This is a genomic window from Kitasatospora sp. NPDC091335, from assembly GCF_044757205.1.
GTDB lineage: Bacteria > Actinomycetota > Actinomycetes > Streptomycetales > Streptomycetaceae > Kitasatospora.
Window position 1 is genome coordinate 167,682 of sequence record NZ_JBIVUM010000014.1, and the last position, 56,478, is coordinate 224,159.

Consider the following 56,478-nt stretch of genomic DNA (forward strand, 5'->3'; position numbering starts at 1 on the left):
TGGGCCGCCGAGGCATCCACCTTGAAGTCGGACGAGTTGAGCGTCTGGGTGGTTCCGCTGTGCCCGGTCTGCGCCACGCCGGCCGGCTTCAGCAGGTTGACCGCCGTGGTCCCGCCCTCCGGCACGCCGGTGAGCCGCCAGGCCTCGGCGTTGAACGCGAGCTGCTTGAAGCGCACGCTCTTGCCGGTGAAGTAGTCGATGAACAGCAGGCTGCCGCCCAGCTGCACCTCGCCGTAGTAGCCCTGGAGGCTGACCGAACCGCCGGTCACCGGGAAGGAGACCTTGAGGCCCTCGGCCGAGTTGTAGGAGACACCGGCATCCGGCAGCGGGAGAACGACCACGCCGTTCTGCGCCGCGGAGGACACGAACGTGGTGCTCACGGTCGCCACGGCAGTGCCGGTCACGGCGGCCGGCGCGCTGTCGGCGGCGGCCGCACCGCTCAGGCCGGTCACGGCGAGGATGACCGCGACGCTGCCGGCCAGCAGCCGGGCGGGAGTACGGGACATGCTGAACTCCTTGGGAGAGGGAGAATTGGTGCTGGTGGTACACCGGTCGGACGACCGGCAGTTCAGGGGTGCCTCACCGCGGCGGGGGCGGCAGTCGACAGGCGGCCCGGAGGATCGGCTCTGGCGGAGGAAGCCGCGGGCCACGGTCGGCGGGGAGCGGTCGCGTCCCGGCTGTGCGGTCGCGGCGACGTGGAGCCGAACCGGACCGATGGGCCGGCGGCCACAGGCACGAGGCCCGTGACCGCCAGGTCTGCAGGTTGTGCAGGGAATCAGGGTCGATCAGGTGAGGGTGGCGACACCGCAGGCGGCGGTCGGCAGGAAGCCGTAGCTCTTCAGGTCGTTGGTGGCCTGGGTGGAGTTGCAGATCCAGCCGTCCTCGCCGAAGATCGCCTGCAGGGCGACGCCGTGCGCGTCGGTGGCGGTCCACTCGGTGTTGCGGACCACGTTGTAGACCACGCGGCCGAACTGCGAGTTGGCGAAGGTGCTGTTGATGACGTTGCTCGCCACCGGAACGATCGTGGTGCCGTTGATGGTGACGTTGCGCAGGGTCAGGTTGCCCGGGGCGTCCGTCGCGGTGCTGTGGCCGCCGACCGTCTGGCCGAGGAAGCGGGCCACGGAGTAGGGGAAGACCACGTTCGGGTCGTCGAGGCGGGAGTCGGTGCCCTCGTTCTCCTCCGGACCGTCGGTGACGCAGGAGCCCAGGGTCGGGTTGCCGATCGCGGTCAGGAAGAAGGCACGGGTGCCGGAGTTGGCCTGCGGCAGAACCGGCTTGATGGCGACGGCCGGCTTGGTGGAGTCGATCTGGTTCCAGGTGCGGAAGTTGACGTCACACTGGTAGATGCCCTTGAGCTGCGCCGGGGTCAGCGCCGCCGGGGCGTTGCCGTTGAGCTTGGCGGACCAGGTCACCGCGTCCTTGGCGAGCGCGACGAAGGCGAGGCCGGTGGCGTCACCGGTCGCCGGGCCACGCGAGGAGCGGGCGAAGTCGACCGTGGCGGTGGTGTTGGTGGCCAGGGCCTTGACACCGGCGCCGGAGCCGTTCGGGCGGGTGATCGCGGTGGCACCGGTCTTGGTGGTGATGGTGCCGGCCGGGGTCGCGTCCCAGCTGTACAGGCGCGGGGTGCTCGCGTTGGTCAGCGACGCGTTGTAGTCGGCGGCGAGCTGGTTCAGCACCGACTGGGTCGTGTCGGATCCGACACCGACGATGTCGATGGCGCGCGGGGTCACACCGGCGGCCGGGTCGGCGACGGCGGTGCCGCCGGCGACGGTGGCGATGGAGGTCGCCAGGGCGGCGACGGTGAGCAGCTTGGCAGCGGTCTTACGCATGTTCCTCTTCCTCCGGGGGAGAGACGTACATCGCGTGAACCCGTACTCCGGTCGGGAGTCCGGGGCCTTGTGGCCGCGTCCGCTGCGGCCTCGTCGGCAGTGCCGATCCTGGCCGTCGGGGAGGTTCCGCCGGAAGGGAGGCCGAGTCCGGCCGGGGAATGTCGACTCATCGGTTCGGCGAGGTTTAGCCACTGGTCAGCACGCACGTGGCAGGGGCACCATCGGGCCTCCGCGCCCGGTCGACGTTCTTCTCCAGGAGGCTGCTCGGAGTGTTGCCGGAAACCTGCCCTTCACCGGGACAGCACGAACGGAGGCGGATGCACCGGGAGCGCACGGAGGCATCCGGAAAGCGGACGGAAGCGCGGGTGGCGGCACCGCGGGGCAGCGGATCCGGAAACGCCGACATGACGGTCCGTCACATCGACGGACCGTCATGACGCGGCGCCTTACAACGGCCAGCGGCCGTCCCGTCCGGACCGCCGTAGCTCCTGCCCCACCTTCTGCAGTCCTGCCAGGAACCCCTCGATCCCGGCCTGGCACTGGTCCCGCCGCAGGTACCCCCGCGCGCTGCGGGCGACCGGAACGGCGGCGGCCGCCCCCGGCCGGGTGCTGCGCACCGGCAGGTAGGCGGCCCAGACCCACTGGCGCCCCTCGGACTGTCCGACCGAACATCGCAGCGCGGCCCGTTCGATCAGCAACTGCCGCACGGACTGCGCGAGTTCCTCCTCGTTGCGGTAGGTCCGCACGCCGACCCCGAGCGGCCGCCCGTTGGCGGCCCGCAGCGCCCAGCCGAGGCCCCGGTCGGCCGTCGGCACGATCAGCAGCCGCGGGCCGCGCCGCTCAGCGGCCATCGGCGCGTCTCAACGGCGCTGCGGGCTCAGGAAGTTCGCGCGGCGACTGCTTGGCGAGCAGCACCACGAACCGCCGGAACGCGTTCTGGCAGGTCGCGTACCGTTCGTACGCGCGACTGGAACGCACCTCGGGAAGGCTGCGGGAGCCCTGGACGACCCAGATCCAGCCGATGCCCTCCCGTACGTGGGTGATGCGTGCGGTGAGATCGGTCGCCACGACGCGCAGGCCGTCGAAGCCCCGCTCCGCCTCGCCGGCCGTCTCGAACGCGGCCGGGGTGATCGCGACCACCCGTCCGTTGGGCGCCTTCAGTTGCCAGCGGTAGCGCCCGTCCGCTGCCCGTTCGGCGCGGAAACCCCCTCGACTTGCCCCTGCTGCGGTGTGACCGCGGCCGGCAGCGTTCACTGCCCCCTCCGTCCGGTTGCCCTCCGGATTCCCCTCCGAGCGGAGCAAAGCTATGTGTGCACACGGAGACCCCGAAAGCCCAGAACGTTCACAACTTGCGCCGTTGGTCGGGAAGTTCTCTCTCGTTTAACTTTCACTTGTCACGGGCCGAAACCGACGGAACGTGTTCCGGTTCGCTCACCGACCGATGAATCCGCGGTCGGAAAGCGGCAAATCCGAAATCAGCGCAGGTCCCCGCGCCGGAATCGGCCCCCGGATTCGACGGCCGGGTCCACGCCCCCGGTCCACGGCCCCGGTCAGAGCCTGGCCGTCCAGCGCACCATCGTCCCCTTGCGGTACGGCCCGCTCTCGTGCCAGGCGTCGCCGCCGAGCGCCTCGGCCCGCCGGGTCAGGTTGAGCAGTCCGCTGCGCCGCCCGCCCGCCGGGATGCCCACCCCGTCGTCGGTCACGGTGAGCAGCACCCCGGGCCGCCCGCCCCGGTCCAGCGACTCCGGGTCGCCGCCCACCGGGCGGCCGTCCTCGCCCAGGTGGGTGGTCGCGTCGACCTCCACGCCGACCCGGGAGGCGCGCGCGTGCCGGGCCGTGTTGGAGAGCATCTCCCGCAGCGCCGCCAGCAGTTGACGGCCGGTCTTCTCGCCGACCAGGCTCTCCACCGGCCCGACGAAGCTCACCGAGGGCTTGAAGCCCAGCGCGGCGGCGGCCTGGCTGGCCTCCCGCAGCACCCGGGTGCGCAGGGTGTCCGGCGCGTCGCCGTGGTTGTCGTGCTGGAGGGCGTAGATGGTGGTGCGGACCTCCTGGATGGTGGCGTCCAGCTCGTCCACCGCCTTGCCGATGCCGGTCTTCACCTCGGGGACGATCGCCCGCCGGGCGGCGCTCTCCAGCATCATCCCGGTGGCGAACAGCCGTTGGATCACCAGGTCGTGCAGGTCGCGGGCGATCCGGTCGCGGTCCTGGAAGACGGCCAGGCGCTGCTGGTCGCGCTGGCCCTCGGCGAGCCGCAGGGCGAGCGCGGCCTGCGAGGCGAAGGTCTCGGCGAGCTGCTTCTCGCTGTCGGTGAACGGCAGGGCGCCGCAGGGGCGCCAGACGCAGAGCCCGCCGAGCACCCGCCCGGCGGCGACCATCGGCACGGCCATGGACGGGCCGAAGCGGCGGGCGAGCCGGATCACCACGGTCGGGTCGCCGGACATGTCGTCCAGGTAGACGCTCTCCCCCGCGAGCAGCTGCGCGGCGAAGCTCTCCCTGGGCAGCAGCTCGCCGCGGACGAACTCGGCCAGCTCACCGGAGGCGTGCGCGACCCGCATCTGCCCGTCGCCCTCGCCCCCGCCCTCCGGACCGGTCGGCAGCAGGATCATGCCGAGCGCGGCGTCCGCCAGCTCCCGCACCTGTTCGGCCGCGACGGTCAGCGCGCTCTCGGCCTGTTCGGCGGAGAGCAGGGCGGTGGCGACGGCGGCGGCGCCGGCGATCCAGCGCTCGCGGCGGCGGCCCTCCTCGTACAGCCGGGAGTTCTCGATGGCCACGCCGGCCGCCGCGGCGAGCGCGTGCACCACCTGCTCGTCCTCGGGGGTGAAGGCGCCGCCACCGATCTTCTCGGTGAGGTAGAGGTTGCCGAACACCTCCGCGCGGACCCGGATCGGCACGCCCAGGAAGGTCCTCATCTGCGGGTGGTGCGGCGGGAATCCGGAGGAGCGCGGGTCGGCGCCGAGGTCGGTCAGCCGCAGCGGCTCGGGGCGGTCGATGAGCACGCCGAGGATGCCCCGGCCGGCCGGCAGTTCGCCGATCTCGGCGGCGTTCTCGTCGTCGACCCCGACATGGATGAAGTCGGCCAGGCCGGTGCCGCCGGGGGCGATCACGCCGAGTGCCGCGTACCGGGCGTCGACCAGCTCGGCCGCGCCGACGGCGATCCGGTGCAGGGTGGCGTGCAGGTCCAGCCCGGCCCCGATCGAGACCACCGCCTCCAGCAGCCGCTGCATCCGGTCGGTGACCGCGGCGGCGGACTGCAGGCGCTCGGCGACCTCGGTGACCAGGGTGTCCAGCCCGAGCGAGGCGATCTCGGGCACCCGGTGGGGGGTCGGCTCGGGAGTGGCCTCGGGGAGGTCCGGCGTGGGGTCCGGCGTGGGGTCCATGGAGAAAGCCTAGTTTGTACGCTTTTCAGACAAAGGGCGGCGCGACCGGCGGCCCCTGATCAGCGGCCCACCGGCTCCGGCACCCCGTCCGACGCCCGCTCCGGCACCCCGTCCGCCTCCTGTCCCAGCAGCCCGTCCGCCTCCCGCTCCCGCCGCCGCATCGCGTGCAGCCGCCCGTCCGGGTCGGCGACCAGCTCCGACCAGCGGCCCCGCTCGGCCACCCGCCCGCCGTCCAGCACCAGCACCTCGTCGACCGTGGCATCGTCCAGCCCGGCCAGCCGGTGGGTGATCAGCACGGTGGTCCGGCCCTCGGTGGCGGCCAGCAGATCGGCGGTCAGCGCGTCCGCGGTGGGCAGGTCGAGGTGCTCGGCGGGCTCGTCCAGGACCAGGACGGGGAAGTCCGCGAGCAGCGCCCGGGCGAGGGCCAGCCGCCGGCGCTGGCCCCCGGAGAGCCGGGCGCCGTGCTCGCCGACCATGGTGTCCAGGCCGTCCGGCAGTCCCTCGGTCCACTCCAGCAGCCGGGCGGCGGCCAGCGCGGCGCGCAGCTCGTCCTCCCCCGCTCCCGGCCTGGCCAGCCGCAGGTTCTCCCGCAGCGAGCTGTCGAAGACGTGCGCGTCCTGGGCGCAGAGCCCGATCACCCGGCGGACGTCCTCGCCCGCGAGCGCGCCGGCGTCCACGGCCTGCGGACGGCCGGCCGCGAAGGTGACGGTGCCGGAGCCCGGCTCCAGGAAGCGCAGCAGCGCCTGGGCCAGGGTGGTCTTGCCGGAGCCGGACGGGCCGACCACGGCGATCCGGCGGCCGGGGGCGAGGTCGAGGTCCACTCCGGTGAGGGCGTCCACCGCCTGCCCGGGGTGGCGGACGGTCAGCCCGCGCACCGCGACCGGCAGCGGCTGCTCCGGCAGCGCCACCGGCTCGGCGGGCTCGGTGACCGGCGCGGGGGCGTCCAGCACCTCGTCCAGCCGGGCCCGCGCGGCGCGGCTGCGCTGGCGGGCCTGGACGGCGAGCGGCATCCCGGTGACGGCCTCGAAGGCGGCCAGCGGGGTCAGCACCACCACGGCCAGGCAGACCGGAGCGAGCGCCCCGGCGCGCACCCCCTGGACGCCGACGGCGGCCGCGGCGGTCACGGTCAAACCGGTGAGCAGCGCGATCAGCCCGGTGCCGAGCGCCGTGGTGGCCGCCGAGCGGGCGGCCAGCCCGGTCAGCGCGGCGTCGGCGGCGCGGACGGCGGCCAGCCGGCCGGGCAGCGCGCCGGCCACGGTGAGTTCGGCGGTGCCGGTGAAGGCGTCCACCACCGCGGTGGCCAGCCGGCCGCGCGCCGGGGCCTGGCGCCGCTCGGCGCCGGCCGACCAGCGGGCGGCCAGGGCGGGCACCAGCACGCCCGCGAGCAGCAGCCCGAGGCCGAGCACCAGCCCGGCGGCGGGCAGGAAGGCGGCCAGCGCCGCCGTCGAGGCCACGGCGACCACGCCCGCCACCGCGGCCGGCAGCCGCCAGCGCAGGTAGTGGTCCTGGATCGCGTCCACGTCGGCGACCAGCCGGGAGAGCAGGTCACCGCGCCGGAAGGCGGGCAGCCCGGCCGGGGCGAGCGCGCTCAGCCGCCGGTAGACGGCGGCCCGCAGGGTGCCGAGGCCGCGCAGCACCGCGTCGTGCGAGACCAGCCGCTCGGCGTAGCGGAAGACGCTGCGGCCGATGCCGAAGGCCCGCACCGAGGTGACGGCCATCATCAGGTACAGCACCGGCGGCATCTCGGAGGCCCGGGAGATCAGGTAGCCGGAGGTGGCCATCAGCGCGACGGCGCAGCCGAGGGCGAGCGCGCCGAGCAGGATCGACAGGGCCAGCCGGGGCGTGCTGCCGCCCTCGGGCTCCGGCTCCTCGGGCGCGGCGGGGGCCGGGGTCGGCCTCCCGCTGTGTGCCAGCGGGGTGACCGGGGCGGCGGACGCGACGGCGGCGGGCCCCGCCAGCCGTGCCCGCCGGTCGGCGACGGCCAGCAGCGCCGGACGGTGCGCGACCACCAGCACGGTGCGCGCCGGGTCGGCGGCGAGCGCCCGGACGGCGTCCACCACGGCCGCCTCGGAGGCGCCGTCCAGGTTGGCGGTCGGCTCGTCCAGCAGCACCAGCGGCCGGTCGTCGGCGAGCAGCACCCGGGCGAGGGCGAGGCGCTGGCGCTGCCCGGCGGAGAGCCCGGCGCCGTCCTCCCCCAGCCCGGCCGCCAGGTCGGTCACGAAGTCGAGCGCGTGCGCGGCCCGCAGCGCCGTCCAGAGCTGCTCGTCGGTGGCCTCGGGCCGGTAGAGCCGCAGGTTCTCGGCGACCGTCCCGGCGTACAGGTGCGGGTGCTGCGGCACCCAGGCGATCTGCCGCCGCCAGCTCGCCGGTTCCAGCTCGGCCAGGTCGTACGAGCGGCCGTCGGCGGCGGTGATCCGGACGGTGCCGGACTCGGGGGCGGTGAGGCCGAGCAGCACGGCCAGCAGGGTGGACTTGCCGGCGCCGCTCGGGCCGGTGAGGGCCGTGGCGGAGCCGGGAGCCAGGGTCAGCCCGGCTCCGTCCAGCGCGGGCTCGGTCCGCCCGGGGTGCCGGACGACCAGGCCCTCGGCGGCGATCGACGCCCCGGCGAGGGCGGGCGCCGGGGTGGTGCCGGCGGCGGGCAGCGGGGTCTCCAGCACCCGGAACAGCTCGTCGGCGGCGGTCAGTCCCTCGACGCTGGAGTGGTAGAGCGCGCCGACCTGGCGGATCGGGAAGTACACCTCGGGGGCGAGCACCAGGATCAGCAGCCCGGTCTCCAGGTCGAGCGTGCCGTCCACCAGCCGGAAGCCGACGGTGACGGCGACCAGCGCGACGGACAGGGTGGAGAGCAGTTCCAGGGTGAAGGAGGAGACGAAGGCGATCCGCAGGGTGCGCAGGGTGGCCCGGCGGTAGTCCGCGGTGATCCTGGCGATGGTGGCGGCCTGGGTGCGGGCCCGGTTGAACACCTTGAGGGTGGGCAGCCCGGCGACCACGTCGAGGAAGTGGTGGGAGAGCCGGGCCAGGGTGTCCCACTGCCGGTCCATCCTGGCCTGGGTGGCCATCCCGATCAGCACCATGAACAGCGGGATCAGCGGCAGCGTCCCGGCGATGATCGCGGCCGAGGTGAAGTCGGCGCCGACGATCCGCAGCAGCACGATCACCGGGACGACCACGGCCAGCGCCAACTGCGGCAGGTAGCGGGCGAAGTAGTCGTCCAGCGCGTCGATGCCGCGGGTGGCGAGGGTGGTGAGTTCGCCGGTGCGCCGGCCCGCCAGGTAGGACGGGCCGAGCGCCGTGGCGTGGTCGAGCAGCCGGCGCCGCAGGGTGGACTTCACCCGGGCGACGGACCGGTGGGCGGTGAGCTCCGTGAGCCAGCCGGTCAGCCCGCGGCCGACCGCCGTCAGCGCGAGCAGCAGCAGCGGCGTGGTCAGCTCCCCGAGCGTCGCCCCGCGCTGGAAGGCGCGGACGACGATCTCGGCGATCAGACTCGCCTGGGCGACCACCAGGGCCGCGCCGACCGCGCCGAGCAGCACGGATCCGGCGAGGAAGGCCCTGGTGGTGCGGGCGTACCCGAGGAGTCGGGGGTCGACCGGCTTCACGGCGTCAGGCCTGGTCGAGCGGGGCGGCCGGGTCGTGCCCGGGGATGTGCTGGACACCGATCCGCTTGCGGAACACCCAGTACGTCCAGCCCTGGTAGAGCAGCACCAGCGGGGTGAAGATCGCCGCCACGACGGTCATCACCTTCAGCGTGTACGGCGAGGACGCGGCGTTGCTGACGGTCAGGCTCCACTCCGGGTTCAGGCTGGAGGGCATGACGTCCGGGAAGAGCGCCAGGAAGAGCATCGCGACCGCGGCCACGATGGTCGCCCCGGAGAGCGAGAACGCCCAGCCGTCGCGCCGGAGCTGGTTGGCCGCCAGGGCGCCGACCAGGGCGATCACCGCGACGATCAGCGCGGCGAGGCTGCGGCCGTTGCCGTGCTCGGCCTGGGTCCAGACCAGGAAGACCAGCGCCAGCACGGCGGTGGCCAGCCCCGACCACAGCGCGGCCGTACGGGCCCGGTCACGGATCCCGCCGACCGTCTTGAGGACGGCGAACACCGAGCCGTGGAAGGTGAACAGGGCGAGCGTCACCAGACCGCCGAGCAGCGCGTACGGGTTCAGCAGGTCCCAGAGGCCGCCGGTGTAGTTCTTCTGCGCGTCGATGTCCACGCCGCGCACGATGTTGGCGAAGGCCACGCCCCAGAGGAAGGCCGGGATGAGCGAGGTCCAGAAGAGGGCCTCCTCCCAGTTCCGCTGCCAGCGGGCGCCGTCGCGCTTGTGCCGGTACTCGAAGGCCACGCCGCGGACGATCAGGCAGACCAGGATGACCAGCAGCGGGATGTAGAAGCCGCTGAAGAGCGTCGCGTACCAGTCCGGGAAGGCCGCGAAGGTGGCGCCACCCGCGGTCAGCAGCCAGACCTCGTTGCCGTCCCAGACCGGGCCGATGGTGTTGATCAGCACCCGCCGCTCGGCGGTGTTCCTGGCCAGCGGCTTGGTCAGCACGCCGATCCCGAAGTCGAAGCCCTCCAGGAAGAAGTAGCCGATCCACAGGACCGCGATCAGCACGAACCAGACGTCGTGGAGTTGCATGTCAGATCCTCAGTTCCCCAGTGGTCCTGGTGCCTCAGTACGCGAACGCGAGCGGCTTGTCGGCGTCCTCGTCCGAGGACGGTCCGCGCAGCGACGGGTCCTTGGTGGGCGGCTGTTCGGTCACCTCCGGGCCGGCCTTGGCGTACTTGACCAGCAGCTTGACCTCGATGACCGCGAGGATCGCGTACAGCGTGGTGAAGGTCGCGAGGGCGCCGATCTGGGTACCGGTGCTGACGTTGGGGGAGACCGCGCTGGCCGTGGTCATCAGGCCGAAGACGGCCCAGGGCTGACGGCCCATCTCGGTGAAGATCCAGCCGAAGCTGTTGGCGATCAGCGGGAAGCCCATGGTCAGGATGCCGATCCGCCAGCTCCACTTGGTGAGCAGCGGCCCCAGCTCCCGCTTGGGGGTGAGCATCAGCCGGGGCACCTCCGTCTCGCCGGTGCGGAACTCGGGGTGCAGGAAGAGCTTCTTCCTGGTGGTCCACAGGCCGATCAGGCCGGCCAGGAAGGACGTCATCCCGAAGCCGATCATGAGGCGGAAGCCCCAGTAGGTGACGAAGATGCTCGGGATGTAGTCCTTGGGGTCGCCGCCGTGCTGGGCGGCCTCGGCGGCCGCGGTGTCGTTGATGCCGGGGACGGAGGAGCTGAAGTCGTTGTGGGCGAGGAAGGAGAGTATCCCGGGGATCTCCAGGGCGACCGAGTTGTGGCCCTTGCTGACGTCGCCGACCGCGAAGACCGAGAACGGCGCCGGTGACTGGGTCTCCCACAGTGCCTCGGCGGCGGCCATCTTCATCGGCTGCTGCTCGAACATCACCTTGCCGAGGGTGTCGCCGCTGAGCGCGGTGCCGGCGCCGAAGATCACCGCGAGCACCAGGCCGAGGCGCAGCGAGGTGCGCATCGCGGCGGTCCGCTTGGGGTCGGCCGTCTCAGGCTTGCGCTTGGCCTTCCAGAGGTGGAAGGAGGCGATGCCGACCACGAAGGCCGCGCCGGTGAGGAAGGCGGCGGTCAGGGTGTGGAAGACGACCACGAGCGTGGTGTTCTGGAACAGCACCCGGACGATGTCGGTCAGCTGCGCCTTGCCGGTGGCCGGGTCGATCGCGTAGCCGACCGGGTGCTGCATCCAGGAGTTGGCGGCCAGGATGAAGTAGCCGGAGAGCACGGTGCCGAGCGCCACCATCCACATGCAGGCGCAGTGGATCTTCCTGGGCAGCTTGTCCCAGCCGAAGATCCACAGGCCGATGAAGGTGGACTCGAAGAAGAAAGCGATCAGCGCCTCCATCGCGAGCGGGGCGCCGAAGACGTCACCGACGAAGCGGGAGTAGTCGGACCAGTTCATGCCGAACTGGAACTCCTGGACGATGCCGGTGACCACGCCCATCGCGATGTTGATGAGGAAGAGCTTTCCCCAGAACTTGGTGGCGTGGAAGTACTTCTCCTTGTTCGTCCGCACCCAGGCGGTCTCCAGACCGGCCACGATCGCGGCCAGGCTGATCGTGAGCGGGACGAAGAGGAAGTGGTAGACGGTGGTGATGCCGAATTGCCATCGCGCGATGGTCTCGTGAGCGATTGCCAGTTCCACGTCGCCCTCTCTCCCAACCTGCCCGCGTGATGACGGGCATCTTCCGGACAAACTTCATCTATAGCCGTAGACCGTTGCTCAACCACGCAAGCTTGTCCGCTTGTGAACGTGAACACGTTCACAAGGAGCAGTATCCATCATCCTTACGAGCAAATCGCAGGCGGGGTGGGGTTGACACGGCGCGACGGTGGGTGACGCCGCCCACAAGTCTGCGCAGTCGCCGGGGGCCGGGGGCCGGGACAACGAACGAGTGGGCGGCAGGGGCGCGAATCTTGGCCGAACCGGCGCTTGACAGGCCGGAACCCCGCTTGACCTGCGCCGGTCAGGCCCGGCCGAGCAGTTCGGCGCCGGCGACGGAGTCGGCGCGGGCGGTGAAGAACTCGGTGAAGCCGCGGAGGAACTCCTCCCGGGTGATCCGCCCGTCCCCGTCGGTGTCCAACTGGCGGAAGCCGTGCGACAGCTCGACCGGATGCACGCGCGGGCCGCCGAACACCGCGCGGTACTCGTCGAACTCCAGGAAGCCGCTGCCGTCGGAGTCGGCCGCGTCGAACACCGCCCGCAGCGCGGGCAGCAGCCCCCGCTCCAGGTACGCCTCGTCCCGGTCGCAGCCGGCCAGGGTGGCCGCCACGAACTCCTCCCGGCTGACCTTCCCGTCCCCGTTCGCGTCCATCGCCGCGCGCAGCTGCTCCCACCAGCTGTCGAAGGCCTCGTGGACCCTGGCCTCGGCGGCCTCGTCCAGCTCCAGCTGCCAGCAGACGTTGTGCGCCATCGCCCGCAGGTCGTGCACGGTGACGAAGCCGTCGCCGGTCTGGTCCAGCACCTCGCGGAAGAACCGGTCCAGCCGCGGTCCGCGGGTGTCCCGGCGCGGGCGGTAGCGGCGCGTCCCCGGATCGGACCGCTCCTCCGGGGTCCGGTAGCGCAGCCGGTCAGGGAGGAGGGGGACGACGGCGCCGGCGCCGCGGTGCAGCACGGCGGACAGCAGCGCGGCCCGCCGGGTCCTGACCATCCCGAACCGCTCCCGCACCGCCGGCGGCAGGTCCGCCACCGTCAGCTCGCGGATCAGCCGGGCGACGAGCCCCCGCACCACCCGCCACCCGGCGTCGCCGAGGAACCGGAGCCGGCGCGGCCGGGGCGCCTCGCGCAGCAGATCGTCCAGCAGGTGGCGCACTGCCTCGGTGAACTCCAGCCGCTCGCGCGCGTACCGGGCGAAGTAGGCCGGCAACTCCTTGGCCGAGGCGGGGAGTTCGCCCTCCGGGAGGTCGAAGGCGGCGACCGCCGTCCTGAACTCGGCGTACGCCTCCTCCAGTTGGGCGGCGTCGTACCCGTCCCCGCCCAGCCGGCGCATCTCGGCCACGCACTCGAAGAGCGTCAGCAGCACCCACGCCCTGGTCGCCGCGTCCCGGGCGTCGTACGGCCGCCCGTCCGGTCCCGTCCCCCGGATCCGCTTGTGCGCCCGCTCCAGCCGCGCGATCTCGCGCCGCAGCGTCTCCGCGTCCTGGTAGAACAGCCGCCGCCCGCTGCCCAGGGTGTGCTCCACCCGCCGCCACGGATGCGCCCGGTACGTCGAGTGCTCCGCCATCCCGGCCCCCACCACCGGATCCGCCGCCTGGAGCACCAGCAGCCGCCAGGCGACCAGGACGATCCGCCACTCCGAGAGGTCCCGCCTGAACGACGCTCCCCCGCGTTCAGCCACGGCGCTCGCCGGTGATCTCGGGGCCGATCACGAAGCCCTTGGCCGGGCCTTCGGGGATCACGGCCTCCTTGCCGTACGGGACCCGGGTCGAGGTGGCGTAGTCCCCGTACTCGGGGTCCGGCCCGCTGAGGATGATCACGGCGCCGCCGTCGTCGTGATCGTCGATGATCACGTACACCGGGATGCCGGCTGCCGCATAGGCGCGGCGCTTGAGAACGTGGTCGCGACGGCGGCCCTCGGCACCGGGCGAGACGGTCTCGACGACCAGGGGGATTCCGGAGGCGAGCAGGCCCAGGCCCTCGGGATGCTCGATCTCCTCGTCGTCCTCGGGGGCCACGTAGGCGTCCGGAATGAACACCTTGAGCCCGTGAATGACGTTGCAGTCGTTGCCCGGTGACCATCCGGAACCCTGGAGGTGACCGAACAGGGCCCCGAGCAACCGCCTGTTCACGCGCGCATGGCGACTGTTACCGGTGGGTGACACCTCGAACCCCTTGATGATCTCCACATGGACGCCCTCGGGGACGTCCATGGACTTCCACAGCTCCCACAGCGCCTGGTCCAGGTCCACGCCGGTCTCCTCAATAGCAACCGCGCTCATCGGAACACCTCATTTCCCGTCCAGTGTGATCAGCCCGCGCGATCTCGCACAAGCAACGGCTGGACGGTCGCACACGACTGAGGGGACGAGTGGGTGAACGGCTACCGGTTCACCCGAACGAGGGGTTTCGGAGCCGGGAGACCGGTCAGCGCTGGCGGGGGAGTTCGACGCGGAAGGTCGCACCCTCGCCCGGGGCGGTGTGCAGGGTGAGGGTGCCGCCGTGGGCGCGGGTGAGGGCGGTGGCGATGGCGAGGCCGAGGCCGGCGCCGCCGCCCTTGTCCCGGCTGCGGGAGGCGTCCACCCGGAAGAAGCGGTCGAAGACCCGCTGGGCCTGCTCCTCGGTGAGGCCGGGGCCCGAGTCGGCGACCTCCAGCAGGCAGATCCCGCCGGGGCCGGAGCCCACGCCGATCCGGACCGGGGTGCCGGCCGGGGTGTGCTTGACGGCGTTGCCGACCAGGTTGGTGACCACCTGCCGCAGCCGCGCCTCGTCGCCGAGGACGGGCGCCGCCCCGGGCGCGCCGTTGCCGGCCGGTCCGGTGAGCGAGACCCGGCGGCTCGGGTCGAGCGCGGTGAGGTCGTGCAGCGCGTCGGCGGCGAGGGTGCGCAGGTCCATCGGGGCGAGGTCGAGCGGGCGCTCCTCGTCCAGCCGGGCGAGCACCAGCAGGTCCTCGACCAGGGCGCCCATCCGGTCGGCCTCGCTCTCGATCCGCGTCATGGTCCGCTTGACGTCGGACTCGGTGGGCAACGCGCCCATCCGGTACAGCTCGGCGAAGCCGCGGATCCCGGCCAGCGGGGTGCGCAGTTCGTGCGAGGCGTCGGCGACGAAGCGCCGCATCCTCGCCTCGGACTCGGCGCTGGCGGCGAAGGCCGCCTCGATCTGGGTGAGCATCCCGTTGAGCGCGATCGACAGCCGACCGACCTCGGTGCCCGGGGAGAGCTCGGGCATCCGGTGCGACAGCTCGCCGGCCGCGATCCGTTCGGCGCCCGCCTCGATCCGGTGCAGCGGCCGCAGCCCGGCCCGCACCGCGAAGAAGCCGAGCGCGGAGATCAGCACCAGGACGCCGCCGCCGATGGCGAGGAAGGAGGTGCTCAGCCTGCCGATGGTGGCGTCGATGTCCTCGCGGGAGACCGCCACCATGACGTGGCTGGGGGTGACCGTCGGCGAGGCGTACGCGCTGGCGCTCGGGGCCTGCCCGCGGGGGGCCTGGAGCGGCAGCACCAGCACCCGCCAGCTGTGGTGGCCGCGCTGGTCGGGCAGGTCGAAGGGGACGTCGGGGGTGTCGGCCGGGTCCAGCCCGGCCAGCTGGGGCGCCGGGTCGCTGTCCGAGACGGGCTGGCGCATCAGTGCCTGGACCTTGCCGTCCGAGGAGAGGTACTGCACCAGGTACTGGCTGGGCAGGCTGACCTTCCGGCTGGTGACGGCGGGCCGGCCCGCGGTCGGCGTGATCAGCTGCCCCGGGGGCTTGCGGGAGAGCGGCGGCCCGTACCGCTGGAGCTGCTCGTCCAGCTGGGCCACCAGCTGGGACCGCACGGTGCCGAGCACGAAGGTGTCGCTGACCACGAGCCCGGTGGTGACCAGGACGAGGGCGAGCACCAGCAGCCGGGCGCGCAGCGACAGCCGGGAGGAGAACCTGGCGAACACGACGAGTGGGCCCGGTCAGCCCTGCGGGGGACGGCGCAGGGCGTAGCCGATGCCGCGCACGGTGTGGATCAGCTTGGGGCCGTGCGCCGGGCCCGAGTCGAGCTTGCGGCGCAGGTAGGAGATGTACGACTCGACGATGGAGAGGTCCCCGCCGAAGTCGTAGGCCCAGACGTGGTCGAGGATCTGCGACTTGGAGACCACCCGGCCGACGTTGGCCATCAGGTAGTGCAGCAGCTTGAACTCGGTCGGGGAGAGCGAGACCGGGATGCCGCCCCGGGTGACCTCGTGGGCGATCGGGTCGAGGCTGAGGTCGGCGACGATCAGCCGGCCGTCCTCGGCGGGCCCGCCGGCCCGGCGCAGGATCGCGCGGATCCGGGCGATCAGCTCCTCCAGGCTGAAGGGCTTGGTGACGTAGTCGTCCGCACCGGCGGCCAGGCCCTGCACCTTGTCGCCGACGCCGTCCTTCGCGGTGAGGAAGAGCACCGGCAGGTGGTCGCCGGGGTGCCCGTGGGCTGGCCCGGCTATCTGTCCGCGGCTGGTGCGCTCGCGCAGCTTCTCCACGACGGTGAAGCCGTCGAGGTCGGGGAGCATCACGTCGAGCACGACCAGGTCGGGGCGCTCGGCGGCGACCAGTTCGAGTGCCTCGGTGCCGGTGGCCGCGGAGGCGACGCGGAAGCCGGAGAAGCGCAGCGAGGCGGAGAGCAGCTCGCGGATGTTGGGCTCGTCGTCCACGACGAGCAGGAACGCCTCGCCCTGGCCCCCGGCCACCGATGATCCGCCTGGTGTGGTGACAGTGCCTTGCACGGGGCTTTCGCCTCCTGGTCGGACGGTGACGTTCAGCATGAGGCTAGCCCTCGGAGGCTATGCGGCATGGATGAATGTTGGATTAACACCTTATCGGGCAGTTTTTGGGCGCCAGGCGCGCAGGGGTGGGCTCGGTGGTGTGCGCACGGGCGTGGACACGTCGAGCGCGCGCCGGGGCGGGGAACCCGGCACGGGTGATCCCCCTCACGCCCGCTCCTCACCACCGCGTCGCACGCCCCGCTCGGCACCTCGCCTGGACCCCCGGCCCGGCACCCCGCCACCTCGCGCTCACGCGCCGCCGCGTTTCTCCGGCTTCCGAGACCGAATCGAACAGCTGCGGCTGCGGCTGCGGCTGCGGCTGCCTGCTAGGATTGTCCACGAGGCGAAGGCAATGCGCGAGCAATTGCCCGGCCCGATCATTTCGGTGGTCATAGCGAGAGGGAAACGCCCGGCTCCATTCCGAACCCGGAAGCTAAGCCTTTCAGCGCCGATGGTACTGCAGGGGGGACCCTGTGGGAGAGTAGGACGCCGCCGAATTCTTTTTCAGGCCCCTGCCGTGTCCGACAGTGACACGGCAGGGGCTTTTTGCGTCGGGTTCTCCCGTTTCCACGGCCGTTTCCGCCGTTTCCTTTGCCTTCGCTGCTTCCGCCATTTCGATCCCCCGTCTCGATCCCCCGCTTGAACACCCATTTCCGATCCCCCGTTTCGGTTCGGCTTCGACGGTGGGGGGGCGCCCTTCGCCGTGTCCATCATCCGAGACATCGGATCCCGGAGGAGCCGCTTTGCGGGTATCTGCGAGGATGGCGACCTGGGAAACAGACTTGCGTCTCGCTACCTGAGACTGCAATATCAGGCTATGGACAACACTAGCGGCGTCGGCGTTCTCGACAAGGCCGCTCTGGTGCTCAGCGCACTGGAGTCGGGCCCCGCCACTCTGGCGGGGCTGGTCGCCGCCACCGGTCTGGCGCGCCCCACCGCCCACAGACTCGCCGTCGCACTCGAACACCACCGTCTGGTCACCCGCGACATGCAGGGCCGTTTCATCCTCGGTCCCCGCCTGTCCGAACTCTCCGCCGCAGCCGGCGAGGACCGACTGCTCGCCACCGCGGGCCCCGTCCTCACCCACCTGCGCGACGTCACCGGCGAGAGCGCACAGCTCTACCGCCGCCAGGGCGAGATGCGCATCTGCGTCGCCGCGGCCGAACGACTCTCCGGCCTGCGCGACACCGTCCCCGTCGGCAGCACCCTGCCGATGAAGGCCGGCTCCGCCGCCCAGGTGCTGCTCGCCTGGGAAGAGCCCGAGCGCCTCCACCGAGGCCTCCAGGGCGCCCGCTTCACGGCCACCGCGCTCAGCGGCGTCCGCCGCCGCGGCTGGGCACAGTCCATCGGCGAACGCGAACCCGGCGTCGCCTCGGTCTCCGCCCCCGTCCGCGGCCCCTCCAACCGCGTCGTGGCCGCCGTCTCCGTCTCCGGCCCGATCGAGCGGCTGACCCGCCACCCGGGCCGTCTGCACGCCCAGGCCATCATCGAAGCCGCCAACCGGCTCACCGAGGCCCTCCGCCGCACCTGACCCCAGCGGCGGACAGCAGCAGACGGCGGAAGGGCCGCGCCCGAGGAACGGATCTCCTCGGGCGCGGCCCTTCCGCTGTCCCGGCCCCTCCTGGGGTTCACGGTTCGAGGCGGTGCGGCCCCCGGAAAAGGAAGGTGGCCTCACGGATCGAGGGCAGGCCGAGGGCGAGCATCAGGAGCCGGCCGAGGCCCAGCCCCAGACCACCGTGCGGCGGGGTGCCGTAGCGGAAGCAGTCGAGGTAGCCGGAGAGCGGGCCGGTGTCCATGCCCTTCTCCCGCGCCTGGGCGACGAGGCGCTCGTACCGGTGCTCACGCTGGGCGCCGGTGGTGATCTCCACGCCCTTCCACAGCAGGTCGAAGGACTCGGTGACGGTCGGGTCGTCCTCGGGCCGCAGGTGGTAGAAGGGCCGTACGGCGGCGGGGAACCGGGTGACGAAGACGAACTCGTGCCCGGTCTCCTCCGCGACCAGGGCGCAGAGCGCGCGCTCGCCCTCCGGGTCGAGGTCCTCCCTGACGCCCTCCCGGTCCCATCCGGTGGCCCGCAGCCCGGCCAGTGCGTCGGCCATCGTGACGCGGGGGAACGGCAGTTCGGGGACGACGACCCGGCTGCCGAAGTGCTCGGCGATCGCCGCACCGTGCCGCTCGGCCACGGCGGCCAGCACGCGGTGCAGCATCCGCTCCTCGAAGGCCATCACGTCCTCGACCCCGTCGGTCCAGGCGATCTCGACGTCGACCCCGGTGAACTCGGTGGCGTGCCGGGACGTGAAGGACGGCTCGGCCCGGAACACCGGACCGATCTCGAAGACCCTGTCGATGCCGCCCGCGATCGCCATCTGCTTGTAGAACTGCGGGGATTGGGCCAGATAGGCGGTGCGGCCGAAGTAGCCGACCTCGAACACCTCGGCGCCGGACTCGGAGGCCGTCCCCATCAGCTTCGGCGTGTGCAGCTCGGTGAAGCCCTCCTCGGCCGTCACCTCGCGCATCGCCCGCTCGACGGTGGTCTGGACGTCGAAGACCAGGTGCTGGGCGGGGCGGCGGATGTCGAGGAAACGCCAGTCCAGGCGCTGGTCGATCCCGGTCCTCTCGTCGATCGGCAGCTTCGGCCCGGCCGGCGAGACGACCTCCACGCGGGACGGGACGATCTCCAGCCCGCCGAGCTTGACCTGCGGGTTCTCCACCACCCTGCCGGTGATCTTCACGGCGGACTCGACCGTCACGTGCTCGAAGGCGGCCTCGATGGCGTCGCCCTCCCCACCGCGCGGATGGGTGACCTGCACGAGACCGGTGTGGTCCCGGACCAGAACGAACTGGATGCGCCGCTGGAGCCGGAGCGTGTTCACCCACCCGTAGACGGTGACCGTCTCCCCGAGGTGCGAGTGAAGCTCTGTGACAAGGGTGCGCGTCATGACAGGGAACCCCCTGGTGTGCGGGCGCGTTGGTCGCGCCACATCGACGGGCGGTAGACGGCCGCCCTGGGCGCGTTCACCGTAGGGGACCAGCCCGCGGGAGTCGCGCGGTTTTCCCTCGCACCCGAGCGGACGGGAGGCCGCCGGCCCATGAACGCCCGTGTACGGGCATGAGATCGGGATCAATGGTCAAGCTGCGCTGTACTCCCTCAACAGCCGGCTACGGCCCGCCGCCGGCCTACGGACAACAGCCGTACGGGCAGCAGCCCGGCCCCCGGACCGGCCTGGTCGAAGGTACGGAGCTGTACACGGGTAGAGGCGGCCACTGGGCCGGCGGAAACAGCGTCCGGGGAAAGCCCACACGCGCGTCACCGGTCGCCGGCGGTGGGAGGAGGGCACGGTGGGCGGGCGCGGTGGGTGGCCCGGCGGCTCCTCGCCTCCCGCGAGGAGCCGCCGGAACGATTCGCCGGGGCCGGGGTGGGGCGTCAGTGGAGGTGGGACTGCCAGTCGGCGGGGACCTTTCCGGCCGGGCCCGGGGTCGGCTGGGTGGGCGGGTGGGCGGTCGGCGGGGCCAGCGGCGGGCCCTCGTAGTAGGCGTCGGTCTCCAGGTTCCAGAACCAGTCCTCGCCGGGCTCGAAGCTGACCAGGAACGGATGGCCGGCCTGGCGCGCGTGCCGCGTCGCGTGCTGGGCGGGGGACGAGTCGCAGCAGCCGATGTGGCCGCAGGCCGCGCAGCGGCGCAGGTGGAGCCACCAGCCACCACCTGCCAGGCACTCCGCGCAGCCGTCGCCGCTGGGCACCGCGGTGGGGTCGATTCCCGGGATCGGCTCGCCGGTCATAGCTGCCTCCTCGGCTGGGCGGTCCGTCCCCACCAGCGTGGCCCGGCCGTGGCGGTGCTGCCAGTCCGGCATCGTCCTACGCTGGCTGGAGGGGGCTCGGGGCAATCACCGGCATCACCTCACGGAGTCGCCATGGCCACCACGAAATGGTTCTTCGAGCCCAGCCACACGGGTGCGGAGTTCTGTGCCAGACACATGATGGTCACCTACGTACGGGGCCAGCTGAAGAACGTGACCGGCTTCCTGGAGGTCGACCCGGACGCCCCGGAGCGGGCCCGGGTCGAGGCGACCATCGACGCGACCCAGGTGTACACCGGTTCGCCCGAGCGGGACGCGCACCTGCGCAGCGCCGACTTCTTCGACGTCGAACACCATCCGGCCTGGCACTTCGTCGGGTCACGGGTCCACCAGGTGAGCGCGAGCGGCTTCGAGGTCACCGGGGAGCTCACCATCCGCGGCGTGACGCACCCGGTCACCTTCGACGTGAGCTACCTCGGCCAGTGGGACACCCCCTGGTGGGAGGACGGGCGCGACCTGGGCCCCAGACGGCGCGCCGGATTCACCGCCGGCACCCGGATCAACCGCCAGGACTTCGGCGTAAGTTGGAACGACACGGTGGACCGGGGCGGCGTGGTGGTCAGCAACCTGGTCGACGTCACGGTCGATGTCGAGGCGGTCCTGGAGAGCACCTCCGGGACGGCCGCCGCCGGTGGCGGCCAGGCCGCCTGAGCCGTGCCGGACCCCGGACCCGGGATCCGGGTGCGGACAGGCCGCTTCGCTCACGCTGCCGCCCCGTCGAATAGTCGCCCGACGGGGCGGCACCGCCGGCCCCCGGTTTCACCGACGGCGTTCGGGACCGGGTACGCCTACTGGCCGGAGTAGATGAAGGTCCAGAGCTGGTTGACGTTGGGCTTGCCGAAGACCTCGACGAGTCTGACGACCTGACCCGCGCCCTCCGCTGCCAGGGCCTCGTTCTTGTTCTTCTCGCTCACGATCGTGCTGTGCTCCAGGGCGGAGTTCACGAACCATCGCTGCGCCATGTTCCCGTCGTTGCACTTCTCCAGGAGCACCGGCCGGTCGGACCCGTCGTTCGTGATGCACAGACCGGTGGAGGTGTCCGCCTCGATCGTGAAGACCCCGGTCCCTTCGTGGGTCTCCGCGACCTTGTTGAACCTCCAGGACTGGGCCGCCACGCCCAGCTCCGGAGTCTCGGTCGTGACCCCGGTGTCCTTGGGGTGGGCGAGGTTGGTGTCGTACAGCTCGTTCTGGGCCTTCGCCCGGAAGGCGACGCCGGCGTCCCGCACCGCCTCGTCGTCGGCCACCGCGGAAGCGACGCCGATCGCCGTGCCCGAGAGCACGACCGCCCCCGCGACCACGCCGATCTTCCTCATGATGCTCACGTGATTCCTCCTCGGACATTCCCTGCGCCCATGCTCATGGGCTCCGATTCGGGCAGGTCCTCCTGCTCGGGGGAAACGTAGCAGCGAGTGATTCGTATACGTCCGCACCAGGCATCGGATCGCCGACAGACAACCCGAATCCCGACAGGACCCATGGGCCCCATCGGGATTCGGCAGAGCCCCGCCGCACCGGAAGTCGGGCGGGCCGACTTCCGGTGCGGCGGCTACGGCTTGGGGAAGGCGGCGGCAAGGGCCGAGGCGCGGGTGAGGACGGCGACGGGAACCAGGGCGAGGGCGGAGAGGCCCTGGAGGACGGCGTACCAGGGCGGGCAGAGGCCCGGGACGAGATCGACCCCGATGATGGCGATCGGCATCACGGTGGAGAGGGTGCGGAGGCGGTCGAAGGCCTTGGGGGACCCCGCGGCCGCCTCGGTGGCCTTGCGGTGGAGGAAGAGGGCCAGCAGGGGGAAGATCGCGCCGCGGATCCACATGAACGGGGTCGTCTCGTGACCGGTGGACGCCATCACGGCGACCGTGCCGAGGACGACGGCACCGCCGGCGCCGAACAGCGCGACGTACTTCTTCACCGTGGTGAAGGCGCCCTGGTGGGTCGTGGTCGCCATGGTTCCGTTCCCTCCGAGTCGTTGTGGGAACGACGCTACGGAGCGGACGGCGGGCGGCCCATGGGTCCAGCCCCACGGAGGGGTGGGGCTGGACCCACCCCTCCGGACGGACGGTCAGGCCCCGGCCGAGGCGAGCCGGTGGAGCTGCTCGGGGGTGAGCACGAGGTCGACGGCGGCGAGGCTCTCGTCGAGCTGGGCGACGGAACTGACGCCGATGACCGGGACGGTCGGGACGGGGTGACCGAGCAGCCAGGCGAGCACGACCTGGTTGACGGTGGCCCCGGTCTGCGTGGCCACCTCGGCGAGGGCTTCCCGTCGGGCCTCCGCGGCCGGGTGGTCGTACTGGTCGGGAAGGGGCCGGTCGGGGCGGACATAGGCGCCGCCGAGGAGGGGCGAGTAGGCGAGCAGGGTCATGGCCGGGTGGTCGGCGAGGTAGGAGAGCAGGGCCTCGTCGGCGTGCTTCTGGACCCCGAAGCCCGCGCCGGGGCCGGGTTGCAGGTAGCTGTGGCGCTGCTGGACGCACTGGTAGCCGGGCCGGCCCCGTTCGGCCGCGAGGGAGTTGGCGACGGCGAGTTCGGCGGCGCTGTGGTTGCTGCACCCGAGCATGGTGACCTTGCCGTCGGCGACCAGGTCCGCGAAGGCGCCCATGGTCTCGCCGACAGGAGTGGCCGGGTCGGTCAGGTGGGCGTAGTAGAGGTCGAGCCGGTCGGTGCCGAGTCGGCGCAGGCTGCCTTCGGCGGCACGGCGGAGGGCGGGGGCGGAGAGGCCCTCGATGTGCTCGGGGAAGGGCAGCCCGGGTACCGGGCGGGCGCCGGCCTTGGTGGCGATGACCAGCTCGTCGCGGTTGCGGCGGCGGGCCATCCAGCGGCCGAGCAGTTCCTCGCTCTCGTGGCCGTCCGCGCCGGGGGCCCAGAAGGCGTAGTTGTTCGACGTGTCGATGAAGGTGCCGCCGGCGGCGGTGAAGCGGTCGAGGACGGCGGTGGCCGTGCCTTCGTCGACGGTGGTGCCGAACGTCATCGCGCCGAGGCAGAGTGCGCTCACCCGGTGCCGGTCGGTTCCGATCTCGCGGTACAGCATCGGTGTTGCCCTTCCCTGGAGAACGGCGGCCACTCGCGGAGGAGCGAGGGGCCACCGGAACGATGCGTCAGGCGACGCTGGTCAACAGGTGGTCGACGTCGCCGGCCTTCGTCTCCTGGAGGAAGGCCGCAGACCTGCGGGCGCTCATGCGGATGCCGACGTGCCCTTCGTCGGACTCACGGGGTTCGACCGCGCCATCAGCTGCACGGACATCAACTGCGAGCCGGCTGCCGCGAGGCCGCCCTGCTCCCGCATCCTGCGCAGTTCGGCACCCAACCTCAGCTGGCGAAGAGTCGGGTTCGATCGAAGAGCCATGCGATCAGTCTGCCTCAGAGCCGCTGCCATGTTCGGGGGAACTCCTCGCGGGTCGCCACAAATCTGTGGCGACCCGCGCCAGGGTCGTCCCAGACCGATCCGACGGATCGTCAACCACGCTTCCGTGCAGGGTAGTAGGCGCCTGCCGCCCTCCTGCCGAGGAGCCAACCGCACCCCGGCCTGGCTCACGGCTCCCCCTCCCCACACCACAGCCTCCCGGAGGATCCCGTGTGCACCCGTAGCACCCCCTCGATCACCCTCACCCGGCAGGCCCCGCGGGACGCCCTCACCCGTGCCGCCTGGGACACCGAGACCATCCTCAACGCCGAACTCGCCCTCTGCGAGCTGATCGTCAACGCCTTGCGGCACGCCGAGACCGCCGCTGAGCACCTGCGGAGGCCCTCGCCCGGCATGGGGGCGAGGGCCTCGCGGTCGTCCGACGGCTCCGGGTCAGCCGCCGGACGGGTTCCTGGGGACGCCGGCGCCACCGCCGCCACCACCGCCGCCACCACCGAAGCCGCCCGTACCAGCGGCGCCTTCGACCAGCTGACTTGCGGTGTAGCCACCGTTGGCGTCGGGGGTGCCGACGACGGTCACGCTCTGGCCGGGCTGGAGGTCGGCGACCTTGCCCTCCTTGTTGAGCTGGACCTTCGTCGCGTCGCCGGTGGTGACCTTGACGGTGTTGCCGTCGGTGTCGGTCAGGTAGACGGTGTTGCCGTCGACCGCCTTGACCGTGCCACGGGCGAAACCGGCCTGCCCGCCCTGGCCGCTCTGCCCCTGTGCGCCCTGGCCCTGCCCCTGGCCCTGGCCCCCACGACGGGAGTTGCCCTGCCCGTACCCGCCGCCGGCAGCGGCCGGAGCAGCCGCCGGACGAACGGACTTCCCGCCCGACGCCCCGTGGTCCTGCTGGTACCGGACCCCGCCCGCGAACGCCCCCGTGGCGATCACTCCCCCCGCCAGCACCAGGCTGAGCCAGGGCAGCTTCCGCCGTGGCGGCGCGGCCAGTTCGGCGGACACGTCCCGCCCGTCCGGCGGGGTGGCGAGCAGGGCGAGCTGCTCGGCCGGGGTGCCGGCCCCGACCGTGGCGGTCCCGGCGGTCTCGGCGGTCTCTTTGCTCATGAAGTGGAGTCCTACTCGTGCCGGAGGGCGTCGATCGGCCGCAGCGAGGCGGCCCGGTTGGCGGGGTAGCTGCCGAAGAACAGCCCGATCGCGACGGCGACGGCGAACGCGCCGAGCACCGACTCGGGGATCACCACCGGCTTGATGCCGACGATGCTGAAGTGCGACCCGACGATCCCGGCCACCACCCCCAACCCGGCGCCGATCACCGACAGCAGCGTCGACTCGGTGAGGAACTGCCCCAGGATCACCGCGCGCGGCGCGCCGAGCGCCTTGCGGATGCCGATCTCCCTGGTCCGCTCGGTGACCGTCACCAGCATGATGTTGGTGATCCCGATCCCGCCGACCAGCAGCGAGATCGCCGCCACCGCGCCGAGCAGCACGGTGAAGGTCTTCGTCGTGCTCTCCCTCGCCGTGAGCAGCGAGGACTGGCTGGTGATCCGGAAGTCCGCCTTGGCCGGGTCGGCGATCGCGTGCGTCCCGAGCAGGACGCGGGTGATCTCGGACTGGGCCGCCGTCGTGGAGTCCGCGGACGAGGCCTGGACCAGGATCTGGTTGACCGGGCCGAAGCCGGTGAAGGAGTTCTGCACCGTCGGGAGCGGGGCGACGACCACGTCGTCCGGGTCGGTGAAGCCGCTGCCGCCCTTGGCCTGGAGCACGCCGACCACCGTGAACGGCGTGCCGCCGAGGACGACCGGCTTGCCGACCGGGTCCTCGGTGTCGAACAGCTGCTTGGCCGTCGTCGCGCCGAGCACCGCGACCTTGCGCGAGGCGAGCACGTCGTCGTCGGTGAAGTACTCGCCGTGGGCGACCTTCTGGTTGGCGGTCTCGAAGTACGACGGGTAGGTGCCGACGATCGACCCCGGGCTGTACGAGATGTTCCCGTGCAGCGCCGTCGCGCTGGTGGTGACCACCGGGGCGACCGACCTGACCGCGTCCGGCGAGGCCCCGCTCGCCAGCGCCTTGGCGTCGGCGACCGTGAGCTTCCTGACCGAGGAGGTGGCGCGGGAGCCGCCGTTCGCCGAACCGGAGCTGACCGTCAGGGCGTTGGTGCCGAGCGAGGTGATCGAGTCCTTCACCGCCACCGAGGAGCCGTTGCCGACCGCCAGCAGCAGGATCACCGAGGCCACGCCGATCAGCACCCCGAGCATGGTGAGCGCGGAGCGCACCTTGTTGGCGGCCAGGCCGCCGACGGCGAAGCGGAGCGTCTGCCAGAGGATCACGCCGGCACCTCCGCGACCGCCACGCCCAGCAGGGGTGGCGGGCCCTCCACCGGGGCCTGCCGGACGTCGCTCACGATCTGCCCGTCCACCAGCCGCAGCACCCGCTTGGCGTGCCGGGCGACCTCGTCCTCGTGGGTGATCAGCACGACCGTGCGGCCGGTGGCGTTGAGCGCGTCGATCAGGGCCAGCACCTCCTCCGTCGAGCGGCTGTCGAGGTTGCCGGTGGGCTCGTCGGCGAGGAGCATCGCGGGCGCCGTCACCAGCGCCCTGGCCACCGCGACGCGCTGCTGCTGGCCGCCGGAGAGTTCGTTGGGCCTGTGGCCGGCCCGGTCGGCGAGGCCGACCAGGGAGAGCGCGGCCAGTGCCCGGCGACGGCGTTCGGCGGTGCGGACTCCCGCGTAGGCGAGCGGCAGCTCGACCTGGGCGAGGGCGGTGGTGCGGGGCACCAGGTTGAAGGACTGGAAGACGAAGCCGATCCTGCGGTTGCGCACCAGCGCGAGCTGCCGCTCGTCCAGGTGGCCGACGTCGGTGCCGTCCAGCAGGTAGCTGCCCGAGGTCGGGACGTCCAGGCAGCCGAGGATGTTCATCAGGGTGGACTTGCCGGAGCCCGAGCTGCCCATCACGGCGACGAAGTCGCCCTGCTCGATGTCCAGGCTGACGCCCTGGGGTCCGCCGGTCCGCGGGTCGGACGGGCCGCGCAGCGCGTGCACGGTGGCGTCGCCGCGGCCGTACGCCTTGGTGAGCCGGCGGATCCGGATCACCGGGGCGGGCCGCGCCGGGACGCGCTTGTCGATGACGTGACGCATGACCGCTCTCAGCCCCTGCCGCCGCGGCCGGCCCCGCCGCCGTTGCCGGCACCGCTACCGCCGCTACCGCCGCTACCGCCGCTACCGCCGTTGCCGCCGTTACCGCCGTTGCCGCCCGGGAGGACCGCACCGCCGACGCCCCCCGCGCCCCGGTTGCCGCCGAGGCCGGGGAAGGAGGCGTTCGGGAAGCCGTTGCCGCCGCTGGTGGTGGGGAGTTCGACCTTGTCGCCCTCCTTCAGCCCGGAGACCACCTGCACCGTGCTGTCGCCCTCGACGCCGACCCCGACGGTGACCCGCTCGGAGCTGCCGTCCGGCTGCACCAGGGTCGCGGTCCGGCTCGCGCCCGTGCCCGACAGCGCGGTGGTGGGCAGCGAGAGCGCGTTGTCGGCCTCGCCGGTGATCACCTGGACGGTGGCGCTGAGACCGGTGCGCAGCGCGCCGGTGTCGCCGTTCAGTTGCAGCGTGGCCGCGTACTGGACGGCGGCGGAGCCGGCCGCGCCACCGGAACCGCTGCCGCTGGGCAGCGAACTGACCGACAGGACGGTCGCGTTGAGCTTCGTGTCGGACTGCGCGTTCAGGGTGACGGTGGCCGCCTCGCCCTTCTTCAGCTTGAGCGAGTCGAGCTCGGAGAAGTTCGCGGTGACCTGCATCCCGGTCGGGTTGGTGAGCACGATGAAGCCGCTCGGCGCGGCCGTCGCACCCGTGCCGGTGGTGGTCGACTTGCCGGAGGAGCCGGCGGAGGAGGCGGCGGAGGAGCCGCTCGCGGTGGCCCCGACGGTGTCGCCGGCCTTGCCCGCGATCGAGGCGACCGTGCCGTCCACCGAGGCGGTCAGGGTCGTCCCGGCCAGCGCCGCCTGGGCGTTGGTGAGGCTGGTCTGCGCGGTGGTGACCTGCTGCTGGGCCTGGGCCACGGCCGCGTCGTCGACCTTGGTGGTGGTGATCGTGGTGGTCTGCGGGGCGGGCGTACTGCTCACGCCCGCCCCGCGGCCACCGCTGCCGGCCCCGCCGCCGGGTGCGGTGGCGGAGGTGGCGCCCGGCAGGGGCTCGGTGGTCGTGGTGGTCACGCCGGCCCGGGCCTTGGTGAGGTTGACCTCGGCCGTGGTGAGGGCCGCCCGGGCCGTGTCCACCTGCTGCTGGGCCGCCGTGGTGTCGACGGTGGCGAGCACCTGGCCCTTCTTCACGGCGTCCCCGACCGCGACCCGGACCTCGGTGAGCCGGCCGCCGGTGGTGAAGTCCTGGGCGGCGTCGGTCGGTGAGGCCAGGGTGCCGGTTCCGGACACGGTGGCCAGGACGGTGCCCTTGGACACCGTCGCGGTACGGGCAGCGGGCTTGGCGGACGCCGGGCCCGAGCTGCCGCTGACCGTGGCGTACACGAGGGCCGCGCCGCCCAGCAGGGCCACGCCGAGCGCGGAGTTGACGAGGACGGCGCCTCGCCGCCGTGGGAGCACCTTCATGCCGGACAGCTTCCCGGGGACCTCTTGCGGAGCCCTGGGCGCGGGCTGGGAGAAGACTGACCGGCCGAATCCGGGCATTCCGGACGGATGACCCGTCCTCCGTCGGCGCCTTGGCCGCTCCGTGGGTCGTCGTTGGCCGAACTCCCAGCGGACTCCCAGTGATCCACAGTCTTCCGGGAGGACGCTCGAAGCGCCGCGGGGTCAGCCGCAGGGGCCTGGGGAACGCGCTCGACGCAGCGCGGGGAACGCCGCAGGGGCGCGCCGGCGGACCGACGCGCCCCTGCGGACCCGACTAGGACGTCAGAGCGACTTGCGGAAGGCCTCCGCCACCGACAGGAAGATCGAGTTGCCCTCGGCCTCCCCGATCGACACCCGCACGCCCTCGGGGAACGGCCGCACCATCACGCCGGCCTCGGCGCACGCGGCGGCGAACTCCGGCGAGCGCTCGCCGAGCCCGAGCCAGACGAAGTTGGCCTGCGAGTCCGGGATCTCCCAGCCCTGGGCGCGCAGCCCGGCCACCACCCGGGCGCGCTCCTCGACCAGCGCCTCCACCCGCACCAGCAGCGCCTCCTCGGCGCGCAGCGAGGCGACGGCCGCGTTCTGGGCGAGCTGGCTCACGCCGAACGGGACGGCCGTCTTGCGCAGCGCGGCCGCCACCGGCTCGTGCGCGACGGCGAAGCCGACCCGCAGGCCGGCCAGGCCGTACGCCTTGGAGAAGGTGCGCAGCACGCAGACGTTCGGGCGGTCCCGGTAGAGGTCGATGCCGTTGGGCACCTCGGGGTCGCGGATGAACTCGATGTACGCCTCGTCGACCACGACCAGGACGTCGCCGGGGACGGCGTCCAGGAAGCGCTCCAGCTCGGCACGGTGGATCACGTTGCCGGTGGGGTTGTTGGGGTTGCAGACGAAGACCAGGCGGGTGTTCGGGGTGATCGCGGCGAGCATCGCGTCCAGGTCGTGGTCGCCGTTCTCCCTGAGCGGCACCGGGACGGGCGTGGCGCCGGCGACCTGGGTGATGATCGGGTAGGCCTCGAAGGAGCGCCAGGCGAAGACCACCTCGTCGCCCGGGCCGGCCGTGGCGAGGATCAGCGACTGGGCGACGCCGACCGAGCCGGTGCCGGTGGCGATGTGCTCGACGGGCACCCCGAAGCGCTCGGCCAGCACCGAGGCCAGCTCGCTGACGCCCATGTCGGGGTAGCGGTTGAACGACCCGGCCGCCTCGACCGCCGCCGCCAGCACGCCGGGCAGCGGCTCGTACGGGTTCTCGTTCGAGGACAGCTTGTAGGCGTCGGCGCCGGCCGGCTTGCCGGGCTTGTACGTGGGGATGCCGTCGAGGGTCGGCCGCAGCCGCGGACCCTGCGCTGACGTACCACTGCTCACGGTCGTACTCCGTTTCCAGTTGCTGAACTCTCCGGTGCGCGCTCCGGTGCGCTCGCCCGCCACGGACGGGTTCGCCTCCGTGCCCGGAACCTCGTGACGCGCCCGGACCACCCCGGTCGGGTGCCTTGCACCATATCGAGCGCCCTCACCCGTAGGAGTGAGATGCCCGGACGGGTTACAGGCGCAGATCAGCCATTCTGCCCGGTTCCTTTGGCACATGTCAGAGGTAAGAAGCCTGGTTTCAGGCGGGTATCGAAGGGGCGCACCCCGGCTCACTCTTGGAGAAACGTATCTCCGAGGGCTTCCGATGCGCCGGTCACAGACCCTTGGCAGGAGCCATACGATCGGTCCGCCATGACAGCAGCAGCCAACCAGAGCGGTCGGCGTCCCACCACCTCACGGCGTCTGGAGCGGGCCGGCATCCGGGATGTGGCAGCAGCCGCCGGAGTGTCGATCACCACTGTCTCCGATGCGCTGAACGGTAAGGGCCGCCTGCCCGACGAAACCCGCAGCCGGGTGCGCGAGGTCGCCGAGCGCCTCGGCTACCGCCCCTCCGCGGCGGCCCGCACCCTGCGCACCGGACGGTCCGGCCTGATCGGGCTGACCGTGACGACCTACGGCGAAGAGCCCTTCACCTTCACCGAGTTCGCCTACTTCGCCGAGATGGCCAGGGCCGCCACCAGCGCCGCCCTGGGCCGCGGCTACGCGCTCGTGGTGCTGCCCGCCTCCTCCCGCCACGACGTCTGGGGCAACATCGCCCTGGACGGCACCGTGGTGATCGACCCGCCCGACCAGGACCCCCTGGTGAGCGAGCTCTACCGGTCCGGCGTCCCGGTGGTCAGCGACGGCAAGCCGGGCAACTGCCCGGTCACCGCCTGGGTCGACAACGACCACGAGGCCGCCGTGCTCGGCATCCTCGACCACCTCTCCGAAGCCGGCGCCCGCCGGATCGGCCTGCTCACCGGCACCAGCACCGACACCTACACCCGGCTCTCCACCGAGGCCTACCTCGGCTGGTGCGCCAAGGTCGGCCAGGAGCCGGTGTACGAGACCTACCCGGCGCACGACCCGGCCGCCGGCGCCGTCGCCGCCGACCGGCTGCTCGCCCGCCCCGACCGGCCGGACGCCGTCTACGGACTGTTCGACCCCAACGGCACCGACCTGCTGGCCGCCGCCCGCCGGTACGGCCTGCGGGTGCCGGACGACCTGCTGCTGGTCTGCTGCAGCGAGAGCGACGTCTACGCGACCACCGAGCCGCCGATCACCACGCTCTCGCTCAAGCCACGCAAGATCGGCACCACGGTGGTCAACCTGCTGATCGACGCGATCGAGGGAGTGGACTCGGGGACGGGCGTCGACATCGCCCGGCTCTTCCCGCCCCGCTTCCGCACCGCCGGCACCGGGCCGCCGCCGGGCACCCTGATGCCGACCGAGCTGATCGTCCGCGCGTCCTCCCAGCGCCGGAGTCCGCGCACCACCGTCAGCCCGCCCCGGCCCCCGGGCGAGGTCTAGACCACCGTGCCCCCTCGCCCCGACCGGGCCGAGGGGGCACGGGCCCGGGGCGCGACGAGCGCTCGACGAGAGTTGACGAGACCGTACCGAGCCGGGACAAAACGGACCTTGTGGGGCCGCCCGGCTGACGCTCCGGAGGATTGGATACCCACCAGGTGACGACGCCGGGAGAGTGGTCTTCCTATGATGGGCGAATGACACCCGAGGACCGCTTCTCCGGGCCTGAGCACCCCCACTCAGGCCTCCGCCACCAGCCGGACCTCGACGTGCTGCCGTACGGCACCTATTACGAACCCGACCCCGCGCCCGGCTACCCCGCCCCGCCCTACGAGGGGGAGACGTACGACGGGGAGACCTACAGCGGCTACGGCGGAGCCCGCTACCTGGAGCAGCACTGGCCCGCCGACGGCCAGGGTCACACCGTGCACGCCCAGGGGATCGGCGTCGACCCCGCCCCGGCCTTCGCCCACCAGGGACAGGACGGCTACGAGGGGCAGGAGCGCTACGAAGGGCAGGAGCAGGGCGGCTACCAGGAGCAGAACGGGTACCAGGGACAGGAGCAGGGCGGCTACGAGGACGGCCGCGGCTACGAGGGGCAGAACCAGGGCGGCTACGAGGACCGGGAGCAGGGCGGCTACGAGCCCACCCTGCCCGACCAGCCCTCCCCGGCGCTCCAGCTCGCCGGCCGCGACGACCCGCCGACCATCGAGCTCGGCCCACCGCTGGCCGACCCCGCCGCACCGACCTACCCGTACCCGGCCCCCGGCCCCGACGAGCCGCCGGGCCCGGTCTACGTCGTCGGCGACGTGCACGGCTACCTGGAGGAGCTGCGCGCCGAGCTGCGCAACCAGGGCCTGATCGACGCCGACGGCCACTGGTCCGCCGGCCGCTCCCGGATCTGGTTCCTCGGCGACTTCACCGACCGCGGCCCCGACGGCATCGGCGTCATCGACCTGGTCATGCAGCTGGCCGCCGAGGCAGCCGCGGCCGGCGGCTACTGCCGCGCCCTGATGGGCAACCACGAACTGCTCTTCCTCGGCGCCTCCAAGTACGGCGACGAGCCCGTCCAGTCCACCGCGGGCACCGCCTCCTTCCTGGCCGCCTGGCGGCTCAACGGCGGCCAGCAGAACGACCTGGACCGCCTGGAGGCGCACCACGTCAGCTGGCTCTCCCGGCTCCCCGCCGTCGCGCTGGAGGACGGCCACCTGCTGCTGCACTCCGACACCACCGCGTACCTGGAGTACGGCGAGTCCATCCCCGACGTCAACGACGCGGTGCACGAGCTGCTCTCCGACGGCAGAGTGGACGAGTGGTGGGACTGCTTCCGCCGCTTCACCAAGCGGTTCGCCTTCCGCGGCGACGCCGGCCCGACCGCCGTCCACGAGCTGCTGGACACCTACGGCGGCAGCCGGATCGTGCACGGGCACAGCCCGATCCCGTACCTCACCGGCGCGGTGCACAACGACGACGGCCAGCCGCCGCACATCCCGGGACCGTACGTGTACGCGGACGACCTGGCGGTGGCGATGGACGGCGGCGTGACCATGGAGGGACGGCTGCTGATCGCCCGGCTGCCGGTCGGCTGAGGCGTCGACCGATCGTCAACTGACGAGGTGCGGGGAACAGTTGTTCCCGGCGCTCGGGCCGTCACACGCGCGCGTCCCGGGGCGCGAAATTCCGGAAACCGACTGTCAGCCCGGGTACGCCCGCCCCTACCATGAGGCACACCACACCCGGCCGCCCGTCCGGCGGCCCGCCTCCGCGCCCGTTTCGGCGCCCTGAGGGCCGCGCGCCCCCGGGGCGGAACGAACCGGGGTCCGCACGAACGGGGTCCCCATGTCCAACCCCCCGCCACTGCTCGCCGAGGACCGCCCGGAGTACGAGCGCCTCCTCACGGAAGCCCTGCGCGACCGCGCCGTCCTCGCCGCCCTGCGCGCGCCCGGCGCCCTCACCACCGACCAGCTGCGCGTCCGCGCCCTGCGCGACGCCGACCGCGTCAACGCCGCGGCCGCCGCCGAGTACGCGCACTACACCCGGCTGCGCGCGAGCCCGCACAGCACGCCGCCGCCACCGCCCGACGCCCAACCCACCGCCCCCGGGCTGCTCACCCAGCTGCGCTCCGCCGACGGCGGCGCCGGGCTGTTCCCGGTCCTCACCGTGCTCACCCCGATCCTGGCCTGGGCCGCCGCCCTGTGCCTCCTCCTGGCCGGCTACCTGCTGCGCGCCGCCGACCCCGGCCTCGGCCTCGCCCGCTCCCTGGTCACCGCCGGGTGGGTGGCGCTCGCCGCCGGGGTCGCCGCGATGGCCATCGGCATCATCGGGCTGCTGCTCACCGCCCTGCGCGACGGCGCCTCGACCGCCCCGGCCGGCACCGACCCCGAACTCGCCGCCGCGCTCTCCGACGCCCACGGCGAGTGGCGCGGCGCGCTGCGCGAGCGCGGTCTGCTCCCGTACCTGCTCGACGCGCTGCCGCCGGTACCCGGCTCGGCGGCGGGCTCGGCGGCGGGCTCGGCCGCGTCGGGGCCGCAGGTGGCAGCCGGTGCGGAATCCGGTGACGCGGGGCCCGACTTCAGCAGCCCCGGGTACAGCTCCCCCGCGTACACCAGCCCCGGCCCCGACGGCCTGACCGATCCCGGAGGCCGCACGCCCCGGCCGGCCGCCACCTCGCCCGACTTCACCCCGCCCGACTTCACCCGACCCGGGTACACCGCGCCCGGCTTCACCGGCCCGGACGAGGTCGGCTGAGCCCTCCGCTCCCCGGCCGCCGCGGCCGCTTCCTGGGGACATCCCCACCCCCGGTCCTGGTGCGGCCACCATCGCCCCCGACTCCACCGCCCGCCAGGGTGGAACCCACACGTGGAGAACGACCGGGGGAGACCAGCGATGCGCACCGGAACCGTCCGACCGTCCCGTACCCGACCGACCGTGCTGGCGGTCTCCGCCCTGCTGACGGCCCTGCTGGGGCTGCTCGCCGCCGCCGGACCCGCGGGCGCGACGGGCGGGGCCGGTACGACGGGCGGGGCCGGCGCGACGGGCGGGGCCGGCGCGACGGGCGGGGCGTCCCCGACGGACGCGGCGGGCGACCCGGTCCCCAGCCGCGTCGACTTCACCGGCGCCGACGGCACCACCCTGCACGGCCTGGTGCCGGCCCCGCCCACCGCGGCGGCCGGCACCCGCGGCCCCGGGCTGGTCATGCTCCCCGCGGCCGGCCCGGGCCCGCTGGCCGAACTGCGGGCCGCCGCCGAGACGTACGCCAGGCACGGCGTCACCACGCTGGTCTTCGACAAGCGCGCCGACGGCTACTCGATGACCCGCCGGGACTACGGACAGCTGGCCGACGACGCCCTCGCCGCCGTCCGGCTGCTGCGCTCCCGGCCGGAGACCGACCAGGACCGGGTCGGCCTGTGGGGCCTCTCCGAGGGCGCCTGGGTCGCCTCGCTCGCCGCCTCCCGCTCCACCGAGGCGGCGTACCTGGTCACCGTCGGCGCGGTCGGCCTCACCCCCGCCCGCCAGCAGGCCTGGGCGTACCGGGGCTACCTGCGCCACGCCGGGGTCTCCGGCTCGCTGGTCAGCGCGCTCGCGGACACCTCGGTCCGTCAGCTCACGGCCGCCGGGCTGTTCCCCGAGGCCGGCTACGACCCGGTGCCGGCGTGGGAGCGGGTCCGGCAGCCGGTCCTGGCCGAGTGGGGCACGCTCGACCGCGAGGCCGCCCCCGAGGAGAGCGCCACGATCATCCGCCAGGCCCTCGACCGCGGCGGCAACACCCACTACACGCTGCGTACCCTCCCCGGCGTCCGGCACAACCTGCACCTGACCGGGGACGACGGGTACGACCGGCCCGACCGGCTCCCGGCGGACTACGCCGCGACCGAGGCCGCCTGGATCCAGCGGCTCGCCACCGGCCTGCCCACCGCCTCCGCCGACCCGGCCCCGCCGCAGGACATCCGCAGCCGCGCGCTCGACCCGCTCCCCTGGTACCGGTCCGTCTGGTTCGAGGCCGTCGCCACCCTGCTCTGCCTGACCGGCTTCGCGGGCTACGCGCTGACCGGCGCCGTCCGCCGCCTGCGCGGCCGGGCGCGCCCGGCGGCCCTGCCCGGGGCCGCCCGCTGGGCCGCCCTCGCCGGGACCGGCGCCGTCCTGGGCGCCCTCGGCTACCTGCTCTTCCTGATGGTCACCGCCGCGATGTTCCCCGGCCCGGTCCTGTTCGGCCGTCCGGTCGTCTGGCTGGCCGTCCAGCTGCTCGCGCTGTCCGCCCTCGGCGCGGCCGCCGTCGCCGCGGTCGGCGCCCGGCGGGAGCGGTCCGCCCTGGCCAGCCGTCATCCTCCGGGCACCGGCGCGCTCCCCCGCCCGGGGGAGCGGGTTCGGCCCGGGTGAGGACGCCCCCGCCGGGCCGCTCCGGAAGCGTGGCAGCCGGTGGCGGACGGACGGCGTCCGCCCGGTCCCTGAGGCGGAAACCATGGGCGCACGGACGATCGCGGCACGACTGCACGGCACACCCGCCCCCGGCGTGCCCCGCTGGGCGGTGCTCACCGGGTATGCCATCACCCTGGCCGTCCTGCCCTCCTGCCTCTGGCGGATCGGCGGCTTCGTCCTCGGACTGCCGCTGCTCCACCACGGCCCGACGCCCCCGGATCAGGACCCGGCCTCCTTCGACGGCGGCTGGGCGTACATCCTCGCGCTCAGCGTGGTCAGCGAGGCGCTGGCCCTCCTCTGCTTCGGCCTGATCGCCCGCTGGGGCGAGGTCTGGCCGCGCCGGATCCCCGTCCTCGGCGGCCGGCCGGTGCCGGTGCTCGCCGCGGTGATCCCGGCCGGGCTGGGCTCGGCGGCGCTGATGGTCTTCCCGTACGCGATGGTGATGTTCTCGCTCGGCCTGACCATCCGGGGCGACCGGGGCGGGATCGTCACCCACGGCTGGCAGACCGTCGCGTTCTGGATCTGCTACCTGCCACTGGCCGCCTGGGGCCCGCTGCTCGCCGTGCTCACCGTGCACTACTACCTTCGGCGCACGGTGAGTTGACTGATCATCAGGTCAGTCGACGCCCTGACCGCGTGCCTTCCTGCGGCCCCGTCACAGCCCGGCGGCAGTGGCGCCGTGCGGGCAGGGCTCGGCGAGCGGCCCGTCCCCGAACCGGCCCGGCCACGGCGGACGCTCCTTCCCGACCGGCAGCCCCGCCGCCACCGCGTTCCAGCGCTCGGCCCAGGGCTGCGCCAGGGCGGGGCAGCACCACACCCGGTCGAGGTTCCAGAACGGGCTCCGCCACCTGGCGCGCGGCACGCCGGGGTCGTACAGACCGCGGACCCGGAAGTTCTCCAGGTGGCGCCGGCGGATGACGATGCTGATGTGGCGCCGTCCTCGGCCCCGGTGCAGACCGACCACGTGCACGCTGTCGTCCTCGTCCCGGTAGCGGGGCGGCGACACCCAGAGCCGCGCGCCCGGTGCGAAGTGCCGGAGACCGGACCGCGGCTCCGCACCGTGCGGACCGTCCGTACCGGCCGGACCGTGCGTGGTCGTGGCGGCCACGTTGGCCACCACGCACCACTCCAGCGGCCCGGCCGCGCCGCCGTCCCGCCCGGCCGTCACGTGGCGCTCGGCCGTCACGTGGCGCTCGGTCGACTCGTCCGGCTTCTCGTCCCGCTCGGTCATGCGGGGCAGTCTGCCTCCGGGCCGTCGCCGTCCGCCAACGGATTTCCCCTGGTCACCCGGCTGCCGGGCGGTACGACGGAGGTCACTCCTGCGCCAGGACGCACAGCGGCCCCGTCCCGCCGTCCCGGCCCTCGGCGACGTCCGTCGCCGCCTGGACGAAGGCACGGACCCGGGCGGTGGTGTTGCTCTCCAGCCAGACCGGGCCGCGCTCGATCGGGGGCGCGTCGTGGATCGGCACGTAGGCGACGTCCGGGCGCGGGTAGTAGCGGCGGGAGTGCTCACCGACCGGCAGGACGCCGCGCCCCATGGCCACCAGGCTGAGCAGCTCGGAGAAGGTGGCGCCGGACGGCCCCTTGGGCGCCGGGCGGCCGGACGGGGTGCGGTCGGGCGTGCGGTCGCGCTTGAAACCGGCCGAGGTGACGGCCGGGTACTGCACCACCGGGTGGTCGGCGAGCACCTCGACCGACACCGACCGCTCGGCGGCCAACGGATGCCCGGCGGCCACCGCGAGGACCCGCCGCTCGGTCAGCAGCACCGGGCCGCGGGCCATGCCGTCGAACGGGTAGGAGGCGATCAGGACGTCGACCGAGCCGTCCGCCAGGCTCGACCGGGAGTCGGCGAGCTGCGCCTCGCGCACGTCCACCCGGCAGTCCGGGTACCGCTCGCCGAACAGCGCGACCGCCCTGAGCAGCACCGGCGCCGTCCACTCACCGAGGAACGCCACGCTCAGTCTCCCGGTGACACCCCGGCCGGCGTCCTCCGCCCGTTGCAGCGCCGCGTCCATCGCCGCCACCACCGGGACCAGGTCGTCCGCCAACTGCCGCCCCACGGCGGTGAGTCGGACCGACCGGCTGGTGCGGTCGAACAGCGGGCCGCCGATCCGGCGCTCCAGCTTCTTCACCAGCTGGCTGACCCGCCCGGTGCTCAGGTGCAGCCGCTCGGCGGTCCGGCCGAAGTGCAGCTCCTCGGCGAGCGCGAGGAAGACCTCGGTCTCCTGCCGTTCCAGCATCCCGCCCCACCCCTCGATCGTTGAATCCTACTCAACGATCGTACGGTCATCCAGCGTTGATGCCGCGTCCGACCAGGAGGATCGTGGAACCCGTCCCCAGCAGCCGTACCCGAACGGAACCGATCACCATGCGCGTCGTAGCCTTCGACCACCTCGTCCTCAACGTCGCCGACGTCGAACGCTCGCTGGCCTTCTACCAGGGCCTGCTCGGCCTGGCCCCCGTCCGGGTCGACGAGTGGCGGGCCGGGCAGGTGTCCTTCCCCTCCGTCCGTGTCACCCCCGAGACCATCATCGACCTGATCCACGGCCCCCGGCACGAGTCCAACGTCGACCACATCTGCCTCACCGTCGAGCCCCTCGACTGGCAGGAGGTCGTCGACGCGGGCACCTTCACCGTCCTCGACGGCCCCGTCTCCCGCTACGGCGCCCGCGGCACCGCCACCTCCCTCTACGTCAGGGACCCGGACGGCAACACGGTCGAACTGCGCTGGTACCCCCAGGACGCCGCCAACTGAGCGGTGCCGCCCCACCCCGCGAACCGGGCCGGGACGGCACCCCGAGAGTTGCGAACTCCCGCTGCGCGCGGGTCAGTTCCGCCCGGCGAGGTGCTCGACCAGGCGGTCGAAGCTGGAGTTGAGCCCGGCCTCGGCCTCCGGGCCGCGGTACATCTCCGGCACCCCGGTCTGGTGCAGCACCACCCGGGTGCGGCCCTCGCCGAGGTCGGTGAAGGTGAGGGTGGACCGCATGCCGGTGTTCTCCTCCACCATCGCGAAGAACTCGCCGGCCCTGATCCCGGTGATCTCGGCCTTCAGCGGGTACCGCTCACCGGTCTCGTCGAGCACCATGGTGCTGTCGTACCGTCCGCCCTCCCGCGCCTCGATCGTCACGGTCTCCAGCGGCACGTGGGTGCCGACCGGCCCCCAGAAGCGGACGAACTGCTCCGGCTCGAAGTACGCCTCGAACGCGGCGGCCGGCCCGCCCGGCAGCTCGCGGGTGATGGTCAGCTCGCCCAGGTTCTCGGTCATCTCGGTGTCTCCTCCGTGGTCACGTCGTCGCTTGCACAGGGGTAGACCGGGGCCGCTCCGAAAACTCATCGCTCCTACGGAAAATTCTTCCGCCGGATCCGCCCGCCCTGCGGCCCCAGCCCGCCGGCTAGCGCGGAACGTCCCGGACACTGCGCTGAAGCACATCGGTCAGCACCCCGGCGACGGTGACGAAGTCGTTGTCGTCGTGCAGCACGATCAGCCCGTGGTGGGCCGCGGTGGCACAGACCATCAGGTCGACGGTGGACAGCGCCCGGACCGCTCCGCCGCTCTGAGCGAGCCTGAACTGGGCGGACTCGATCCAGCCCCACGTGTTCTTCGGCAGAGGCACATCGGGATACAGGTCGGCGAACATCTCGCCCATCTGCTCGTAGTGCGCGAGGTTGCGGGCGGAGCGCCGGAACTCGGTGCGCTGGGGAGCGCACGATCCGATGACCCGGAGGTCGATGTCCTCACCCCACGCGTTGTTCAGATGCTCTTCGCGCAGCAACCGCCACACGGCGGTGGAGTCGGCGAGGTAGCGGATCATCCCTCCCCTCGCTTCTCGGCCTCCCGGAGCTGCTGCCACCCCTCGTAGTCCCACTCCTGGGCGGCCTGGAAGTGCCGAGCCCGCCGGGCGGCCCGTTCGTGTCTCTCGGCGTACTCGCGCAAGGCGGTGTTCACCACCTCCTTCTTGGTCGCGCCCACGGAGAAGCGGAGAGCCTTCGCCAGGGCGTCGTCATCCAGATCGATGGTCGTCACGCTCATATTCGCCTCCGCTATATAAAACCAACAGCTCTCTTGAATATAGCAGTGCCCGCCCGGCTCGGGCCGGTGAACGGCGACGGCGATGCGGACAGCGGAGCCCGGATCAGGACTCGCCGTGCTGGCCGCGGGAGAAGATGGTCGGGCTGCCGGGGAGCTCCGGGTTCGCGCCGAGGTGGTCGACCACGTCCCGCACGCCCTCGGTGAGCGCGACCGCCGGCCGGTAGCCCAGCCCCTGGAGCTTCGAGATGTCCCCCACCAGCCGGTAGGTGTCGTCCTCGATCTCCGGGATCACGCTGACCTCGGGCGTCACGCCGGTCGCCTCGCCGATCGCGCCGACGAGCTGCCGCATGGACGTCTCCGTACCGGAGCCGATGTTGAAGACCTCACCCAGCTCCGCCCGGTCGGCGATGGTCAGCAACCCCTGGACCAGATCGGTGACATGGACGAAGTCACGGGTCTTCCGGTCGATGTCCCCGACGATCTGGATCGGGCGGTGGTTGAGGTGCCAGCGGAGGAAGCGGCCGACCTCCACCATCGCCTCGTGCGGGTTCTCGCCCGGCCCGTAGACGCAGAACGGCCGGCCCACCACCACGGGCAGGCCGCACGCGTGGTGGAGCGCGAGACAGGAGATCTCGCCGCTGAGCTTGGAGGCGCCGTACGGAACGAACGGCCGCGTCGGGTGGTCCTCGTCCATCGGGAACCGCCGCGGCGTCCCGTAGACGGACGCGGACGAGACGTAGACGACCCGGCGGACGGCCGACTTGAGCAGGGACTCGGCGAAGGAGACGGTGCCGAGGGCGTTGATCTCGAAGTCCAGACGCGGCTGCGTCACCGACAGCGTCCCGTTGGCGTTCGCGGCGACGTGGAAAACCAGTTCCGCACCGTCGACGGCTTCGGCGATGGCATCGCCCTCACGAATGTCGAGCAGGTGCAAGGTGACCCCGGACGGCGGTTCGACACTCATCGCCGTCCTGGCGTTGTCGATGATGGTCACCTCTTTCCCCAGAAAGAGGAGAGAATTGGTCAGGTGCCGTCCGACGAATCCCAGCCCGCCGGTCACCAATACCTTCTCGTATGCTTCGAGCATGCTTTCAATGTGCCGACGCCACGGCCGACTCGCATGCCGGCGGACCTGAAGCCGCAACCATTCGGGTGAAAACCGGTTCGATCATGTGTCGGCCGCGAACACCAGCGGCGGGCACCCCACCACGGCCACGGTGAACTCCGACCGGGCCGCGAGGGTCGATGCGGACAGCATGCCGCGAACGGTACCCGCCGGGTACGACAGAACGGCCCGCAAGGATCTTCAAGACCTTCGACGCCGTCGCCCCGGATGCTGGGGCCCAAGTCCGTCGAGCACGGTTCGGCGGTGATCCGCCGCACCCTGGAGGCCGCTTCATCGACCCCCCGGCCCGGCGCCCACCCCGACCGCGACGCGATGAGCAGCCACGACATCGTCCAGGCCGCCTGGAAGGCGTTCGCCACCCACGACGCCGACCGGATCTCCGCGGTCTTCACCGAGGACGCCGAGTGGCTGGCGCCTCCGGGGAACGCGACGGCCACCGCGCTGGACTGCCCCAGCCACCTGGTCGGCAGGGAAGTCATCACGCGCTTCCTCGCCGAGGACTTCTCCCGCCTGTTCGCCAGTGACGTGGACGTCACCTTCCACGGTTTCCACGCCGACGGCGACCGCGTGGTGGTGGAGGAGACCATGACCGCGACGCTCGCCAACGGAAACCACTACGCCAACGACTACTGCCTGGTCTTCGAACTCCGCGACGGTCTGATCCACCGCGTCCGCGAGTACATGGACACCGCGCGCGGACACCACACGGTCTTCGGCGGCGCCGAGGAGTAGCCGAAGACGGCAGAGCGCCGCCCCGAGGTGATCGAGGGCGGCGCTCGGGTGTCCCGCGTCAGTCGACCAGGGGGAGGTACACCTTGTTGCCCTGGGCCGCGAACTCGGCCGACTTCTCGGCCATGCCGGCCAGGGCCTCGGCGTCGAACTCGGTGTTCACCGCGGTGGAACCGTCGCCGTGCTCGTCACGGATCTTCTGGGAGATCTTCATCGAGCAGAACTTCGGGCCGCACATCGAGCAGAAGTGGGCGGTCTTGGCGGGCTCGGCGGGGAGGGTCTCGTCGTGGAAGGACCGGGCGGTCTCCGGGTCGAGGGCCAGGTTGAACTGGTCCTCCCAGCGGAACTCGAAGCGGGCGTCGGAGAGGGCGTCGTCCCAGGCCTGGGCGCCGGGGTGGCCCTTGGCCAGGTCGGCGGCGTGGGCGGCGATCTTGTAGGTGATCACGCCGGTCTTGACGTCGTCCCGGTTGGGCAGGCCCAGGTGCTCCTTGGGGGTCACGTAGCAGAGCATCGCGGTGCCCCACCAGGCGATCATCGCGGCGCCGATGCCCGAGGTGATGTGGTCGTAGCCGGGCGCGACGTCCGTGGTGAGCGGGCCGAGGGTGTAGAACGGCGCCTCGTCGCAGATCTCCTTCTGGAGATCCATGTTCTCCCTGATCTTGTTCATCGGGACGTGGCCCGGGCCCTCGATCATCACCTGGACGTCCCGCTCGCGGGCGATCCGGCCGAGTTCGCCGAGGGTCTCCAGCTCGGCGAACTGGGCCTCGTCGTTGGCGTCCGCGATCGAGCCCGGGCGCAGGCCGTCACCGAGCGAGAAGGTGACGTCGTAGGAGGCGAGGATGTCGCAGAGCTCCTCGAAATTCGTGTAGAGGAAGTTCTCCCGGTGGTGCGCCAGACACCAGGCCGCCATGATCGAGCCGCCGCGCGAGACGATGCCGGTCTTGCGGCGGGCGGTGAGCGGGACGTAGCGCAGCAGCACGCCGGCGTGGACGGTCATGTAGTCGACGCCCTGCTCGCACTGCTCGACGATGGTGTCCCGGTAGACCTCCCAGCTCAGCTCCTCGGCCTTGCCGTCGACCTTCTCCAGCGCCTGGTAGAGCGGCACCGTGCCGATCGGCACCGGGGAGTTGCGCAGGATCCACTCGCGGGTGGTGTGGATGTTACGGCCGGTGGAGAGGTCCATGACGGTGTCGGCACCCCAGCGGGTGGCCCAGGTCATCTTCTCCACCTCCTCCTCGATCGAGGAGGTGACGGCCGAGTTGCCGATGTTGGCGTTGATCTTCACCAGGAAGTTGGTGCCGATGATCGCCGGCTCCACCTCCGGGTGGTTCACGTTGACCGGGATGACGGCCCGTCCGCGGGCCACCTCGGCGCGCACGAACTCGGGCGCCAGGCCCTCGCGCAGCGCCACGAACTCCATCTCGGGAGTCACCACGCCCCGCTTGGCGTAAGCGAGTTGGGTGACGGCGACACCGCCGCGGCCACGCAGCGGGCGACGCGGACGGCCAGGGAAGACGGCGTCCAGGTTGCGCAGGTTGCCGCCGCGCGGCGAGGTGTGCCTGATCCCGTCGTCCTCGGGGCGCGCCTCGCGGCCGTCGTACTCCTCGACGTCGCCGCGCTGGCGGATCCAGGCGTCCCGCAGCGCGGGCAGGCCGCGCCGCACGTCGGGCTCGTAGGACGGGTCGGTGTACGGGCCCGAGGTGTCGTACAGCGGGACGGTCCTGCCGTTGGTGAGCTGCACCTCGCGGTACGGAACGCGCAGGTCGGGACGCGATCCCTCGCGGTGGGCCTTGCGCCAGGCCGGGGTCGGGTAGCCGGTGCGCTCGCTGCTGGGGGCGCCCTGGGCAGACTGCGGCTGTGCTTCGAACGTGGTCATCAGACCTCTACTCCCTACGCCGGCATTACCCGGTCAGGTTCCTGCGGTCGACGCAGCCGTCGGTCCGTCCGTCGACGTCCCGGTCAGCGCCCTCTCAGCCCGGTGCTCCGAGCTCCCGCGTCGCAGGCGGTGTTGCCTGCACACGACGCCCAACACGGTAGCGAGCGGATCGCCGCAGGTCCAGAGCGTGTCACCGGGGGGCCGGCCGACGACGCCCGGAGCACCCCACGGCCGAAACCGTCCTACCCCGCCCCCATAATGCTCACCAACGCTCCGCAGACACTCCATCAGGGCGTGCACGGCCCACCCGGGCCCGCACTCCGCCCGGGGGGTCCGCGGCTTTGACGACTCTTGGGGGAAACGCACCGTGCGCATCCGTCATGCGGCGGGCCTGAGCGCCGCCGTGATCTCCGCGGTGGTGGGCCTGCCACTGCCCGCGGTGGCGGCCGAACCGGCCGCCGTGCTGTACGTGAAGGACCATGGTTCCACCTGCGACGACAGCGGCCCCGGCACCCGGGCCATACCGTTCTGCACCATCCAGGCCGCCGCGGACCGAGTGCTGCCGGGCCAGACCGTGGAGGTCGCGCAGAGCAGCTACATCGAGGACGTGACCGTCCGGCACTCCGGAGAGCCCGGCAAGCCGATCACCTTCCGCGGCGCGGGCCGTCTCGGCAAGTCGCCGGACATCCCGTCCATCTCCGGTCCGCTGCGGCAGCCGGTGAAGATATCCGGCCAGCACGACATCGTGTTCTCCGGCTTCGACGTGCCTGGCTTCGAGCTCGACGGCGTCAGCCGGGTCGAGCTCTCGGGCAACTGGATCGAGCAGGAGAACAACGCGGCTGTCCGGCCGGCCGTGAGGATCACCGGGCCCAGCGACCGTGTCAGGGTCGAGCGGTCGGTCGTCCGCGGAACGAGCGGCGGTGTGACGGCCGGCCCGGGTGTCACCGGGACGGTGATCGCCGGGAACGACTTCGTCACCGTGTACGGTTCGTCGGTCTCGCTGACCGACGCCCCGGGCGCGACGATCACCCACAACACCACGCACACGACGTGGAACACCTCGGTCGTCCTCGATCTGGCCGGCTCGTCCGACCATGCCACGATCACCGACAACGTCGTGGCCCTGGGCACCGTCCAGGTGTCCGCCGGCTCGACGGCGGGGACCACCCTCGACTACAACACCCTGCGATGGCCCTCCGCCGACACCTACAAGTGGGCCGGCGCCGTCTACAGGACCCCCGAAGACCTCCTGGCCGCCACCGGCCAGGGCAAGCACGACCTGAACGGCTACGTGCAGTTCGACGACGCCTTCTGGCCGCTGTCCGTCCCCAAGGCCGCCACCGGCCCTGCCGCGGGCACCGCGATCGACTCCGCCGGTCCGCAGACGCCCGGCACCCCCGCCGTCGACCTGCTCGGCCACGGAGCGGTCGACCACCCGGAGGTCGCCAACACCGGACCGGACAGCAGCTACCGGGACCGCGGCGCGTACGAGGTCGTCGGCCTCCAGGAGGTCCGGCTGGACGCGCGCGGGACCGTGCACGAGGCCCCGACCGGCCCCGCGCCATTCACCGTCGAGCTCACCGCGACGGCGACCGACACCTGGAAGACGACGCTCGGCTACACCTTCGACTTCGCCGACGGCACCGATCCGGTGACCTCCGCCGAGCCGACGGTCCGCCACACCTACACCGCTCCCGGCGACTACCGGCCGAAGGTCACCGTCACCGACGGCCTCGGTGGCTCGGTCACCGGCGAGCTGTCCTGGCCGGTCCAGGCGGGCGAGGACAAGCCGCTCACCGCTTCCCTCGCGGTGGACCAGGACACCAGCAGCGACCCGCTGGCGGTCAGGGCCAAGGTCACCACGACCAGCCCGTGGCGGATCAGCGGCTACTCCTTCGACTTCGGCGACGGCCCGGCCAAGCCGAACGAGGGCTACTTCACCGAGCGCCACGTGTACGCCAAGCCCGGCACGTACACCGTGAAGTCCACCGTCACCGACGACTCCGGCGCGACCGTGACCAGCACCCGGCAGGTCACCGTCGACTACGCCCCGTCCGGCTTCACCGCGATCACGCCGACCCGGATCATGGACACCCGCCAGCCCGGCAGCCACTACCCGCGGTTCGGCCCCGGCTCGACCTTCGACCTGGACATCCGCAACCGGGTCTCCGGCTCGGCCGGCAACCTGGTGCCCGCGAACGCCACCGCCGTGGTGATCAACCTGACCGCCACCCAGGGCACCGCCACCAGCCACCTGGACGTCTACCCGTCCGCCGCCGCCCGGCCGGCCACCTCGAACGTGAACTTCGGCCCCGGCCAGGACGTCGCCAACCTGGTGACCGTGCCGGTCGGCCCGAACGGCACGGTGGTGATCCGCAACAACTCCGGCTACGTGCACGCCGTCGCCGACGTGCTCGGCTACTTCACGGCCGGCAGCACCGACCGGTTCGCCTCCGTCGCCCCGGCCCGGCTGCTGGACACCCGGTCCGACGACAACCCGCTGACCTCGGGCAGCGCCCGCCGGCTGAAGGTCGCCGGCGCCGGCGGTGTGCCGGCGAACGCGACCTCGGCGGTGCTCAACGTGACGGCCACCGGGTCCACCTCGGCGGGCTTCGTCGCGGCCTACCCCGGCGGCACCCAGCGCCCCGCGGCCGGTTCCAACCTCAACACCGTCCCCGGCCGGAACATCCCCAACCAGGTGGTGGTCCCGCTGGGCGCGGACGGCAGCGTCGAGCTCTTCACCAACGCGGCCGCCACCCACCTGGTGGTCGACGTCTTCGGCTACTACGGCCCGGACGGCAAGGGCCTGTTCACCCCGGTCACGCCGAGCCGCCTGCTGGACTCGCGGGACAGCGGCCCGTTCGGTCCGTCCTCCAGCCGTACGGTCGGCGGCGTGCCCGCCGGGGCGACCGCCGCGGTGGTCAACCTGACGGCGACCGGGACCACGGAGCCCACCCACCTCACCGCCTGGGCCACCGGCACGGCCAAGCCCGGCACCAGCAACCTCAACGCCAGCCCGGGCCTGGACGTCCCCAACCACACCACCATCCCGGTGGACCCCCAGGGCCGGTTCGACATCGCCAACAACTCCGGCACGACCCACGTCATCGCCGACCTCTTCGGCTACTACCGCAACCAGTAGCGGCCCCGCTCCCGGGAACGCCCGAGGCCCGGCTCCCCCTTCGCGGGGGGCCGGGCCTCAGGGCGGCGTCACGGGAAGCCGGTCAGCCCTTGGCGGCCTTCTTCACCAGGACCACCACGGCGGCCGCGATGCCGACCACCACCAGCAGCTTGATCACGATCGAGAGCAGCGCGCCGACGACGCCGAAGACGAAGGCGACGATGTTCCAGGCCAGCACCAGGACCAGCACCGGGATGACGATGTTGCGCACCCAGGAGGGCAGCGACTTCCAGAGCTCAGCCATGTCGGTTCCTCTTCTCCCCTCGGGTCGGCCGCCGTCCGGTGCCGCATCCCGCTTGCTTTCGGTACTTCGATCGTACGGTGGCGCGAGTGCGGGAACGAGGCCCAACGGCCCGGAGAGAACCCCGAGATCACCCCGATCCCGTCCCCCCGGGGGACCCCCGAGAATTCACCCGGACGGACGCGCAACCTCCGGGCTTCCCGTTCGTCCAACCAGTGCCGGAAGCAGGCCGGTCCGGCACCGTCGATCCGGGGGAGTCCGATCATGCGAGCCCGTACAGCCGTTTCCCTGGCCGCCCTGGCCGCCCTCAGCCTCACCGCTCCCGCCCTCGCCGCCGGCGTGGCCACCGCCGCACCCGCCACTCCCGCCGCACCGGCGACCGCCGCGGCCGACGTCACCGCCCCGGCCGGCTTCACCGGGATGGTCCCGACCCGGGTCCTGGACACCCGCGACTACAACCAGGTCCCGGCGACCCGCACCGCACGGCCGCTCCAGGCGGGCGAGTACTTCTCGACCCCGCTCGCCACGGGCTGTCACAGCCACCCGCCGCAGGAGTGCTACTCCGTCGTCCCGGCCGACGTCACGGCCGTGGTGGTCAACGTGACCGCGACCAATCCGACCGCCGACGGCTTCCTGTCGATCGGCTCCGTCCCCGGCCAGCCGGGGACCAGGCCCGCCACCTCCAGCATCAACTTCAAGGCCGGCCAGACCGTCTCGAACCTGGTCACGGTCGCGGTCGGCCCGGTCAGCCGCACCTCCCCGTGGATCACCGTCTACAACAACTGGGGCACCACCGACGTCGTGCTCGACGTGGTCGGCTACTACCGGCCCGGGGCGACCGACAAGTACGGCCCGCTGAACCCGGTCCGGATCGCCGACAGCCGGACGGACGGCACCGGACGGCTCGGCGGCGACGCGGTGCGCACCTACCAGGTCCGCCGCCCCGAGCTGGGTACCGCGGACGCCACCTCGGTGATCCTCAACGTCACCGCGACCGACGGCACCTGGGACAGCTACCTGACCGCGTACCCGAGCGGATCACCGCGGCCCGCCTCCGGTTCGAACGTCAACTTCCCGGTCGGAAGGACCGTCGCCAACCAGGTCGTGGTGCCGGTCGGGGCCGACGGAAAGATCGACATCTACAACCACGCCGGCTGGGCGCACGTCATCGTGGACGTCGTCGGCTCCTACGGCCAGTCCGGCCAGGGGCTCTTCAGCGCGCTCAGGACGCCGGTGCGCATCCGCGACACCCGGGAGGCCGGCGGCAAGCTCCTGCCGCTGTCGACCACGGACCTCCAGGCCGTTCCCACCGACGGCTCCGTCCCGAACGCGATGGGCGTCGAGGCCAACCTCACGGTCACCGACGCCGGCGAGTCCGGTTACCTCACGGTGTTCCGGGGCCAGGGCCAGGGCACGCGGCCGGACACCTCCACGGTCAACTTCGAGCCCGGGCAGACCGTCGCCAACTCGGCGACCACCGCGGTCACCGGCAGGGGCACCTACTCCGTCTACAACCACAGCGGACCGGTGCACCTGATCGCCGACCTGACGGGCTACTTCGTCACCGGCTGAGCACACCCGCGTGCGGCCGGCCCTCCCGGAACACCGGGGAGGCCGGCCGCACGGGCTCAGACCGGCCAGCGCTCGCCGCGCCAGGCGGCGTCCCAGAACATCCACTCGTAGCGCGAGGTGGTCACGAAGTGCCCGACCACCTTGCGGCGTTCGGTCGCGGACAGCTCCTCGCCCAGCCGGTCGGTGAGCGCCAGCACCCGGCGGACCACCGACTGGAAGGCCTCGTCGCCGTAGGTGGCGATCCACTTGGCGTACAGCGGGTCGGGCGAGCCCTGGGCGAGCAGCGCCTCGCCGACCCGGGCGTAGATCCAGTAGCAGGGCAGCACCGCGCCGACCGCCTCGGCGAAGGAGCCGCCGTAGACGGTGGCCAGCAGGTAGCTGGTGTAGGCCCGGGTGGTGGGCAGCACCGGCTCGGCGGCCGCCTCTTCGGCGCTGCCGCCGAACGCGGTCAGGAACTCGGCGTGCATGCCCTGCTCGGCCGCCAGCGCGCCGACCGCGTCGTCGGCGAAGGCCCTGACGTCCTCCTCGCCGGGCGCCCTGGCGGCGCAGACGGCGAGCGCGCGGGCGTAGTCGCGCAGGTAGTGCGAGTCCTGGACGACGAAGTGGCGGAAGGCCTCGCGCGGCAGCGTGCCGTCGGTGAGCCCGGCCAGGAAGGGGTGGGCGAGGATCTCGGCGTACACCGGCTCGATGGCCGCCCAGAGTTCTTCGGTCAGCGTCTTGGTGCTCATGGGGCGACCCTAACCGGCGGGCCGCTCGGCCCCCGGGCCCGTCCGTCCGCCTACGCGCCCCCTGGCGTTCGCCACCGACCCGCCGTCCGGTGGTTCCGCTGGGACCGGGGTTCCTGTCAGGCTTGGGCGGCATGAAGAGTTTCGTCATCAAGACACTGATCAACGCGGCGGCCATCTGGGTCGCCGCCTGGATCGTCAGCGGCATCCAACTCGCCCAGGGGAACGCCGACTGGCAGCACAAGGCGCTGACGGTGCTCGGCGTCGCCGTGGTGTTCGGCGTGGTCAACTGGCTGATCAAGCCGGTGGTCAAGCTGTTCTCGTTCCCGCTGTTCATCCTCACGCTGGGACTGATCACCTTCGTGATCAACGCCCTGATGCTCCTGCTCACCTCCTGGGCCTCCGGGAAGCTGAGCCTGGACTTCCACGTGGTGAACTTCGGCTCCGCGCTGGTGGGTTCGCTCATCATCAGCCTGGTCGCCTGGGGCCTGCACCTGGCCCTGGACGACGACTGACCGATGTCGTGCGGGCACCCGGAAGGGGCCCGTACCCGGTGTTCCACCGGGTACGGGCCCCTTCGTCGTCACGGTGCGGGCGGACGGCCCCCGGAGCGTTCACCCCGCGTTCTCACGCCCCTTGAGGATGTCCGCGAGCTGGGCGTCGATGTCCCGTCCGGTGAGCTCCTGGCCCATCGGCACCAGCCGGTCGGTACGCGCCAGGAAGGCGATCAGCGGCGCGGACGGGGCCCGCAGCAGGGCGTCGCCGTCGGGGGAGCGCAGCACGATGCAGACCTCCGAGAGCTCCTCGCCGACCGGGCGGACGTGCACGTCGCCCTCGCCGGCCGGGCCGCTGATCCCGTCGAGCAGCAGCTCCCGCGCGAAGAACCAGGTGACCGGGGCGTCCCCGGGCAGGTGGAAGGTGAGCCGGACGGCGTACGGGTCGTCGGCCTCGTACGCCAGGTCCACCGGGAGGCGGAAGGAGAGCTCGTGCGAGACCACGAGGTTCATCACCAGGTGTCCCTGGACTGTGTTGTGCTGCATGGCGCCAGTACCTCTCGTTCTGCCCGCACGCCGCCGGTGGTGCTTGGCCCGATGGCGGCCGGACATGTTTTCGACGGTTTTTGTGACGGTTTATGCAACCAATCCACGTTCGATCATCATCGTCCACGTTTGGGGATGTAGTGGACAAGGTGTGCTTTTTCAAATGGTGAACGAATCGGCATCGGTCTAGACCAAGTAGGGTCAGAGGATGAACGCCGGGCTCATCGCCCCGACCCCGCGCCGCAGTTGGCGGGCGGCGGGCACCAGCCGGTCGGACTGCTCGACCGGGAGCGAGAGGGCCATGGTGGCGACCACCGGGCCTATGGTGATGGCGACGGCCGCGCAGACCGTGCCGAGCGCGTACTCCTGCCGCTCCAGCACGGGCATGGTCGGCCGCAGCGAGGCGAGCCGGCGCAGCACGGCGGTCTCGCCGCTGAGGGTGGACGGGGTGAGCCCGTCGGGCGGGTGGCGGGAGAGGTGGTCGCGGCGCTCCTCCTCGGGCAGCTGGCCGAGCAGGCACTGGCCGATGGCGTGCGCGTGGGCGGTGGCCCTGAAGTCCGCCCAGGGCTCGACGGCGGGCCGGTTCGGGTCCTCGACCACGTCCACCACCTGGACCTCGCCGTCCCGGTAGAGCGCGAAGTAGACGGCGGCGCCGAGTTCGTCCCGTAACGCCTGCATCCGCGCCCGCAGGCCGGGATCACCGTGCCCGGCGCGGGAGCGGGCTATCCCGTCGAGCGCCTCCCCGTGGAAGAACCGCCCCTCCGAGCGCCGCAGGTAGCCCTCGTGGACCAGGGTGCGCAGCAGGTGGTAGGCGGTGCCGAGGGGCAGTTCGGCGGCCCTGGCCAGCTGCTTGGCGGTCGCGCCGTGCCGGAAGCCCCCGACGGCCTCCAGCAGCCGCAGCGCCCGCTGGACGGAGCCGATCAGGGTGGGCCCGCGGTCCGCGGCCGTGCCGCGCGGCACGGCTTCCCCGGGTTCCTGCGCGGCCCCGAACGACTGTGCCTGTGCGAACGACTGCACCTGCTCGAACGACCGCGCGATCCGATCCATGCCACCCAACCCCCAGCCCGAGTCCCTCGTACAGGTCCGTGCCCAGAATGGACATGCGGGACGAAACCTCCGCTTCGCCCGATGGCTGCCCATTGCAGCACAGCGGGACTCCGAACGGATGCACCCGACCAGGTCGGCGTTTCGACCCGATCCCGGGGTGTTTCGACCCGTTCTCCTGGTTTCGCCCCGGCTCCGGCGCGGGAGACTCCCGCACAACGCGCCAGCCCCGGAGGTGGCCATGGGCCCCGAGAACCGCACCCCGCCACCGCGCCCCGTGGTGAAGCGCACCGCACGGGCGATCCTGCTGGAGCTGGACCCGGACGATCCGTACGGCCCGGCCTCGATCGTGCTGATCCGCCGGGTCCGTCCCGGCTCGCCGCACCCGTACTGGATCACCCCGGGCGGCGGGGTCGAGCCTGAGGACCGGACGGTGGTCGAGGCGCTGCACCGCGAGGTGGACGAGGAGCTCGGCGGCAAGATCGTGGACGTGGTGCCCGCCTTCGTCGACACCATCAGCCACACGCACCACGACGACGGCACCCTGCTGCACCCGCACGGGGTCAAGGTGCAGCACTTCTTCGTCTGCCGGCTCGCCTCGATGGACCTCAGCCGGCGGCACGGGCCCGAGGTGACGGACCCGCACGGCGAGTACGAGGTGGTCCGGCTGCCGTTCACCCGCGAGGGCGTCACCTCGGTCAACGTGGTCCCGCCCCGGCTGCGGGCGTACCTCGCGGCCAACGTCGAGGGCATCCGCGCGCTCCTCGCACCCGATCTCGGGTGATCACCCGAGGGCCGGGCCGCCGACCGGGTCGTGCCGGATCCGCTCGGCCGGCACTCCCGCGCGCAGCAGCACCCCGACGCCCCGGCGCACCATCGCGGGCGGCCCGCTGAGCACCGCCTCGCGGCCGGCCCACGGGCCGAACCTGCCCACCACCTCGGGCAGTTCACCGGTCAGCAGGCGCCCGGCGGGGCCGCCCCCGGACAGCACGGCACGGACCGTCAGCCAGGGGTGACGCCCCGCCAGTTCGCGCAGTCCGGCCAGCCCGTACAGCTCCTCGGCCCGGCGGGCGCCGTAGAACACCTCGACCCGGCGGCCGGGCACGCCGTACTCGGCCGCCTCCTCGACCAGGGCCAGGACCGGCGCGATGCCGGTGCCGCCGCCGAGGCAGAGCAGGTCGGCGCCGGCCGCGTGGTCGACGGTCATCGAGCCGGCCGCCGGGCCCAGCCGCAGCACGTCCCCCGGCGCGGCCCGGTGGACCAGCGCGTTGCTCACCCAGCCCGCCTGGACGGCCTTGACGTGGAAGGTCAGCAGCCCGTCCCCGCGGGGTGCGCAGGCGAAGGAGTAGTGCCGCCAGACCCGCGGCCACCAGGGCGTCTCCAGCGCGGCGTACTGCCCGGCCCGGAACGGGTACGCCTGGTCCGGCCGGACGGTGATCGCCGCGACGTCCCGGGTGCGGCGCTCGTGCCGGACGACCTCGCCCTGCCACCAGGGCGGCGAGGTGCGGGCGTCCTCCTCGGCGGCCTCGATCATGGTCGCGGCGGTCATCCGGTAGGCGCGGCGCCAGGCCTGATCGGCCTCCGCGTCCCAGCGGTCGGCCGCGTACCGGGCCAGTGTCCGCAGCAGGCACTCCTCCACCGCGGCGTAGTGGGCGGCCAGGGTGCCGTACCTGCGGTGGCCGCGGCCGAGTCCGGCCAGGGTGGCCCGCAGGGCCGCCGGCTGGTCGAGCTGGCGCACGACGGTCAGCAGGGTGCGGAACAGCAGGTCGCGGTGGGCGTCCATGGCGGCGGGGAAGAACGAGCGCAGCTCGGGGTGGCGCAGGAAGAGCAGCGCGTAGAAGTGCCCGGTGGCCCGGTCGGCGACCGGCTCGACGGCGGCGAGGCAGGACCGGACCACCTCGACGTCCCTGGCGGTGGGCTCCTCCACCGGCCGGCCCGCCCCCGCGGCGGGGAGGGGCGCGGCCCGGAGCCGTCCGGCGGCTGTCCGTACGCCCCAGGCGTCGCTCCACCGGTCGCCGGGGCCCGCCCGGTTGAGACCGGGCGCGTCGGCGAACGGCGGACGGAACTCCGGGACGGGCACGGCCGCAGGTACGGGGACGGCCGGCGGCCAGGCCGGGACCACCGGCCGGACGGGTTCCATCATCGGCACCGGCGGAAGCACCGGCACCGGCGGAAGCACCGTCGGCAGCACCGCAGTCGGCGCGTCCGCCGGCACCGGCGGCGGGAGGTGCTGCTGGTCCGACGGCCTCGGCGGCCGGACGGCCGCCGCCTTGGACGTGCCCCCCTCGGGCGCGGCCTCCGACAGGCCCGGGACGGAGGCGACCCCCGCCGAGCCGCGTCCGGTGCGGACCAGAACTGTTCCGCGGGACTTCACCGCAACGTTTCGAGTACCCAAGAGAATCGTTTCGCCTCCGGCCGGCCTGCGCCACCGCCTGGCTTGTCCCTGCTGGCGCCCAGGCAGCCTGGCACGCCAGGGCCGCGCGGCCGACGAATCACGCGAATCCCGGACAACCGGGCCGGGAACGCGCTACTCTCCCCGGCCCGCGGTCGCCCTGGGTGGCCCTCCGCACACCCAGGGCGACCGTGCCCGCACCGCCCGGCGCCGTACTCGAAGCCGTACTCTCGAAGCCCTGCTCAGAGCTGTCGCAGCAGCATCCCCGGCTGCTCGACGCAGTCCGCGACGAACCGCAGGAAGCCGCCCGCCGTGCCCCCGTCGCAGACCCGGTGGTCGAAGGTGAACGACAGCTGGGTCACCTCCCGGACCGCCAACTCCCCCTGGTGGACCCACGGCTTGGCGACGATCCGGCCGACTCCGAGCATCGCCGCCTCGGGGTGGTTGAGGATCGGGGTGGAGCCGTCCACGCCGAACACTCCGTAGTTGTTCAACGTGAAGGTGCCGCCGGTCAGTTCGGCGGGGGTGAGCGCACCGCCCCGCGCCGCCTCGGTCAACCGGGCCAGCTCCTCGCCGAGTTGCTCGGTACTGCGGCCCTGCGCGTCCCGCACCACCGGGACGACCAGGCCGCGCTCGCCCTGCGCGGCGAACCCCAGGTGCACCGCCGGGTACCGGACGATGCCAGAACCGTCGGCGGTCACCGAGGAGTTGAGTTCGGGGAAGCGCGCCAGCGCGACCGTGCAGATCCGCGCCAGCAGTGCCAGCACGCTCACCTTCGGCCCCGGCGTGGCGTTCAACTGTCGTCGCAGCGCCATGAGTTCGGTGGCGTCCGCGTCCACCCAGCAGGTCGCCGCCGGGATCTCCCGGTGGCTGCGGCTGAGCTTCTCGGCCACCGCCTTGCGCAGCCCGCGCAGCGGGACGACGCCACCCTGCACCGAAGCCGACGCCGACGCCGACGCCACCACCGGGTCCGCCACCCCGGCGGCGACCGCCCGTTCGACGTCCGCCCGCATGATCAGCCCGTCCGGCCCGCTCCCGGTGAGCGCGGCCAGGTCGACCCCCTGCTCCCGGGCCAGCCGCCGCACCAGCGGCGAGATCACCGGCATCACCGCGGGACCGGCCGGCACCGCCGGAGCCCGGACGGCCACGGCCACACCGCCGGCTCCGGCCGGGGCCGGAGCCCCGACCCGGCGCCGCCGCCCGCCCCGGCCCGGCTCGGCGACCCCGTACCCGACCAGCGGCCGCTCGACCTCGGCGGCGGGCGACGACGAGGCCGCGGACGGCGACGCAACAGGCGAGGCCGAGGGCGGCGAAGCGGCCGTCCCGCCCGACGCCACCGCGACCGTCACCAGCGGCGCGCCCACGGCGATCTCCTCGCCCGCCTCGCCGTACCGCGCGGTGACCACCCCGCCGTACGGGCAGGGCACCTCCACCACGGCCTTGGCGGTCTCCACCTCCACCACCGGCTGGTCGACCGCGATCACCTCGCCGACCTCGACCATCCAGCGCACCACCTCCGCCCCGGTGAGCCCCTCACCGAGGTCGGGCAGCCGGAACTCCCGCACGACGGGCATCATCCTCGGTCCTCCCACTGGAGCCGGGCGACCGCGTCCAGGATCCGGTCCACCCCGGGCAGGTGGTGGTGCTCCAGCATCGGCGGCGGGTACGGGACGTCGAAGCCGGTGACCCGCAGCACCGGCGCGGCCAGGTGGTGGAAACAGCGCTCGGTGACCCGGGCGGCGATCTCCGCGCCGGTGCCGCCGAAGCCGCTCGCCTCGTGCACCACCACGGCCCGGCCGAGCGAGCGCACCACCCGGCAGACCGTCTCGTCGTCGAACGGCACCAGGGTGCGCAGGTCCAGCACCGCGAGGTCCCAGCCCTCGGCCTGCGCCGCCTCCGCCGCCTTCAGGCAGACCGGCAGCGAGGGGCCGTAGGTGATCAGCACGGCGGAGGTGCCGGCGCGCCGCAGCACCGCCCGGCCGATCGGCTCGACCGGCGCCGCCGGGTCGAAGCCGGCCTTGCCCCAGTAGAGCCGCTTGGGCTCCAGGAAGACCACCGGGTCGTCGGAGGCGATCGAGGCGCGCAGCAGCCCGTACGCGTCGGCGACCGTCCCCGGCGTCACCACGTGCAGGCCGGGGGTGGCGGCGTAGTACGCCTCCGAGGCGTCGCTGTGGTGCTCGACGCCGCCGATGCCGCCGCCGTACGGGATGCGGACGGTGATCGGCAGCGGGAGCCTGCCCGCCGTGCGGTTGCGCATCTTGGCGACGTGCGAGAACAGCTGCTCCAGCGCCGGGTAGGCGAAGGCGTCGAACTGCATCTCGACCACCGGGCGCAGCCCGTACATCGCCATGCCGATCGCGGTGCCGAGGATGCCGGCCTCGGCCAGCGGGGTGTCCAGGCAGCGGTCGGGGCCGAACTCGGCGGTGAGGCCGTCGGTGATCCGGAAGACGCCGCCGAGCGCGCCGACGTCCTCGCCGAGCACGTGCACCGCCGGGTCCTCGCGCATGGCGTCCCGCAGCGCGGAGTTGAGCGCCTGCGCCATGGAGGCGGTCCGGGTCGAGGTCGCCGTGCCCATCAGTCGGCCACCTCCGCCTCGGCGGCCAGCTCGGCGGCCAACTGGGCTGCCTGCTCGCGCAGTTGCGGGGTCGGTTCGGCGAAGACGTGGGCGAACAGCGACATCGGGTCGAGCTCCGGGTCGGCGTGGAACTCGGCCCGCATCCGGGCCGCCAGCGCCTCCGCCTCGTCCGCCGCCTCCTGCACCAGCCGGTCGTCCAGCAGGCCGAGTCCGCGCAGCGCGCGCTCCATCAGCAGGACCGGGTCGTGCTCCCGCCAGGCGGCCACCTCGGGCTCGGTGCGGTAGCGGGTCGCGTCGTCGGCGTTGGTGTGCGCCTCGATCCGGTAGGTCAGCGCCTCGACCAGGGTCGGGCCGTCGCCGGCCCTGGCCCGCTCGACCGCCTCGGTCAGCACCGCGTGCACGGCGGGCGCGTCGTTGCCGTCCACCAGCCGGCCCGGCATGCCGTAGCCGACGGCCTTGTGGGCCAGGCTCGGGGCGGCGGACTGCGCGCTGAGCGGGACGGAGATCGCGTAGCCGTTGTTCTGCACCAGGAAGACCACCGGGGCGTTCAGCACGGCCGCGAAGTTCAGCGCCTCGTGGAAGTCCCCCTCGCTGGTGCCGCCGTCGCCGAGCATCGCCAGCGCGACCACCGGCTCGCCGCGCAGCCGGGCGGCGTGCGCC

Annotated in this window: 50 protein-coding genes, 1 rRNA gene and 1 riboswitch (2 of these 52 running past the window's edge); of the genes, 14 read left to right on the forward strand and 37 right to left on the reverse strand. The window is 72.8% G+C overall.

Annotated features, from left to right (window positions below):
• From ACIQOW_RS27205 to ACIQOW_RS27260, 12 genes are all read right to left on the reverse strand, one after another.
• Positions 1-506, reverse strand: the 5' portion of a protein-coding gene (locus tag ACIQOW_RS27205) for a hypothetical protein (protein WP_188296267.1). 82 nt of this gene lie to the left of the window's left edge; 506 of the gene's 588 nt are visible here — the first part of the coding sequence; the start codon lies at positions 504-506; its stop codon lies beyond the left edge, outside the window.
• A 279-nt stretch (positions 507-785) separates the two neighbouring features.
• Positions 786-1,829 carry a PstS family phosphate ABC transporter substrate-binding protein gene (locus ACIQOW_RS27210; protein ID WP_188296268.1) on the reverse strand — a complete coding sequence of 348 codons (1,044 nt, stop codon included), beginning with the start codon at positions 1,827-1,829 and terminating at the stop codon, positions 786-788.
• Between the two features lie 446 nt (positions 1,830-2,275).
• Positions 2,276-2,680, reverse strand: a complete 405-nt coding sequence (locus ACIQOW_RS27215; RefSeq protein ID WP_401089162.1) for a hypothetical protein — start codon at positions 2,678-2,680, stop codon at positions 2,276-2,278.
• Positions 2,670-3,083 carry a hypothetical protein gene (locus tag ACIQOW_RS27220; protein WP_401089164.1) on the reverse strand — a complete coding sequence of 138 codons (414 nt, stop codon included), beginning with the start codon at positions 3,081-3,083 and terminating at the stop codon, positions 2,670-2,672. Before ACIQOW_RS27220 ends, ACIQOW_RS27215 begins: the two co-directional genes overlap by 11 nt.
• 296 nt (positions 3,084-3,379) lie before the next feature.
• On the reverse strand, positions 3,380-5,206 hold the full coding sequence (locus ACIQOW_RS27225; protein ID WP_401089166.1) for a GAF domain-containing sensor histidine kinase: 1,827 nt from the start codon (positions 5,204-5,206) through the stop codon (positions 3,380-3,382).
• A 59-nt stretch (positions 5,207-5,265) separates the two neighbouring features.
• Complete coding sequence (gene cydD, locus ACIQOW_RS27230; protein WP_401089168.1) at positions 5,266-8,802, reverse strand: thiol reductant ABC exporter subunit CydD; 3,537 nt, start codon at positions 8,800-8,802, stop codon at positions 5,266-5,268.
• A gap of 4 nt (positions 8,803-8,806) precedes the next feature.
• On the reverse strand, positions 8,807-9,832 hold the full coding sequence (gene cydB, locus ACIQOW_RS27235; protein ID WP_401089169.1) for a cytochrome d ubiquinol oxidase subunit II: 1,026 nt from the start codon (positions 9,830-9,832) through the stop codon (positions 8,807-8,809).
• A 34-nt stretch (positions 9,833-9,866) separates the two neighbouring features.
• Positions 9,867-11,411 carry a cytochrome ubiquinol oxidase subunit I gene (locus tag ACIQOW_RS27240; protein WP_401089171.1) on the reverse strand — a complete coding sequence of 515 codons (1,545 nt, stop codon included), beginning with the start codon at positions 11,409-11,411 and terminating at the stop codon, positions 9,867-9,869.
• A 322-nt stretch (positions 11,412-11,733) separates the two neighbouring features.
• Entirely contained in the window at positions 11,734-13,104 is a 1,371-nt protein-coding gene (locus ACIQOW_RS27245; RefSeq protein ID WP_401089173.1) for an oxygenase MpaB family protein, read from the reverse strand.
• Positions 13,097-13,705, reverse strand: coding sequence for a Uma2 family endonuclease (locus ACIQOW_RS27250; protein ID WP_401089175.1), 609 nt, complete (start codon positions 13,703-13,705; stop codon positions 13,097-13,099). The genes ACIQOW_RS27245 and ACIQOW_RS27250 overlap by 8 nt, the downstream gene beginning before the upstream one ends.
• Positions 13,706-13,850: 145 nt before the next feature.
• Positions 13,851-15,347: a sensor histidine kinase gene (locus ACIQOW_RS27255; protein WP_401089177.1), complete on the reverse strand. Its 1,497-nt coding sequence runs from the start codon at positions 15,345-15,347 to the stop codon at positions 13,851-13,853.
• 15 nt (positions 15,348-15,362) lie between these two features.
• Positions 15,363-16,190 (reverse strand): response regulator transcription factor, encoded by an 828-nt coding sequence (locus ACIQOW_RS27260; protein ID WP_401089179.1) that lies wholly within the window; start codon positions 16,188-16,190, stop codon positions 15,363-15,365.
• Between the two features lie 381 nt (positions 16,191-16,571).
• Here ACIQOW_RS27260 and rrf point away from each other — a divergent pair.
• Positions 16,572-16,688: ribosomal RNA gene (gene rrf / locus ACIQOW_RS27265) — 5S ribosomal RNA — on the forward strand.
• Positions 16,689-17,007: 319 nt separating this feature from the next.
• On the forward strand, positions 17,008-17,721 hold the full coding sequence (locus ACIQOW_RS27270; protein ID WP_188296568.1) for an IclR family transcriptional regulator: 714 nt from the start codon (positions 17,008-17,010) through the stop codon (positions 17,719-17,721).
• 97 nt (positions 17,722-17,818) lie between these two features.
• On the opposite strand, the gene aspS is transcribed toward ACIQOW_RS27270, so the two are convergent.
• Positions 17,819-19,126: an aspartate--tRNA(Asn) ligase gene (aspS, locus tag ACIQOW_RS27275; RefSeq protein ID WP_401089181.1), complete on the reverse strand. Its 1,308-nt coding sequence runs from the start codon at positions 19,124-19,126 to the stop codon at positions 17,819-17,821.
• Positions 19,127-19,611: 485 nt separating this feature from the next.
• Entirely contained in the window at positions 19,612-19,965 is a 354-nt protein-coding gene (locus ACIQOW_RS27280) for a UBP-type zinc finger domain-containing protein (protein ID WP_401089280.1), read from the reverse strand.
• A 132-nt stretch (positions 19,966-20,097) separates the two neighbouring features.
• On the opposite strand from ACIQOW_RS27280, the gene ACIQOW_RS27285 reads away from it, so the two are divergent.
• The gene (locus ACIQOW_RS27285) at positions 20,098-20,694 is read left to right on the forward strand and encodes a YceI family protein (RefSeq protein ID WP_401089183.1); all 597 of its coding nucleotides are present in this window, start codon (positions 20,098-20,100) and stop codon (positions 20,692-20,694) included.
• 137 nt (positions 20,695-20,831) lie between these two features.
• Here ACIQOW_RS27285 and ACIQOW_RS27290 read toward each other — a convergent pair whose 3' ends face one another.
• The 8 genes from ACIQOW_RS27290 to hisC form a co-directional block, all read right to left on the reverse strand.
• The gene (locus tag ACIQOW_RS27290) at positions 20,832-21,365 is read right to left on the reverse strand and encodes a hypothetical protein (protein WP_401089185.1); all 534 of its coding nucleotides are present in this window, start codon (positions 21,363-21,365) and stop codon (positions 20,832-20,834) included.
• Between the two features lie 224 nt (positions 21,366-21,589).
• Positions 21,590-21,988 carry a hypothetical protein gene (locus ACIQOW_RS27295; RefSeq protein ID WP_401089186.1) on the reverse strand — a complete coding sequence of 133 codons (399 nt, stop codon included), beginning with the start codon at positions 21,986-21,988 and terminating at the stop codon, positions 21,590-21,592.
• A 114-nt stretch (positions 21,989-22,102) separates the two neighbouring features.
• Positions 22,103-23,065, reverse strand: a complete 963-nt coding sequence (locus ACIQOW_RS27300) for an aldo/keto reductase (RefSeq protein ID WP_401089188.1) — start codon at positions 23,063-23,065, stop codon at positions 22,103-22,105.
• A 765-nt stretch (positions 23,066-23,830) separates the two neighbouring features.
• Positions 23,831-24,499, reverse strand: a complete 669-nt coding sequence (locus ACIQOW_RS27305; RefSeq protein WP_401089190.1) for a DUF5666 domain-containing protein — start codon at positions 24,497-24,499, stop codon at positions 23,831-23,833.
• 11 nt (positions 24,500-24,510) lie between these two features.
• Positions 24,511-25,722, reverse strand: coding sequence for an ABC transporter permease (locus ACIQOW_RS27310; protein ID WP_401089192.1), 1,212 nt, complete (start codon positions 25,720-25,722; stop codon positions 24,511-24,513).
• On the reverse strand, positions 25,719-26,528 hold the full coding sequence (locus ACIQOW_RS27315; RefSeq protein WP_401089194.1) for an ABC transporter ATP-binding protein: 810 nt from the start codon (positions 26,526-26,528) through the stop codon (positions 25,719-25,721). Before ACIQOW_RS27315 ends, ACIQOW_RS27310 begins: the two co-directional genes overlap by 4 nt.
• Positions 26,529-26,536: 8 nt before the next feature.
• A complete protein-coding gene (locus ACIQOW_RS27320) occupies positions 26,537-27,982 on the reverse strand; it encodes an efflux RND transporter periplasmic adaptor subunit (protein WP_401089196.1) in 1,446 nt (481 codons plus the stop codon).
• Positions 27,983-28,282: 300 nt separating this feature from the next.
• Positions 28,283-29,362: a histidinol-phosphate transaminase gene (gene hisC / locus ACIQOW_RS27325; protein WP_401089198.1), complete on the reverse strand. Its 1,080-nt coding sequence runs from the start codon at positions 29,360-29,362 to the stop codon at positions 28,283-28,285.
• Positions 29,363-29,716: 354 nt separating this feature from the next.
• Here hisC and ACIQOW_RS27330 point away from each other — a divergent pair, with 354 nt between their 5' ends.
• The 5 genes from ACIQOW_RS27330 (at position 29,717) to ACIQOW_RS27350 (ending at position 35,891) form a co-directional block, all read left to right on the forward strand.
• Entirely contained in the window at positions 29,717-30,874 is a 1,158-nt protein-coding gene (locus ACIQOW_RS27330) for a LacI family DNA-binding transcriptional regulator (RefSeq protein WP_188296553.1), read from the forward strand.
• 647 nt (positions 30,875-31,521) lie between these two features.
• Complete coding sequence (locus ACIQOW_RS27335; protein WP_401089282.1) at positions 31,522-32,460, forward strand: metallophosphoesterase; 939 nt, start codon at positions 31,522-31,524, stop codon at positions 32,458-32,460.
• Between the two features lie 250 nt (positions 32,461-32,710).
• Positions 32,711-33,619 carry a hypothetical protein gene (locus ACIQOW_RS27340; protein WP_401089201.1) on the forward strand — a complete coding sequence of 303 codons (909 nt, stop codon included), beginning with the start codon at positions 32,711-32,713 and terminating at the stop codon, positions 33,617-33,619.
• Positions 33,620-33,757: 138 nt separating this feature from the next.
• Complete coding sequence (locus ACIQOW_RS27345) at positions 33,758-35,248, forward strand: alpha/beta hydrolase family protein (protein WP_401089203.1); 1,491 nt, start codon at positions 33,758-33,760, stop codon at positions 35,246-35,248.
• Between the two features lie 82 nt (positions 35,249-35,330).
• A complete protein-coding gene (locus tag ACIQOW_RS27350) occupies positions 35,331-35,891 on the forward strand; it encodes a hypothetical protein (protein WP_401089205.1) in 561 nt (186 codons plus the stop codon).
• A gap of 51 nt (positions 35,892-35,942) precedes the next feature.
• Here ACIQOW_RS27350 and ACIQOW_RS27355 read toward each other — a convergent pair whose 3' ends face one another.
• Together ACIQOW_RS27355 and ACIQOW_RS27360 are read right to left on the reverse strand one after the other, a co-directional pair.
• The gene (locus ACIQOW_RS27355) at positions 35,943-36,518 is read right to left on the reverse strand and encodes a hypothetical protein (protein WP_401089207.1); all 576 of its coding nucleotides are present in this window, start codon (positions 36,516-36,518) and stop codon (positions 35,943-35,945) included.
• Positions 36,519-36,600: 82 nt separating this feature from the next.
• The gene (locus ACIQOW_RS27360) at positions 36,601-37,527 is read right to left on the reverse strand and encodes a LysR family transcriptional regulator (protein WP_401089209.1); all 927 of its coding nucleotides are present in this window, start codon (positions 37,525-37,527) and stop codon (positions 36,601-36,603) included.
• A 128-nt stretch (positions 37,528-37,655) separates the two neighbouring features.
• Here ACIQOW_RS27360 and ACIQOW_RS27365 point away from each other — a divergent pair, with 128 nt between their 5' ends.
• On the forward strand, positions 37,656-38,042 hold the full coding sequence (locus ACIQOW_RS27365; RefSeq protein WP_401089211.1) for a VOC family protein: 387 nt from the start codon (positions 37,656-37,658) through the stop codon (positions 38,040-38,042).
• A gap of 72 nt (positions 38,043-38,114) precedes the next feature.
• Here the strand turns inward: ACIQOW_RS27365 and ACIQOW_RS27370 are convergent, their stop codons facing one another.
• From ACIQOW_RS27370 to ACIQOW_RS27385, 4 genes are all read right to left on the reverse strand, one after another.
• A complete protein-coding gene (locus ACIQOW_RS27370) occupies positions 38,115-38,552 on the reverse strand; it encodes an SRPBCC domain-containing protein (protein WP_401089213.1) in 438 nt (145 codons plus the stop codon).
• Positions 38,553-38,679: 127 nt separating this feature from the next.
• Positions 38,680-39,099 (reverse strand): PIN domain-containing protein, encoded by a 420-nt coding sequence (locus ACIQOW_RS27375; protein ID WP_401089215.1) that lies wholly within the window; start codon positions 39,097-39,099, stop codon positions 38,680-38,682.
• A complete protein-coding gene (locus ACIQOW_RS27380) occupies positions 39,096-39,317 on the reverse strand; it encodes a type II toxin-antitoxin system VapB family antitoxin (protein WP_401089217.1) in 222 nt (73 codons plus the stop codon). Before ACIQOW_RS27380 ends, ACIQOW_RS27375 begins: the two co-directional genes overlap by 4 nt.
• Before the next feature lie 103 nt (positions 39,318-39,420).
• Positions 39,421-40,404 carry an NAD-dependent epimerase/dehydratase family protein gene (locus ACIQOW_RS27385; protein ID WP_401089219.1) on the reverse strand — a complete coding sequence of 328 codons (984 nt, stop codon included), beginning with the start codon at positions 40,402-40,404 and terminating at the stop codon, positions 39,421-39,423.
• Positions 40,405-40,650: 246 nt separating this feature from the next.
• On the opposite strand from ACIQOW_RS27385, the gene ACIQOW_RS27390 reads away from it, so the two are divergent.
• A complete protein-coding gene (locus ACIQOW_RS27390; protein WP_401089221.1) occupies positions 40,651-41,175 on the forward strand; it encodes a nuclear transport factor 2 family protein in 525 nt (174 codons plus the stop codon).
• 58 nt (positions 41,176-41,233) lie between these two features.
• Here ACIQOW_RS27390 and thiC read toward each other — a convergent pair whose 3' ends face one another.
• On the reverse strand, positions 41,234-43,048 hold the full coding sequence (gene thiC / locus ACIQOW_RS27395; protein ID WP_401089223.1) for a phosphomethylpyrimidine synthase ThiC: 1,815 nt from the start codon (positions 43,046-43,048) through the stop codon (positions 41,234-41,236).
• Positions 43,043-43,177: riboswitch (TPP riboswitch) on the reverse strand. It overlaps the preceding gene by 6 nt.
• Before the next feature lie 238 nt (positions 43,178-43,415).
• Between thiC and ACIQOW_RS27400 the strand changes: the two genes are divergently transcribed.
• Positions 43,416-46,190 carry a PKD domain-containing protein gene (locus ACIQOW_RS27400; RefSeq protein WP_401089225.1) on the forward strand — a complete coding sequence of 925 codons (2,775 nt, stop codon included), beginning with the start codon at positions 43,416-43,418 and terminating at the stop codon, positions 46,188-46,190.
• An 82-nt stretch (positions 46,191-46,272) separates the two neighbouring features.
• Here the strand turns inward: ACIQOW_RS27400 and ACIQOW_RS27405 are convergent, their stop codons facing one another.
• Entirely contained in the window at positions 46,273-46,473 is a 201-nt protein-coding gene (locus ACIQOW_RS27405) for a DUF5326 family protein (protein ID WP_188297167.1), read from the reverse strand.
• A 261-nt stretch (positions 46,474-46,734) separates the two neighbouring features.
• On the opposite strand from ACIQOW_RS27405, the gene ACIQOW_RS27410 reads away from it, so the two are divergent.
• Positions 46,735-48,042, forward strand: coding sequence for a hypothetical protein (locus tag ACIQOW_RS27410; protein ID WP_401089228.1), 1,308 nt, complete (start codon positions 46,735-46,737; stop codon positions 48,040-48,042).
• Positions 48,043-48,098: 56 nt separating this feature from the next.
• Here ACIQOW_RS27410 and tenA read toward each other — a convergent pair whose 3' ends face one another.
• On the reverse strand, positions 48,099-48,770 hold the full coding sequence (tenA, locus tag ACIQOW_RS27415; protein ID WP_401089231.1) for a thiaminase II: 672 nt from the start codon (positions 48,768-48,770) through the stop codon (positions 48,099-48,101).
• Positions 48,771-48,901: 131 nt separating this feature from the next.
• Between tenA and ACIQOW_RS27420 the strand changes: the two genes are divergently transcribed.
• Complete coding sequence (locus ACIQOW_RS27420) at positions 48,902-49,282, forward strand: phage holin family protein (protein WP_188297164.1); 381 nt, start codon at positions 48,902-48,904, stop codon at positions 49,280-49,282.
• Positions 49,283-49,381: 99 nt separating this feature from the next.
• On the opposite strand, the gene ACIQOW_RS27425 is transcribed toward ACIQOW_RS27420, so the two are convergent.
• Positions 49,382-49,807 (reverse strand): SsgA family sporulation/cell division regulator, encoded by a 426-nt coding sequence (locus tag ACIQOW_RS27425; RefSeq protein WP_401089233.1) that lies wholly within the window; start codon positions 49,805-49,807, stop codon positions 49,382-49,384.
• A 201-nt stretch (positions 49,808-50,008) separates the two neighbouring features.
• Positions 50,009-50,854 (reverse strand): IclR family transcriptional regulator, encoded by an 846-nt coding sequence (locus ACIQOW_RS27430; protein WP_401089235.1) that lies wholly within the window; start codon positions 50,852-50,854, stop codon positions 50,009-50,011.
• Between the two features lie 238 nt (positions 50,855-51,092).
• On the opposite strand from ACIQOW_RS27430, the gene ACIQOW_RS27435 reads away from it, so the two are divergent.
• The gene (locus ACIQOW_RS27435) at positions 51,093-51,635 is read left to right on the forward strand and encodes an NUDIX domain-containing protein (protein ID WP_401089237.1); all 543 of its coding nucleotides are present in this window, start codon (positions 51,093-51,095) and stop codon (positions 51,633-51,635) included.
• Here the strand turns inward: ACIQOW_RS27435 and ACIQOW_RS27440 are convergent, their stop codons facing one another.
• The 4 genes from ACIQOW_RS27440 to ACIQOW_RS27455 form a co-directional block, all read right to left on the reverse strand.
• Positions 51,636-53,225, reverse strand: coding sequence for a globin domain-containing protein (locus ACIQOW_RS27440; RefSeq protein ID WP_401089239.1), 1,590 nt, complete (start codon positions 53,223-53,225; stop codon positions 51,636-51,638).
• Positions 53,226-53,485: 260 nt separating this feature from the next.
• Positions 53,486-54,817, reverse strand: a complete 1,332-nt coding sequence (locus tag ACIQOW_RS27445) for a dihydrolipoamide acetyltransferase family protein (RefSeq protein ID WP_401089284.1) — start codon at positions 54,815-54,817, stop codon at positions 53,486-53,488.
• Complete coding sequence (locus ACIQOW_RS27450; RefSeq protein ID WP_401089241.1) at positions 54,817-55,818, reverse strand: alpha-ketoacid dehydrogenase subunit beta; 1,002 nt, start codon at positions 55,816-55,818, stop codon at positions 54,817-54,819. Before ACIQOW_RS27450 ends, ACIQOW_RS27445 begins: the two co-directional genes overlap by 1 nt.
• Positions 55,818-56,478 carry the 3' portion of a thiamine pyrophosphate-dependent dehydrogenase E1 component subunit alpha gene (locus ACIQOW_RS27455; RefSeq protein WP_401089243.1) on the reverse strand. 479 nt of this gene lie beyond the right edge of the window, so 661 of the gene's 1,140 nt are visible here — the last part of the coding sequence; its start codon lies beyond the right edge, outside the window; its stop codon occupies positions 55,818-55,820. Before ACIQOW_RS27455 ends, ACIQOW_RS27450 begins: the two co-directional genes overlap by 1 nt.

Coding starts and splice junctions, on each gene's coding strand:
- ACIQOW_RS27445 (WP_401089284.1), bottom strand. CDS start 54,817: ATGCCCGTCGTGCGGGAGTTCCGGCTGCCCGACCTCGGTGAGGGGCTC.
- ACIQOW_RS27270 (WP_188296568.1), top strand. CDS start 17,008: ATGGACAACACTAGCGGCGTCGGCGTTCTCGACAAGGCCGCTCTGGTG.
- tenA (WP_401089231.1), bottom strand. CDS start 48,770: ATGAGCACCAAGACGCTGACCGAAGAACTCTGGGCGGCCATCGAGCCG.
- ACIQOW_RS27225 (WP_401089166.1), bottom strand. CDS start 5,206: ATGGACCCCACGCCGGACCCCACGCCGGACCTCCCCGAGGCCACTCCC.
- ACIQOW_RS27430 (WP_401089235.1), bottom strand. CDS start 50,854: ATGGATCGGATCGCGCGGTCGTTCGAGCAGGTGCAGTCGTTCGCACAG.
- ACIQOW_RS27380 (WP_401089217.1), bottom strand. CDS start 39,317: ATGAGCGTGACGACCATCGATCTGGATGACGACGCCCTGGCGAAGGCT.
- ACIQOW_RS27425 (WP_401089233.1), bottom strand. CDS start 49,807: ATGCAGCACAACACAGTCCAGGGACACCTGGTGATGAACCTCGTGGTC.
- ACIQOW_RS27330 (WP_188296553.1), top strand. CDS start 29,717: ATGACAGCAGCAGCCAACCAGAGCGGTCGGCGTCCCACCACCTCACGG.
- ACIQOW_RS27320 (WP_401089196.1), bottom strand. CDS start 27,982: ATGAAGGTGCTCCCACGGCGGCGAGGCGCCGTCCTCGTCAACTCCGCG.
- ACIQOW_RS27315 (WP_401089194.1), bottom strand. CDS start 26,528: ATGCGTCACGTCATCGACAAGCGCGTCCCGGCGCGGCCCGCCCCGGTG.
- thiC (WP_401089223.1), bottom strand. CDS start 43,048: ATGACCACGTTCGAAGCACAGCCGCAGTCTGCCCAGGGCGCCCCCAGC.
- ACIQOW_RS27345 (WP_401089203.1), top strand. CDS start 33,758: ATGCGCACCGGAACCGTCCGACCGTCCCGTACCCGACCGACCGTGCTG.
- ACIQOW_RS27300 (WP_401089188.1), bottom strand. CDS start 23,065: ATGCTGTACCGCGAGATCGGAACCGACCGGCACCGGGTGAGCGCACTC.
- ACIQOW_RS27350 (WP_401089205.1), top strand. CDS start 35,331: ATGGGCGCACGGACGATCGCGGCACGACTGCACGGCACACCCGCCCCC.
- ACIQOW_RS27295 (WP_401089186.1), bottom strand. CDS start 21,988: ATGGCGACCACGACCCACCAGGGCGCCTTCACCACGGTGAAGAAGTAC.
- ACIQOW_RS27260 (WP_401089179.1), bottom strand. CDS start 16,190: ATGCTGAACGTCACCGTCCGACCAGGAGGCGAAAGCCCCGTGCAAGGC.
- ACIQOW_RS27360 (WP_401089209.1), bottom strand. CDS start 37,527: ATGCTGGAACGGCAGGAGACCGAGGTCTTCCTCGCGCTCGCCGAGGAG.
- ACIQOW_RS27280 (WP_401089280.1), bottom strand. CDS start 19,965: ATGACCGGCGAGCCGATCCCGGGAATCGACCCCACCGCGGTGCCCAGC.
- ACIQOW_RS27375 (WP_401089215.1), bottom strand. CDS start 39,099: ATGATCCGCTACCTCGCCGACTCCACCGCCGTGTGGCGGTTGCTGCGC.
- ACIQOW_RS27385 (WP_401089219.1), bottom strand. CDS start 40,404: ATGCTCGAAGCATACGAGAAGGTATTGGTGACCGGCGGGCTGGGATTC.
- ACIQOW_RS27450 (WP_401089241.1), bottom strand. CDS start 55,818: ATGGGCACGGCGACCTCGACCCGGACCGCCTCCATGGCGCAGGCGCTC.
- ACIQOW_RS27355 (WP_401089207.1), bottom strand. CDS start 36,518: ATGACCGAGCGGGACGAGAAGCCGGACGAGTCGACCGAGCGCCACGTG.
- ACIQOW_RS27405 (WP_188297167.1), bottom strand. CDS start 46,473: ATGGCTGAGCTCTGGAAGTCGCTGCCCTCCTGGGTGCGCAACATCGTC.
- ACIQOW_RS27285 (WP_401089183.1), top strand. CDS start 20,098: ATGGCCACCACGAAATGGTTCTTCGAGCCCAGCCACACGGGTGCGGAG.
- ACIQOW_RS27365 (WP_401089211.1), top strand. CDS start 37,656: ATGCGCGTCGTAGCCTTCGACCACCTCGTCCTCAACGTCGCCGACGTC.
- ACIQOW_RS27210 (WP_188296268.1), bottom strand. CDS start 1,829: ATGCGTAAGACCGCTGCCAAGCTGCTCACCGTCGCCGCCCTGGCGACC.
- ACIQOW_RS27340 (WP_401089201.1), top strand. CDS start 32,711: ATGTCCAACCCCCCGCCACTGCTCGCCGAGGACCGCCCGGAGTACGAG.
- ACIQOW_RS27410 (WP_401089228.1), top strand. CDS start 46,735: ATGCGAGCCCGTACAGCCGTTTCCCTGGCCGCCCTGGCCGCCCTCAGC.
- aspS (WP_401089181.1), bottom strand. CDS start 19,126: ATGACGCGCACCCTTGTCACAGAGCTTCACTCGCACCTCGGGGAGACG.
- ACIQOW_RS27305 (WP_401089190.1), bottom strand. CDS start 24,499: ATGAGCAAAGAGACCGCCGAGACCGCCGGGACCGCCACGGTCGGGGCC.
- ACIQOW_RS27435 (WP_401089237.1), top strand. CDS start 51,093: ATGGGCCCCGAGAACCGCACCCCGCCACCGCGCCCCGTGGTGAAGCGC.
- ACIQOW_RS27250 (WP_401089175.1), bottom strand. CDS start 13,705: ATGAGCGCGGTTGCTATTGAGGAGACCGGCGTGGACCTGGACCAGGCG.
- ACIQOW_RS27370 (WP_401089213.1), bottom strand. CDS start 38,552: ATGACCGAGAACCTGGGCGAGCTGACCATCACCCGCGAGCTGCCGGGC.
- ACIQOW_RS27390 (WP_401089221.1), top strand. CDS start 40,651: ATGCTGGGGCCCAAGTCCGTCGAGCACGGTTCGGCGGTGATCCGCCGC.
- ACIQOW_RS27215 (WP_401089162.1), bottom strand. CDS start 2,680: ATGGCCGCTGAGCGGCGCGGCCCGCGGCTGCTGATCGTGCCGACGGCC.
- cydB (WP_401089169.1), bottom strand. CDS start 9,832: ATGCAACTCCACGACGTCTGGTTCGTGCTGATCGCGGTCCTGTGGATC.
- ACIQOW_RS27420 (WP_188297164.1), top strand. CDS start 48,902: ATGAAGAGTTTCGTCATCAAGACACTGATCAACGCGGCGGCCATCTGG.